General features: G+C 64.3%; 49 protein-coding genes and 2 tRNA genes. 17 read left to right on the forward strand and 34 right to left on the reverse strand.

Annotated features, from left to right (window positions below; all coding sequences use genetic code 11):
• On the reverse strand, positions 1–495 hold a 495-nt coding region (locus CC207_RS12700), incomplete at its 3' end, for a DUF6436 domain-containing protein (RefSeq protein ID WP_088852251.1).
• 88 nt (positions 496–583) lie between these two features.
• Here CC207_RS12700 and CC207_RS12705 point away from each other — a divergent pair.
• Positions 584–1,510, forward strand: coding sequence for an alpha/beta hydrolase (locus CC207_RS12705; RefSeq protein ID WP_088852204.1), 927 nt, complete (start codon positions 584–586; stop codon positions 1,508–1,510).
• Here CC207_RS12705 and CC207_RS12710 read toward each other — a convergent pair whose 3' ends face one another.
• Entirely contained in the window at positions 1,511–2,263 is a 753-nt protein-coding gene (locus CC207_RS12710) for a DUF2059 domain-containing protein (protein ID WP_028688511.1), read from the reverse strand. It lies immediately after the preceding gene.
• Positions 2,264–2,384: 121 nt separating this feature from the next.
• Here CC207_RS12710 and CC207_RS12715 point away from each other — a divergent pair, with 121 nt between their 5' ends.
• Both CC207_RS12715 and CC207_RS12720 read left to right on the forward strand, forming a co-directional pair.
• Positions 2,385–3,008, forward strand: a complete 624-nt coding sequence (locus tag CC207_RS12715; RefSeq protein ID WP_028688510.1) for a 2OG-Fe(II) oxygenase — start codon at positions 2,385–2,387, stop codon at positions 3,006–3,008.
• Positions 2,995–3,492 carry a DUF523 domain-containing protein gene (locus tag CC207_RS12720; RefSeq protein WP_028688509.1) on the forward strand — a complete coding sequence of 166 codons (498 nt, stop codon included), beginning with the start codon at positions 2,995–2,997 and terminating at the stop codon, positions 3,490–3,492. The genes CC207_RS12715 and CC207_RS12720 overlap by 14 nt, the downstream gene beginning before the upstream one ends.
• A gap of 76 nt (positions 3,493–3,568) precedes the next feature.
• Here the strand turns inward: CC207_RS12720 and CC207_RS12725 are convergent, their stop codons facing one another.
• Entirely contained in the window at positions 3,569–4,051 is a 483-nt protein-coding gene (locus CC207_RS12725; protein WP_088852205.1) for a transporter substrate-binding domain-containing protein, read from the reverse strand.
• A 228-nt stretch (positions 4,052–4,279) separates the two neighbouring features.
• Here CC207_RS12725 and CC207_RS12730 point away from each other — a divergent pair, with 228 nt between their 5' ends.
• Positions 4,280–4,756: a DUF4399 domain-containing protein gene (locus CC207_RS12730; protein WP_062359824.1), complete on the forward strand. Its 477-nt coding sequence runs from the start codon at positions 4,280–4,282 to the stop codon at positions 4,754–4,756.
• A 65-nt stretch (positions 4,757–4,821) separates the two neighbouring features.
• Here the strand turns inward: CC207_RS12730 and CC207_RS12735 are convergent, their stop codons facing one another.
• Together CC207_RS12735 and CC207_RS12740 are read right to left on the reverse strand one after the other, a co-directional pair.
• The gene (locus CC207_RS12735) at positions 4,822–5,691 is read right to left on the reverse strand and encodes a LysR family transcriptional regulator (protein WP_028688506.1); all 870 of its coding nucleotides are present in this window, start codon (positions 5,689–5,691) and stop codon (positions 4,822–4,824) included.
• Positions 5,692–5,723: 32 nt separating this feature from the next.
• Positions 5,724–7,955, reverse strand: a complete 2,232-nt coding sequence (locus CC207_RS12740; protein ID WP_069015886.1) for a heavy metal translocating P-type ATPase — start codon at positions 7,953–7,955, stop codon at positions 5,724–5,726.
• A gap of 111 nt (positions 7,956–8,066) precedes the next feature.
• Between CC207_RS12740 and cadR the strand changes: the two genes are divergently transcribed.
• A complete protein-coding gene (gene cadR / locus CC207_RS12745) occupies positions 8,067–8,510 on the forward strand; it encodes a cadmium resistance transcriptional regulator CadR (protein ID WP_028688504.1) in 444 nt (147 codons plus the stop codon).
• 141 nt (positions 8,511–8,651) lie between these two features.
• On the opposite strand, the gene CC207_RS12750 is transcribed toward cadR, so the two are convergent.
• From CC207_RS12750 to CC207_RS12760, 3 genes are read right to left on the reverse strand one after another with little or no spacing between them, the layout of a single operon-like run.
• On the reverse strand, positions 8,652–9,623 hold the full coding sequence (locus CC207_RS12750; RefSeq protein WP_028688503.1) for a thymidylate synthase: 972 nt from the start codon (positions 9,621–9,623) through the stop codon (positions 8,652–8,654).
• 48 nt (positions 9,624–9,671) lie between these two features.
• Positions 9,672–10,481, reverse strand: a complete 810-nt coding sequence (lgt, locus tag CC207_RS12755) for a prolipoprotein diacylglyceryl transferase (RefSeq protein WP_050707398.1) — start codon at positions 10,479–10,481, stop codon at positions 9,672–9,674.
• A 16-nt stretch (positions 10,482–10,497) separates the two neighbouring features.
• Complete coding sequence (locus CC207_RS12760; protein WP_028688501.1) at positions 10,498–11,280, reverse strand: sulfite exporter TauE/SafE family protein; 783 nt, start codon at positions 11,278–11,280, stop codon at positions 10,498–10,500.
• Between the two features lie 131 nt (positions 11,281–11,411).
• Between CC207_RS12760 and CC207_RS12765 the strand changes: the two genes are divergently transcribed.
• A complete protein-coding gene (locus tag CC207_RS12765) occupies positions 11,412–12,158 on the forward strand; it encodes an NRDE family protein (protein ID WP_088852206.1) in 747 nt (248 codons plus the stop codon).
• A 95-nt stretch (positions 12,159–12,253) separates the two neighbouring features.
• Here the strand turns inward: CC207_RS12765 and ptsP are convergent, their stop codons facing one another.
• The gene (gene ptsP, locus CC207_RS12770) at positions 12,254–14,527 is read right to left on the reverse strand and encodes a phosphoenolpyruvate--protein phosphotransferase (protein WP_028688499.1); all 2,274 of its coding nucleotides are present in this window, start codon (positions 14,525–14,527) and stop codon (positions 12,254–12,256) included.
• A 22-nt stretch (positions 14,528–14,549) separates the two neighbouring features.
• A complete protein-coding gene (locus CC207_RS12775; RefSeq protein WP_028688498.1) occupies positions 14,550–15,029 on the reverse strand; it encodes an RNA pyrophosphohydrolase in 480 nt (159 codons plus the stop codon).
• 141 nt (positions 15,030–15,170) lie between these two features.
• On the opposite strand from CC207_RS12775, the gene CC207_RS12780 reads away from it, so the two are divergent.
• Entirely contained in the window at positions 15,171–15,827 is a 657-nt protein-coding gene (locus tag CC207_RS12780; protein ID WP_028688497.1) for an HAD family phosphatase, read from the forward strand.
• A gap of 32 nt (positions 15,828–15,859) precedes the next feature.
• Here CC207_RS12780 and CC207_RS12785 read toward each other — a convergent pair whose 3' ends face one another.
• Together CC207_RS12785 and ilvA are read right to left on the reverse strand one after the other, a co-directional pair.
• Positions 15,860–16,285 carry a DUF2269 family protein gene (locus CC207_RS12785; protein WP_028688496.1) on the reverse strand — a complete coding sequence of 142 codons (426 nt, stop codon included), beginning with the start codon at positions 16,283–16,285 and terminating at the stop codon, positions 15,860–15,862.
• A 72-nt stretch (positions 16,286–16,357) separates the two neighbouring features.
• On the reverse strand, positions 16,358–17,872 hold the full coding sequence (gene ilvA, locus CC207_RS12790) for a threonine ammonia-lyase, biosynthetic (protein ID WP_028688495.1): 1,515 nt from the start codon (positions 17,870–17,872) through the stop codon (positions 16,358–16,360).
• A 133-nt stretch (positions 17,873–18,005) separates the two neighbouring features.
• Between ilvA and rpiA the strand changes: the two genes are divergently transcribed.
• A complete protein-coding gene (gene rpiA, locus CC207_RS12795) occupies positions 18,006–18,680 on the forward strand; it encodes a ribose-5-phosphate isomerase RpiA (RefSeq protein WP_011536226.1) in 675 nt (224 codons plus the stop codon).
• A 71-nt stretch (positions 18,681–18,751) separates the two neighbouring features.
• Here the strand turns inward: rpiA and CC207_RS12800 are convergent, their stop codons facing one another.
• From CC207_RS12800 to CC207_RS12815, 4 genes are all read right to left on the reverse strand, one after another.
• Positions 18,752–19,657: an SdiA-regulated domain-containing protein gene (locus CC207_RS12800; RefSeq protein WP_028688494.1), complete on the reverse strand. Its 906-nt coding sequence runs from the start codon at positions 19,655–19,657 to the stop codon at positions 18,752–18,754.
• Positions 19,658–19,743: 86 nt separating this feature from the next.
• On the reverse strand, positions 19,744–20,664 hold the full coding sequence (locus CC207_RS12805) for an SdiA-regulated domain-containing protein (RefSeq protein ID WP_069015882.1): 921 nt from the start codon (positions 20,662–20,664) through the stop codon (positions 19,744–19,746).
• A gap of 151 nt (positions 20,665–20,815) precedes the next feature.
• Positions 20,816–21,481: a fumarylacetoacetate hydrolase family protein gene (locus CC207_RS12810; RefSeq protein ID WP_028688492.1), complete on the reverse strand. Its 666-nt coding sequence runs from the start codon at positions 21,479–21,481 to the stop codon at positions 20,816–20,818.
• Positions 21,482–21,506: 25 nt separating this feature from the next.
• A complete protein-coding gene (locus CC207_RS12815; RefSeq protein ID WP_062359811.1) occupies positions 21,507–22,904 on the reverse strand; it encodes an FAD-binding oxidoreductase in 1,398 nt (465 codons plus the stop codon).
• A gap of 172 nt (positions 22,905–23,076) precedes the next feature.
• Here CC207_RS12815 and serA point away from each other — a divergent pair, with 172 nt between their 5' ends.
• The 6 genes from serA to CC207_RS12845 all read left to right on the forward strand — a co-directional run bounded on the left by serA (position 23,077) and on the right by CC207_RS12845 (position 29,492).
• Entirely contained in the window at positions 23,077–24,306 is a 1,230-nt protein-coding gene (serA, locus tag CC207_RS12820; RefSeq protein ID WP_028688490.1) for a phosphoglycerate dehydrogenase, read from the forward strand.
• 185 nt (positions 24,307–24,491) lie between these two features.
• Complete coding sequence (locus CC207_RS12825) at positions 24,492–25,550, forward strand: putative 2-aminoethylphosphonate ABC transporter ATP-binding protein (protein ID WP_088852207.1); 1,059 nt, start codon at positions 24,492–24,494, stop codon at positions 25,548–25,550.
• A 1-nt stretch (position 25,551) separates the two neighbouring features.
• The gene (locus CC207_RS12830) at positions 25,552–27,276 is read left to right on the forward strand and encodes a putative 2-aminoethylphosphonate ABC transporter permease subunit (RefSeq protein WP_088852208.1); all 1,725 of its coding nucleotides are present in this window, start codon (positions 25,552–25,554) and stop codon (positions 27,274–27,276) included.
• 30 nt (positions 27,277–27,306) lie between these two features.
• Positions 27,307–28,329, forward strand: coding sequence for a putative 2-aminoethylphosphonate ABC transporter substrate-binding protein (locus CC207_RS12835; RefSeq protein ID WP_028688487.1), 1,023 nt, complete (start codon positions 27,307–27,309; stop codon positions 28,327–28,329).
• Between the two features lie 91 nt (positions 28,330–28,420).
• Positions 28,421–28,966, forward strand: a complete 546-nt coding sequence (locus CC207_RS12840; protein WP_028688486.1) for a phosphonate degradation HD-domain oxygenase — start codon at positions 28,421–28,423, stop codon at positions 28,964–28,966.
• 118 nt (positions 28,967–29,084) lie between these two features.
• Positions 29,085–29,492 carry a type II toxin-antitoxin system HicB family antitoxin gene (locus tag CC207_RS12845; RefSeq protein WP_088852209.1) on the forward strand — a complete coding sequence of 136 codons (408 nt, stop codon included), beginning with the start codon at positions 29,085–29,087 and terminating at the stop codon, positions 29,490–29,492.
• Between the two features lie 90 nt (positions 29,493–29,582).
• On the opposite strand, the gene CC207_RS12850 is transcribed toward CC207_RS12845, so the two are convergent.
• The 7 genes from CC207_RS12850 to CC207_RS12880 all read right to left on the reverse strand — a co-directional run bounded on the left by CC207_RS12850 (position 29,583) and on the right by CC207_RS12880 (position 32,815).
• Positions 29,583–29,795 carry a DUF3079 domain-containing protein gene (locus CC207_RS12850; protein ID WP_028688484.1) on the reverse strand — a complete coding sequence of 71 codons (213 nt, stop codon included), beginning with the start codon at positions 29,793–29,795 and terminating at the stop codon, positions 29,583–29,585.
• Between the two features lie 77 nt (positions 29,796–29,872).
• The gene (gene nirK / locus CC207_RS12855; protein ID WP_088852210.1) at positions 29,873–31,018 is read right to left on the reverse strand and encodes a copper-containing nitrite reductase; all 1,146 of its coding nucleotides are present in this window, start codon (positions 31,016–31,018) and stop codon (positions 29,873–29,875) included.
• Between the two features lie 155 nt (positions 31,019–31,173).
• Positions 31,174–31,249: transfer RNA gene (locus CC207_RS12860), tRNA-Thr, on the reverse strand.
• Positions 31,250–31,347: 98 nt separating this feature from the next.
• Positions 31,348–31,599 carry a hypothetical protein gene (locus CC207_RS12865; protein WP_028688480.1) on the reverse strand — a complete coding sequence of 84 codons (252 nt, stop codon included), beginning with the start codon at positions 31,597–31,599 and terminating at the stop codon, positions 31,348–31,350.
• Between the two features lie 22 nt (positions 31,600–31,621).
• A complete protein-coding gene (locus tag CC207_RS12870) occupies positions 31,622–32,002 on the reverse strand; it encodes a hypothetical protein (RefSeq protein ID WP_088852211.1) in 381 nt (126 codons plus the stop codon).
• Positions 32,003–32,020: 18 nt separating this feature from the next.
• Positions 32,021–32,227 (reverse strand): helix-turn-helix transcriptional regulator, encoded by a 207-nt coding sequence (locus CC207_RS12875; protein WP_023629980.1) that lies wholly within the window; start codon positions 32,225–32,227, stop codon positions 32,021–32,023.
• A gap of 9 nt (positions 32,228–32,236) precedes the next feature.
• Positions 32,237–32,815, reverse strand: a complete 579-nt coding sequence (locus CC207_RS12880; RefSeq protein WP_062359792.1) for a hypothetical protein — start codon at positions 32,813–32,815, stop codon at positions 32,237–32,239.
• Positions 32,816–33,342: 527 nt separating this feature from the next.
• On the opposite strand from CC207_RS12880, the gene CC207_RS12885 reads away from it, so the two are divergent.
• Both CC207_RS12885 and mdtI read left to right on the forward strand, forming a co-directional pair.
• Entirely contained in the window at positions 33,343–33,702 is a 360-nt protein-coding gene (locus CC207_RS12885) for a multidrug/spermidine efflux SMR transporter subunit MdtJ (protein WP_088852212.1), read from the forward strand.
• Positions 33,696–34,013, forward strand: a complete 318-nt coding sequence (mdtI, locus tag CC207_RS12890; protein ID WP_088852213.1) for a multidrug/spermidine efflux SMR transporter subunit MdtI — start codon at positions 33,696–33,698, stop codon at positions 34,011–34,013. Before CC207_RS12885 ends, mdtI begins: the two co-directional genes overlap by 7 nt.
• A 225-nt stretch (positions 34,014–34,238) precedes the next feature.
• On the opposite strand, the gene CC207_RS12895 is transcribed toward mdtI, so the two are convergent.
• The 5 genes from CC207_RS12895 to CC207_RS12915 are packed head-to-tail and all read right to left on the reverse strand — an operon-like array spanning position 34,239 to position 38,507.
• Complete coding sequence (locus CC207_RS12895; RefSeq protein WP_088852214.1) at positions 34,239–35,462, reverse strand: methyltransferase; 1,224 nt, start codon at positions 35,460–35,462, stop codon at positions 34,239–34,241.
• Between the two features lie 58 nt (positions 35,463–35,520).
• Positions 35,521–36,210, reverse strand: a complete 690-nt coding sequence (locus CC207_RS12900; protein WP_028688474.1) for an ABC transporter permease — start codon at positions 36,208–36,210, stop codon at positions 35,521–35,523.
• A complete protein-coding gene (locus tag CC207_RS12905) occupies positions 36,211–36,903 on the reverse strand; it encodes an ABC transporter permease (RefSeq protein ID WP_050703398.1) in 693 nt (230 codons plus the stop codon).
• Between the two features lie 57 nt (positions 36,904–36,960).
• A complete protein-coding gene (locus CC207_RS12910; protein ID WP_028688472.1) occupies positions 36,961–37,722 on the reverse strand; it encodes an ABC transporter substrate-binding protein in 762 nt (253 codons plus the stop codon).
• Positions 37,723–37,733: 11 nt separating this feature from the next.
• Positions 37,734–38,507: an ABC transporter ATP-binding protein gene (locus CC207_RS12915; protein ID WP_028688471.1), complete on the reverse strand. Its 774-nt coding sequence runs from the start codon at positions 38,505–38,507 to the stop codon at positions 37,734–37,736.
• A gap of 606 nt (positions 38,508–39,113) precedes the next feature.
• Here CC207_RS12915 and gabP point away from each other — a divergent pair.
• Positions 39,114–40,499, forward strand: coding sequence for a GABA permease (gene gabP, locus CC207_RS12920; protein WP_028688470.1), 1,386 nt, complete (start codon positions 39,114–39,116; stop codon positions 40,497–40,499).
• Positions 40,500–40,579: 80 nt separating this feature from the next.
• Here the strand turns inward: gabP and CC207_RS12925 are convergent, their stop codons facing one another.
• The 6 genes from CC207_RS12925 to CC207_RS12950 form a co-directional block, all read right to left on the reverse strand.
• Positions 40,580–41,023, reverse strand: coding sequence for a hypothetical protein (locus CC207_RS12925; protein WP_088852215.1), 444 nt, complete (start codon positions 41,021–41,023; stop codon positions 40,580–40,582).
• A 106-nt stretch (positions 41,024–41,129) separates the two neighbouring features.
• Positions 41,130–42,140, reverse strand: a complete 1,011-nt coding sequence (ppk2, locus tag CC207_RS12930) for a polyphosphate kinase 2 (protein WP_088852216.1) — start codon at positions 42,138–42,140, stop codon at positions 41,130–41,132.
• Between the two features lie 188 nt (positions 42,141–42,328).
• Positions 42,329–42,404: transfer RNA gene (locus CC207_RS12935), tRNA-Phe, on the reverse strand.
• A gap of 89 nt (positions 42,405–42,493) precedes the next feature.
• Positions 42,494–42,766 (reverse strand): oxidative damage protection protein, encoded by a 273-nt coding sequence (locus tag CC207_RS12940; protein ID WP_011536185.1) that lies wholly within the window; start codon positions 42,764–42,766, stop codon positions 42,494–42,496.
• A complete protein-coding gene (mutY, locus tag CC207_RS12945) occupies positions 42,763–43,830 on the reverse strand; it encodes an A/G-specific adenine glycosylase (protein ID WP_028688467.1) in 1,068 nt (355 codons plus the stop codon). Before mutY ends, CC207_RS12940 begins: the two co-directional genes overlap by 4 nt.
• Complete coding sequence (locus CC207_RS12950) at positions 43,827–46,076, reverse strand: AsmA family protein (RefSeq protein WP_088852217.1); 2,250 nt, start codon at positions 46,074–46,076, stop codon at positions 43,827–43,829. The genes mutY and CC207_RS12950 overlap by 4 nt, the downstream gene beginning before the upstream one ends.
• Positions 46,077–46,218: the final 142 nt, after the last annotated feature.

Genomic DNA, 46,218 nt, shown 5'->3' on the forward strand with positions numbered 1-46,218 from the left:
TTCGATGAAGCTGTTGTTGGAGTTGCACACCGCCCCTTCGCTGTAGGGGCCGAAGTAGGCGAGGTTGCCGTCGTGGTCCCAGATTGCCACGGCGGGACTTGCGGGCAGGTGCTCGCTGCCGGGCAGGCTGGCCAGGGGCTTCAGCGCTCCCAGGTTGGCCGGCAGTCGGCCGTGGCTGCCAGGTTTTTGCACGACATGGAAGCTGACCCCGAGCGGCGCGAAGCGCTCGAACAGCTCGCCCAGGTGCTGCTGGTTGCCGACGTTGCAGGGGCAGGCCGGGTCCCAGAAGTGCACCACGCGGATCGGGCCCGGACCTGCCAGTTCGGGGGGCAGGCGCAGCTGGCTGCCGTCGAAGAAGGTGGTCTGGTTGTCGAAGGTGCGCAGGTAGCGGGACTGGAAGCTGTCGTAGGCCCACCAGAGGGTGGTGGCGCAGAGCAGCAGTGCAAGTAATGTGATAAATCGCTTCGCCATGGGGGCCTTGGCACGAGGTCGCATTGTTCATCGGAGGAGGGGCCAAGCTTGCCATGGCGCGGCGCAGAGCTGAATATCGCAGATCAATACTTGCTTCACACTGGATGTACCGATGCCCGCCAGCTTCAATCCCGACCAGCTGCGTACCAGCCTGTCGCCCCTTGCTGATCGCCAGCCGTTGTCCGCCCAGGGCCAGGCCTACCAGCGCTTCTACGGCCTGGATCTGCCCGCGCGCAGTTGGCTGGGTGGCTTCCAGGTGGCGGGCTTCGATCTGGTCGGACAGCTCTGGCTGCCGGAGCAACCGGTGGCGACGGTGTTCCTGCTGCACGGCTATTACGACCACATGGGCCTGTACCGGCATGTGATCGCGTGGGCATTGGGCCAGGGCTACGCAGTGATCGGCTGCGACCTGCCCGGTCATGGCCTGTCCAGCGGCGAGCGGGCCAGCATCGATGACTTCGGCATCTACCAGCAGGTGCTCGATGCACTGTTCGAACAGGCCCGCCTGCTGGAACTGCCGCGACCCTGGCATCTATGCGGACAGAGCACCGGCGGGGCAATCGTGGTCGATCACCTGCTGCACCAGGGTGAACGCAGCCCGGCCGACGGCCAGGTGATCCTGCTGGCGCCCCTGGTGCGCCCACGTGCCTGGCACTGGTCGAAACTGAGCTATCGGGTGCTGCGCCACTTCGTCAGCGGCATCGAGCGGCGCTTCAGTGAGAACACCAACGACCCGGCCTTCCTGCCCTTCCTCGAGGCCGACCCGCTGCAGCCACGGCGCCTGCCGACTGCCTGGGTGGGGGCGTTGATGAAGTGGGTCCGGCGTATCGAAGCCGCGCCGCGCAGCACGCGCCAGCCCCTGATCGTGCAGGGCGAGGCGGACGGCACGGTGGACTGGCCCTACAACCTCAAGGTGCTCAAGGCCAAGTTCGCCGAACCGCAGATCCTCATGCTGCCCGAGGCGCGGCATCACCTGGCCAACGAGCTGCCCGGCATTCGCCAGCGCTACTTCGACTTCATCGGCCAGCGCCTGGGCTGATCACTTCAGCTCGGCGGCATTCTGGCCCACGGCCAGGGCGGCGCGTACCGCTGCCACCGCCGCCTTGTAGTAGGCCTGGCCGTCGGCGGATTCGGCGAAGGTGGCGAATTCCTCCAGCTCGGCGTCCGACAGGTCGCGATAGACGTACAGCAGGGTATTGTTGAGGTCTTCGCCGACCTGATTCATCAAGCGTTGGCGCTGGCCATCGAGCAGGTTCTGCGCCTGGCCGCCACCGAACAGGCCGGGCAGCATCGAGCTCAGGCTGTCGGCCGCCACGCCGGCGATCGCCAGGCTGACCTCGGCGCCGGCTTCGCGGGCCGGCAGGGCCTGGGCCAGGTGGCCGACGATCAGCAGGCGGTTGTCGCTGGCCTGGACCTTGGGCAGGCCCTTGGCATTCTTGGCCAGCTGGTCCTTGCGCGTGGCCAGCAGCTCGGCGGCCACCACCTTACGCCCCAGCGGTGACTGGAAGAACGCCAGGGCCGGCGAGGGATTCGCCAGGTTGGCGCGCAGCTGCGCCTGGGCCCGGCGGTCCATGGCCTGGGCCTGGAAGCGCTGGTTGCTGTTGTTGACCAGCGCCTGGTAGACGGCAGGCGGCAGGCTGTTGCGGTAGCGCTGCTGGGCAGCGCTCACGGCATCGTTGAAATGGACGCGCTGGTCGGGCCAGCCGGCGGCCTTGTACAACTGTTCGAGGCTGTCCGCCCAGACAGGCATGGTGCAGATCATCAGCAGAAGCAGGGAAAACAGACGGCGCATTCAGGACTCCTGTCGGCAGGCCGCTATTGTCCTAGGCGTGGCGGGGCTTTGTCGAGTCGCCAGCGGCGCTTCCTGACCAAGTGGCGCTGTGCGAGCGATTGGCGAATGGCTATGATGCGCCATGCACACGCCTTTCGAACATCCGCTGCTGTCGACGATCGTCGACGACCTGGCCACCCGTGGCTGGTCGCAGCAACCTCTCTTCCTGCCCGACGCGCTGTCGCGCGCGCTGGCGGCCGAATGCCGTCGCCGTCACGCCGAGGGCGAACTCAACCCGGCCAGCGTCGGTCGCGGCGCCGCGCAGGAGATCCGCGAGGCGATCCGTGGCGACCAGATCCAGTGGCTCGACCCCGGCGAGTCGGAGGTCTGCGACCGCTACCTGGGCGCGATGGACAGCCTGCGCCAGGCCATCAACCAGGGTTTGTTCCTGGGGCTTGAGGACTTCGAGTGCCATTTTGCGCTGTATCCCCCGGGGGCTTTCTACAAGCGCCATCTCGACCGCTTCCGTGACGACGACCGGCGCATGGTATCGGCCGTGTTCTACCTCAATGAAGGTTGGCAACCGGAGGATGGCGGGCAGTTGCGGATGTTCCTGCAGGACGGTGTCGAGCACGACGTGCAGCCGGTGGCGGGCAGCCTGGTGGTGTTCCTGTCGGGTGAAGTGCCGCACGAAGTGCTCCCGGCCGGGCGTGAACGCCTGTCGTTGACCGGCTGGTTCCGGCGCCGTGGCAATGACCCGTTCTGAGCGGCCGAAAGTACTGGTCAGTGCCTGCCTGCTGGGCCAGCCAGTGCGCTATGACGGGCGTGCCAGTGGTCATCCCGACGTCGTGCAGCGCTGGCAGGCCGAAGGCCGGGTGGTGCCGCTGTGCCCGGAGGTGGCCGGTGGCCTGCCGACGCCGCGACCGCCTGCGGAAATTCCGGGCGGGCAGGGCGTTCAGGTCCTGGATGGGCAGGCGCGGGTAGTGACGGTGTCCGGCGACGATGTCAGCGAGGCGTTTCTGGCCGGGGCCAGACGGGCGCTGGAGTTGGTGCGTCGGCATGGCATCCGTGTGGCGGTGCTTAAGTCCGGCAGTCCGTCGTGTGGCAACCTGCAGACCTATGACGGCAGCTTCAGCGGAGTGAAGGTGGCTGGGGAAGGGGTGACCGCGGCCTTGCTGCGTCGCGAAGGGGTGCTCGTGTTCAGCGAGCTGGAGCTGGAAGACGCGCAGCGAGCGTTGGCCAAGGTCTGATCGCCGGGCAAGCCCGCTCCCACGCAATGGTGACCATGACGGCAGCGTGGGAGCGGGCTTGCCCCGCGATGCGGTGTTACTGTCCGGTGGTCGCCTGCTTGGTGCCCTTGAACCATTTGCTTTCCAGGTCGGCCAGACGGCCATCATCCTCGATCCGCTGCAGGGCATTGTTCACAGCCGTCTCGAAAGCTGGATTGCCCTTCTGGTACGGGATCACCAATTTCTGGCCGGCCAGGGCCCGAATGGCGTCGAGCTTGTCGCTCAGTTCGGCATCTTGCTGGTTGAAGGTCATGTCGAATTTGCCGCTCTCCACCCCAGGCAGCACCTCATCGGCGGGCGTCTCGACGAACTCGGCCCGCACATCCAGCTCCTTGGCCAGGGCCTGCCCCAACTCGATCTCGAAGCCGGTCAGGTGTTCGTTCTCCTTGAACGCATAGGGCGGCGTGTCGCCAAGCACGGCGATGCGCAGTTCGCCACGGTCGTTGATTTCGTCGATCAGTTCGGCCTGGGCCAATGGGCTGAACAGTGCCGCCAGCAGAATGCCAATGGTCAAACGCATGAGTGCCCCTTTCTTGTTCGGCAGATGAAGTGCATTCGCCGTGGCTTTCTCGTCTGCCCCGGTCGAACGCAGCCTAAGACCTCCAGGTCGCGGCAAGGTTTTCTTCGGCCCTGAAATATTTCTGTCCCTGTTTTTGAACCTCTCCCGGTCGCGTTGGACTATGGTGAAGTACCGCCACACTGCCTTTAAGTGATAGCGGTCAATTGAAGTGAATCACAGGAGAAGTGAATGAAAAGCCTATTTTCGCGTGCTGCCGTCGCCGGTCTGCTGATGGGGGCGTCGGTGTTCGCCAGTGCCGCGGATGCCCTGAAGAGCGAGCAGCCACCGGAAGGCGCCAAGGTCTTCATCGTTTCCCCCGCTGATGGGGCCACGGTCGACAAGACCTTCACCGTCAAGTTCGGCATCGAAGGCATGGACCTCAAGCCCGCGGGCGACCAGACCCCGCACTCTGGCCATCACCACCTGCTGGTGGATGTGGACAAGGCGCCCCTGGCCGACCAGCCGCTGCCCACGAGCCTGATGCCCGAGAACAACGCGCCGCTGCCGGCAGGCCCGCAGGTGCTGCACTTCGGCAAGGCGCAGACCGAGGCAACCATCACCCTCACGCCGGGCAAGCACACCCTGCAGCTGGTGCTGGGCGACAAGTACCACGTGCCGTTCAAGCCAAGCGTCGAGTCGCAGAAGATCACCGTCAACGTGAAGTGACCCGCCGCGCCATCGCCGGCCGGCCAGCTTGCCGGCGATGAGCGCATTGCAGACGGGCAAGCGTTTCAGAATTGCGAGCCAACCACTTCCTGCGCCACGCCCAGAAAAGCCGCCGGCAATCGCGCCTGACGCCGCTCCTTCAGGCAGTACAGGTACTCGTGCATCACCGGCGCCTCCTCCAGCGCCAGCACCCGTAGCTCCGGGTTATGCGGCACCTCGTGGCGGGCAATGATGCTGATGCCGATGTTGCGCAGCACCGCCTCGCGAATCGACTCGCGGCTGCCGATCTCCAGCAAGGCCCCGGCCTTCACATTGGCTTCTTGCATCATCTGCTCGGTCAGTTTGCGGGTGGTCGAGCCTTGCTCGCGCATCAGCAGGCAATGCCCGGCCACCACGTCGATGGACACCGCCTGACGCTGGGCCAGCGGATGATTGCGGTGTACCGCCAGCACCAGCGGATCGGTGCCCAGCACCCGGCGCACCAGGCGCGCATCTTCCAGCAGTTGCGAGGACGCGGCGATATCCACCCGGTAATCCTCGAGCATCTCCAGCACCAGCTGCGAGTTGCCGATTTCCACCGCCACTTCCACTTGGGGCAGGCGCTCGCGGAAGATCTTCACCAGGTCGAGAATGTAGTAGGGCGCCGTGGCGGCGATGCGCAGGCTGCCCTGGGCCTGGCCACTGTTGCGCAGCTCGAACTCGATGTCGGCCTCCTGCTGCAGCAGTGCCTTGACCATCGGCAGCAGGCGCACGCCTTCCTCGCTCAGCACCAGGCGCCGGCCTCCGCGATAGAACAGCTCGACGTTGTACTGGCCCTCGAGATTGCGTATCTGCGTGGTCACCGTCGGCTGGCTGAGCCCGAGCTTCTTCGCCGCCAGGGTGATACTGCCCAGGCGCGCCACCATGTAGAAGGCTTTGAGCTCGGCGCTCAGCATTGTGGATAACCTCTGTTCTGCGCTGCGGACGCCTATTTGCGCAGCAGGCGCAAGCCGTTGAACACCACCAGCAGGCTCACGCCCATGTCGGCGAACACCGCCATCCACATGGTGGCCATGCCGGCAAAGGTGATTGCCAGGAAGATCGCCTTGATTGCCAGGGCCAGCACGATGTTCTGGGTGAGGATCGCCGCGCTTTGGCGCGACAGCCTGACGAACGCCGGGATTTTGCGCAAGTCGTCGTCCATCAGCGCCACGTCGGCGGTCTCGATGGCCGTGTCGGTGCCGGCGGCGGCCATGGCGAAGCCGATTTCGGCACGGGCCAGGGCCGGTGCGTCGTTGATGCCGTCACCGACCATGCCGACCCGATGGCCCTCGCCGTACAGGCGCTCGATGCTGGCCAGCTTGTCCGCCGGCAGCAGGTTGCCCTCGGCGCGATCAATCCCCACCTGGGCGGCGATGGCCTGGGCAGTGTGGGGATTGTCGCCGGTCAACATGACAGTCTTGATGCCCAGCTCGTGCAGTTCGGCGATGGCTTGGCGGCTGCTGTCCTTGACCGTGTCGGCCACGGCGAACAGCGCCAGCGGGCCGGAGCGGTCGAGCAGCAGCACCACGGTCTTGCCCTGGCGCTCCAGCACATCGAGCTGCGCTTCAAGCTCCGGGGAGCACAGGCCGAGCTCTTCGACCAGGCGATGGTTGCCCAGGTGGTAGGTCTGGCCCCCGATATCACCGCGCACACCGCGACCGGCCAGGGCGGCGAAATCGGTGACTTCGCTCAAGGCCAGGTCCTGTTCCTCGGCGAACAGGGCGATGGCACCGGACACCGGGTGGTCGGAGCGGGCGGCCAGACTGGCGGCCAGGGCTTGGGCCCGGCCTTCGAACAGCGGGTCGAGGACCTTGCTGTCGGTCTGCACCGGCTTGCCGTGGGTGATGGTGCCGGTCTTGTCCAGGGCGAGGAAGTCCAGTTTGCGACCGCCTTCGAGGTACACGCCGCCTTTGATCAGGATGCCCTTGCGCGCCGCCGCGGCCAGGCCGCTGACGATGGTCACCGGGGTCGAGATCACCAGCGCGCACGGGCAGGCCACCACCAGCAGCACCAGGGCGCGGTAGATCCAGTCGAACCAGGCGCCGGCCATGAACAGCGGTGGGATCACCGCCACGGCCAGGGCCACGGCGAACACCACCGGGGTGTAGATGCGCGAGAACTGGTCGACGAAGCGCTGGGTCGGCGCGCGGGCGCCCTGGGCCTCCTCGACGGCCTTGATGATCCGCGCCAGGGTCGACTGGCCGGCGGCGGCGGTGACGCGGTACTCCAGGGCACCGGCCTGGTTGATGGTGCCGGCGAACAGCTTGTCGCCCACGGCTTTCTCGACCGGCAGGCTCTCGCCGGTGATCGGCGCCTGGTCGACGCTGGACTGGCCACTGACCACCTCGCCATCCAGGCCGATACGTTCGCCCGGCCGTACCCGCACCAGGGCGCCGATCGGCACCTCGCGCACGTCGAGCTCGCGCCACTGGCCGTCAGCCTGCTGCACGGTGGCCAGGTCTGGCGCCAGTTGCATCAGGCCGCCAATGGCATTGCGCGCGCGATCCAGCGAGCGTGCCTCGATCAGCTCGGCGATGGTGAACAGCACCATGACCATGGCCGCCTCGGGCCATTGGCCGATCAGCACGGCGCCGGTCACGGCGATGCTCATCAGGGCATTGATGTTGAGGTTACGGTTCTTCAGGGCGATCCAGCCCTTCTTGTAGGTGCCCAGGCCACAGCCGAGGATCGCCGCCAGGGCCAGCACGGCGACCACCCAATCCGGCGCCTTGCCGGAGAAGTGCACGACTTCGGCGGCAATCGCGGCAACACCCGACAAGGCCAGCGGCCACCAGCGGGTCTTGCTCGCCTGGGGCGCATTGGCGCTGCCGTCGTCCTCGGCGGCCAGCGGTTCGGCCTTCATGCCCAGGCTGTCGATGGCCCGCTCGATCTCGGCGGTGCCGGTCAGTGTATGGCGCACGCCAAGCACACGGTTGATCAGGTTGAACTCCAGCTGCTCGATGCCGGCCAGCCTGCCCAGCTTGTCCTGGATCAGGGTCTGTTCGGTGGGGCAGTCCATGGCCTCGATGCGAAAACGACTGAGCTGCGCCTGGGCGCTGGCCTTTTCGGTCAGCTGCACCAAGGCCGGTGCAGCCTTGCTGGCACAGCAGCTGTGGGCGTGGGGCTCATGGTCATGCGCATGGTCATGCTTGTGGTCGGGGCTGACAGGCTGGTTCATGGAATCATCCTTAACTGAGCACTGGCCTCTGCGCAAATCCGCAGAGTGGGTTGTTGCCAAGTGAACACCCTGTAGCCACTATAGGGTCAAGCCCTCTGCTGGAGATTTGCCATGAAGATCGGAGAATTGGCCAAGGCCACCGACTGCGCCGTGGAGACCATCCGCTACTACGAGCGTGAGCAGCTGCTGCCCGAGCCCGCCCGCAGCGACGGCAACTATCGGCTCTACACCCAGGCCCATGTCGAGCGGCTGACTTTCATCCGCAACTGCCGCACCCTGGACATGACCCTCGATGAGATCCGCAGCCTGTTGAACCTGCGCGACAGCCCCGACGGCTCATGCGGCAGCGTCAACGCGCTGATCGACGAACATATCGAGCATGTGCAGGCGAGGATCGACGGGCTGGTGGCGCTGCAGGCGCAGCTGGTGGAGTTGAGGCAGCGGTGCAATGCGCAGGGGGCGGAGTGCGCGATTCTCCAGCAACTGGAGACCAATGGGGCGGTGACGGTGCCGGAAACCGAGCATTCCCATGTAGGCAGAAGCCACGGGCATTGAAAGTACTGGGGGCGCTGCGCCCCCCTTTCGCGACACAAGGCCGCTCCCACAGGTACAGCGCAGTTTCAGGTTCTGCACCGTACCTGTGGGAGCGGCCTTGTGTCGCGATGGGCTGCAAGGCAGCCCCGGCAATCTGAAAAGCTACACCGCCATCGGCGCGGTCATCGGCGCATGGTGCTCGTAGCCTTCCAGCCAGAAGTCGCTTGGCTCGATCTTCTCCAGCCACTCCGGCTCGTACTTGCCGGTCTCGGCGAATGCCGGCACGCGGTCGCTGATCACCAGCTTCGGTGCCGCCAACGGCTCACGCTTCATCTGCTCATTGAGCATGTCCAGGTGGTTCTCGTACACATGGGCATCGCCGATGAAGTAGGTGAACCAGCGCGGGGTGTAGCCGGTCAGGCGGCCGAACAGCGACAGCAGCGCCGCGCCCTCGGTGAGGTTGAACGGCGTGCCCAGGCCCAGGTCGTTGGAGCGGATGTAGAGGGTCAGGGAGATTTCCTTCGTCTCGACATTCGGGTGGAACTGGTACAGGAGGTGGCACGGCGGCAGGGCCATTTCATCCAGCTGGGCGCAGTTCCAGCCGTGGAACAGGATACGTCGGCTGCCCGGGTCGTTGGCGATGGTGTCCAGGCACTGGCGTACCTGGTCGATGGCCTTGTACAGGATGACGAACGCCTGGCCGTCTTCCTCGTCCTGGGCGATACGGCGGAAACCGGCCTTTTCAGCCATCTCGATGGCTGCCGGGTTGCTCAGCGGGACGCGCTTGTAGCCCGGCCACTGGCGCCATTGCACGCCGTAGATTTCGCCGAGGTCGTCATGGCCCTGGCGGAACGGGTTGGCCAGCCACTGGGCGTTCTCGTTGGCGTTCTGGTCCCAGACCTTGCAGCCCAGCTCGCGGAACTCGCCGGCGTTCTTCACGCCGCGCAAAAAGCCCACCATCTCGCCGATCGCCGACTTGAACGCCAGCTTGCGCGTGGTGATGGCCGGGAAGCCTTTCTGCAGGTCGAACTTGAGCATGGCGCCCGGCAGGCTGATGGTGCGGATGCCGGTGCGGTTTTCCTGCAGCGTGCCGTTTTCGATGACGTCACGGACCAGATCTAGATACTGTTTCATGGCTTACCTGTAGCAAGAACGGCAGGGGGATCGCCCCTGCCGTGAAAATCAGACGGTGGCCTTGGCCGACGGCTTACGGTTGTAGGCCCACCAGATCAGGAAGATGCCGCCGACGATCATCGGCACGCAGAGCAACTGACCCATGGTCAACCAGCCGAAGGCGATGTAGCCCAGCTGGGCGTCGGGTACCCGCACGAACTCCACGATGAAGCGGAAGATGCCGTAGAACAGTGCGAACATGCCGGAAACGGCCATGGTCGGGCGCGGCTTGCGCGAGTACAGCCAAAGGATGACGAATAATGCCACACCTTCGAGGGCGAACTGGTACAGCTGCGACGGGTGACGCGGCAGCTGGGCCGGGTCGCTGAATGGTGGGAACACCATCGCCCACGGCACGTCGGTGGCCTTGCCCCACAGCTCGGCGTTGATGAAGTTGCCGATACGCCCGGCGCCCAGGCCGATCGGCACCAGCGGCGCGACGAAGTCCATCAGCTCGAAGAACGACTTGTTGTTGCGCTTGCCGAACCACAGCGCGGCCAGCATCACGCCGATGAAACCGCCGTGGAACGACATGCCGCCTTTCCACACCTCGAAGATCAAGGTCGGGTTGGCCAGGTACTGGTGCAGGTCGTAGAACAGCACGTAGCCCAGGCGCCCGCCGACGATCACCCCCATCGACAGCCAGAACACCAGGTCGGAGAGTTTCTCGCGGCTCCAGGTCGGGTCGAAGCGGTTCAACCGGCGCGAGGCCAGCAGCCAGGCGCCGCCGATGCCGATCAGGTACATCAGGCCGTACCAGTGGATTTTCAGTGGACCGAGGGCCACGGCCACCGGGTCGATCTGCGGGTAAGGCAGCATTGTCTTTCCTCTAGGTTCAGATAAGGAAGCTCAGTCCGACGCAGAACAGCAGCGCGGCGAACAGACGCTTGAGCACGCGCGGCGACAGCTTGTGCGCCAGACGCGCGCCGTAGCGGGCGAAGAACATGCTGGTGGCAGCGATGCCGACCAGCGCCGGAAGGTAGACGTAGCCCAGGCTGTGGGCCGGCAGGTGTTCCTCGTGCCAGCCCAGCCACATGAAGCCCAGGGCACTGGCCAGGGCGATCGGCAGGCCACAGGCCGACGAAGTCGCCACCGCCTGCTGCATGGGCAGGCTGCGCCAGGTGAGGAACGGCACGGTCAGCGAACCGCCACCGATGCCGAAGATGGCCGAGGCCCAGCCGATCACCCCGCCGGCGGCGGTCAACCCGGGCTTGCCGGGGATGCCGCGGCTGGCCTTGGGCTTGAGGTCCAGGGCCATCTGCGCGGCGATCACCAGGGCGAACACGCCGATGATCTTCTGCAGCATCGGGCCCTGGATGAGCGAGGCGGTCTTGGCCCCGACCAGCGCGCCGAGCAGGATGCCCACGGTCATCCAGGCGAAGATCGGCCACTGCACCGCCCCCTTGCGCTGGTGCTCGCGCACGGCATTGATCGAGGTGAAGACGATGGTCGCCAGCGATGTGCCGACCGCCAGGTGGGTCAGCACCGAAGGGTCGAAGCCCTGCAGGGTGAAGCTGAACACCAGCACCGGCACGATGATGATGCCGCCACCAACGCCGAACAGCCCGGCCAGCACGCCGGCGCAGGCGCCCAACAGCAGATAGAGAGCGAATTCCATTCGTGGCCCCAGTGGAAAACAATCCGGCATGGTAACGGAAGCCAAGCCCGGCGCTCTAGTGAACTCTGTGTCAGATGATGGATAGCGGTCGGCGGCGCGGGTAGAGTGGCCAAAAACACAGGGGACAACCTATGTGCCTGATCGTATTCGCCTGGCGGCCGGGGACGACCCGGCCGCTGATCGTCGCGGCCAACCGCGACGAGTTCTATGCCCGGCCGGCACAGGCCCTGGCGGCCTGGGAGGATGCGCCGGGGGTGCATGCCGGGCGCGACCTGGAGGCCGGCGGCACCTGGCTTGGCGTGGGGCCGAACGGGCGCTTCGCCGCGCTGACCAACATCCGCGATCCGCGCCAGCCGCTGGGGCCGCGCTCACGGGGCGAGCTGGTGGCGGCGTACCTGCAGGGCGAGCTGGATGTCGAGGCCTACCTGGACCAGGTGGCCAGCCGCAGTGGGCAGTACTCGGGGTTCAACCTGCTGGTGGGCGATGGCGAGCGGCTGGGCTACCTGCATGCCCGTGAGGCCGCGCCGCGTCTGTTGGCGCCTGGGGTCTACGGGCTTTCGAACGCCGGGCTGGATACGCCGTGGCCCAAGCTGGTGAAGGCGCGTAGCGGGCTTGAGAGTTTGCTTGAGGCCGCCGATCCGCAACGGCTGTTGACCCTGCTGGGCGATGCGCAGCCCGCGTCGGATGGTGAGCTGCCGGAGACTGGCGTGGGGTTGACCACCGAAAGGTTGCTGTCGAGTGTGTTCATCGCCAGCCAGAACTATGGGACGCGGGCGAGCACGGTGCTGATCGTCGATGACCAGGGGCGGCGGCGGATGGTCGAGCGCAGCTACGGGCCGTTTGGCGGGCACCTGGGCGAGGTCAGCCTGGAGGTGTGAGTCCGACCTCATCGCGGGGCAAGCCCGCTCCCACGAGGCTCTTGCAGCAACTATGTGGGAGCGGGCTTGCCCCGCGATGAGGCCGGTACCGACGATCAGAGGGTCTTGTTAGGCCCGATCATCCGCGCCAGGCCAAGGTTCTTCAGCGCCAGTTGCAGCGAGCTGTGGATAACCTGCGGGTTGTCATGGCTCATGGCGTCGGCCAGCAGTTCCTTGGCTTTGCCCAGGTTGATCTGGCGCAGCATCCACTTCACCTTCGGCAGGTTGGTGGCGTTCATCGACAGGCTGTCGAAGCCCATGGCCATCAGCAAAATCGCCGCGGCCGGGTCACCGGCCATCTCGCCGCAGATGCTCACCGGCTTGCCTTCCTCGTGGGCGACGCTGACCACGGTCTGCAGGGCCTGCAGCACCGCCGGGTGCAGGTAGTCGTACAGGTCGGCGACCCGCGGATTGTTGCGGTCGACCGCCAGCAGGTACTGGGTCAGGTCGTTGGAACCGACCGAGAGGAAGTCGACCTGGCGCGCCAGTTCACGGGTCTGGTACACGGCGGCGGGAATCTCCACCATCACCCCCACCGGCGGCATCGGCACGTCGGTGCCTTCGTCGCGCACCTCGCCCCAGGCACGGTGGATCAGGTGCTGGGCTTCTTCCAGCTCGTGGATGCCGGAGATCATCGGCAGCAGGATGCGCAGGTTGTTCAGGCCCTCGCTGGCCTTGAGCATGGCGCGGGTCTGCACCAGGAAGATTTCCGGATGATCGAGGGTGACGCGGATGCCGCGCCAGCCGAGGAACGGGTTTTCTTCCTTGATCGGGAAGTACGACAGCGACTTGTCGCCACCGATGTCGAGGCTGCGCATGGTCACCGGCAGCGGGTGGAACGCCTGCAACTGCTCGCGGTAGATCGCCAGCTGTTCCTTCTCGCTGGGGAAGCGCTGGTTGATCATGAACGGCACTTCGGTGCGATACAGGCCGACGCCCTCGGCGCCGCGCTGCTGGGCGCGGGCCACATCGGCGAGCAGGCCGGTGTTGACCCACAGCGGCATGCGATGGCCGTCCGGGGTGATGCACGGCAGCTCGCGCAGGGCGTCGAGGCCACGGGCCAGCTGGCGCTCCTCCTCGACCACATCGCTGTACTGCTTGCGCAGCACCTCGCCGGGGTTGGTGAACACCTCGCCCTTGTAGCCGTCGATGATCATCTCGATGCCGTCGGCCTTCGAATAGGGCAGGTCGACCACGCCCATGACGGTCGGGATGCCCATGGCACGGGCAAGAATCGCCACATGGGAGTTGCCCGAGCCCAGTACCGAGACCAGGCCCACCAGCTTGCCTTCCGGCACCTCGCCGAGCATGGCCGGGGTCAGCTCTTCGCTGACCAGGATGGTGTTGTCCTGGTAGACCAGCGACTGCGAACGGGCTTCCTGCAGGTAGGCCAGCAGGCGCCGGCCCAGGTCCTTGACGTCCGAGGCGCGCTCGCGCAGGTAGTCATCGTCCATCAGCTCGAAGCGGTTGACGTGCTCGCCGACCACCTGGCGCAGGGCGCCCTGGGCCCACTGGCCGGTCTTGATGACCTCGACCACCTCGCCACCGAGGGCGGCGTCCTCGAGCATCATCAGGTACACGTCGAACAACGCGCGCTCTTCGGGCCGCAGCTGGGTGGCGAGCTTGGCCGACAGCTTGCGCATGTCCTCGCGCACGCCTTCAAGGGCGTTGTTGAACAGCTTGAGTTCGTTGTCGATGTCCTCGACGGTGCGGTCCGGCACCACCTCGAGGTCGGCAGGCGGCAGCATCACCACCGAGCGGCCGACGGCGGCGCCTGGAGAGCCCGGCACGCCGACGAAGCGGGCTTCCTGGATACCCTTGCCCTGGCGCCCCAGGCCGCGGATCGAACCGGTCGCCTCGGCATGGGCGATAACCCCGGCGAGCTGGGCGCTCATGGTGACCAGGAAGGCCTCTTCGCCTTCGTCGAACTGGCGGCGCTCCTTCTGCTGGATGACCAGTACCCCCACCACGCGGCGGTGGTGGATGATCGGCGCACCGAGGAAGGAGGCGAATTTCTCTTCGCCGGTCTCGGCGAAGTAGCGATAGCGGGGGTGGTCGGCGGCGTTCTCGAGGTTCAGTGGCTCCTCGCGGGTGCCGACCAGGCCGACCAGGCCTTCATTGGGGGCCATGCTGACCTTGCCGATGGAGCGCTTGTTCAGGCCCTCGGTCGCCATCAGCACGAAGCGGTTGCTGTCCGGGTCGAGCAGGTAGACTGAGCAGACCTGGCTGCCCATCGCCTCCTTGACGCGCAAGACAATGATACCCAACGCCGTCTTGAGATCTTTGGCGGAGTTCACTTCCTGGACGATCTTGCGCAGCGTATTGAGCATGGCTCGGGGTCGGACTCCGTCGTCAGTCGCGCGTCAGCAGGCGCGGGGCTAGCTCTTTCAGGGCGCGGCGGTATACCTCGCGCTTGAATGTCACCACCTGGCCCAGCGGATACCAGTAGCTGACCCAGCGCCAGCCATCGAATTCCGGTTTGCCGGTGAGGTCCATGCGCACCCGTTGCTCATTGCTCACCAGGCGCAGCAGGAACCACTTTTGTTTCTGGCCAATGCACAGGGGCTGGCTGTGGGTGCGCACCAGGCGCTGGGGTAAACGATAACGCAACCAGCCACGGGTGCAGGCAAGAATTTCCACATCCTGGCGCTCCAGGCCCACTTCTTCGTTCAGCTCGCGGTACAGGGCATCTTCCGGCGTCTCGTCAGGGTTGATACCACCCTGGGGAAACTGCCAGGCATCCTGGTTGATCCGCCGAGCCCATAGCACCTGCCCGGCATCATTCGTGAGAATGATCCCGACATTGGGGCGAAAACCATCCGGGTCGATCACGGCAGCAACCTCGCAAACGCATGTCAACGCATTGTTCCACAAAGCCCGAGCGCGCAGCAACGCGCCCGCCAAGCTTATGTGCAGCGAGGTGAAAACTCCGTATTCTGCGGGACTCTCCCGTGGCTGATGCGAGTGACCGCGATGCGCCTGGCTTTATTCGACCTGGACAATACCCTCCTCGGTGGCGACAGCGACCACGCCTGGGGTGACTACCTATGCGAGCGGGGCATTCTCGATCCGATCGCCTATAAGCAACGCAACGACGCTTTCTACCAGGACTACCTCAACGGCTCCCTGGATATGCAGGCCTACCTGGCCTTTTCCATGGAAATCCTCGCGGCCAGCGAGCCCGCGCAGTTGGAGCAGTGGCACCGCGAGTTCATGCGCGACTGCATCGAACCGATCATCCTGCCCAAGGCCCTGGCGTTGCTGCAGCAGCACCGCGAGGCGGGCGACCAACTGGTGATCATTACCGCCACCAACCGCTTTGTCACCGCGCCGATCGCCCACCGCCTGGGCGTGCGCGTACTGCTGGCGACCGAATGCGAAACGCAGGACGGGCGCTATACCGGGCGCAGTACCGATATACCCTGTTTCCGTGAAGGCAAGGTGACGCGGCTTGCGCGCTGGATGCTGGAGAACGGGTTCGACCTGGAAGACAGCTACTTCTACAGCGACTCGCTGAACGACGTGCCGTTGCTGGAGGTGGTGGCGAACCCGGTGGCGGTGGATCCGGATCCGAAGCTGCGGGCCGAGGCCGAGCGGCGGGGGTGGCCGGTGATTTCTCTTCGGCGTTGAGATCGGCGGGGCTGCAAAGCAGCCCACGGAGCCTAGATCGGCTTGGCGCCCATCAGGCCAGCAATGGACAGGAAGCAGACGCCACTGAACAGCGCCAATGCCAAGGTGAACTTCAAACCCACGGTTTCAGCCTTGCGCAGCCGGTTGAGCCGCACTACCAGCCACCACACGGCAAACGCGCCCAGCGTATAGATGATGCTGGACGCCAGCACCCAGGTCTGCCCCAGTGGCCAGCCGACCAGGTGCACCAGCCACCAGCCGGTGAACGGCATGCTCACCAGGCACAATCCCATCAGCAGCCAGATGAACACCAGTGGTCGGCGCAACAGCTTGCCGTAGGCCTCGGCATCGCCCTGGCGGCGGGCGCGGACAGTCCAGATCGCCAGGCCCAGGCCACCCAGCAGCAACAGGGCGGTGGCGAGGATGTGCAGGGTCTTGAGGGTGGTCAGGTGTTCCATTTCGTGATCGTCCTTCTGGCTGGTGGCTTCATCGCGGGGCTAGCCCGCTCCCACGAGGTCCGTTTGGCGTGTTCAGCCCAAGAATAGCTGGTAGGCCGGATTCTCGGTCTCGTCCCAGTACGGATAGCCGATCTTGGCCAGCGCCGCTGGCACCAGGTGGCGCTCCTCCTCCGGCACCTGCAGGCCCGCGACCACCCGGCCATCGGCGGCGCCGTGGTTGCGGTAGTGGAACATCGAGATATTCCAGCGCCCACCCAGCTTGTTGAGGAAGTTGAACAGCGCGCCCGGCCGCTCGGGGAACTCGAAGCGCAGCACCATCTCGTCGCTGGCCCCGGCCGAGTGGCCACCGACCATGTGGCGGATGTGCAGCTTGGCCAGCTCGTTGTCGGTCAGGTCGGTAACCGGGAAGCCTTGTTCGGTCAACTGCTGGACCAACGCCGCGCGCGGGTCGGTTTCGGGGTGGGTCTGCACACCGACGAAGATATGCGCCTCGTCCGAGGTGTGCTTGCGGTAGTTGAACTCGGTGATCTGGCGCTTGCCGATGGCTTCGCAGAAGGCCTTGAAGCTCCCCGGGCGCTCGGGAATGGTCACGGCGATGATCGCCTCGCGCTTCTCGCCAAGTTCGGCGCGCTCGGCCACATGGCGCAGGCGGTCGAAATTGACGTTGGCACCCGAGTCGATGGCCACCAGGGTCTGCCCGGCAACGCCCTTGAGCTCGACGTATTTCTTGATACCGGCCACGCCCAGTGCGCCTGCAGGTTCTGTGATCGAGCGGGTATCGTCGTAGATATCCTTGATCGCCGCGCAGATCTCGTCGGTGCTGACGGTGATCACCTCGTCTACATGATGACGGCAGATGTCGAAGGTGTGCTGGCCGATCTGCGCCACCGCCACGCCGTCGGCGAACAGGCCGACCTGCGGCAGCACCACGCGCTCGCCTGCGGCCATGGCCGCCTGCAGGCAGTTTGAGTCGTCCGGCTCGACGCCGATCACCTTGATCTCGGGGCGCAAGTACTTCACGTACGCCGCGATGCCGGCGATAAGCCCGCCGCCGCCGACCGGCACGAAGATCGCGTCCAGCTGGCCCGGGTGCTGGCGCAGGATTTCCATGGCCACGGTGCCTTGCCCGGCGATGGTGTGCGGATCGTCGTAGGGGTGGATGTAGACGAAGCCCTTCTCCTCCACCAGCTTCAGCGAGTAGGCCAGTGCCTCGGGGAAGGTGTCGCCGTGCAGCACCACCTTGCCGCCCCGCGAGCGCACGCCTTCGATCTTGATCTCCGGGGTGGTCTTGGGCATGACGATGGTCGCCTTGATCCCCAGCTCCCGCGCCGCCAGGGCCAGGCCTTGGGCGTGGTTGCCGGCGGAAGCGGTGACCACGCCGCGGGCCAGTTCCTCGGCGCTCAGTTGCGCGAGTTTGTTGTAGGCCCCGCGGATCTTGAACGAGAACACCGGCTGCAGGTCCTCGCGCTTGAGCAGCACGGTGTTGCCCAGGCGCTTGCTCAACTGCCCGGCGCTGTGCAGCGGGGTTTCGACGGCAACGTCGTAGACGCGCGAGGTGAGGATCTTCTTGACGTACTGTTCGAGCATCGGAAAGCATCACTGGGCCGCGGGACAAGGGCTGGGAGTCTACCGCAGCGTCACGTCGGGCGACCACAGCAAAGCCGCCGGAGCCGTTATACTAGGCAACTTTGAAATCCGCCCAGCCCCTCCCGGAGCCCGCATGACCCAGGACCAACTCAAACAGGCCGTCGCCCAGGCCGCCGTCGATCTCATCCTGCCGAAACTGGATGAGAAAAGCGTCGTCGGCGTCGGTACCGGTTCGACCGCCAACTTCTTCATCGACGCCCTGGCCCAGCACAAGACCGCCTTCGATGGCGCCGTCGCCAGCTCCGAAGCCACCGCTCAGCGCCTGAAGGGCCATGGCATCCCGGTCTACGAGCTGAACAGCGTCAGCGAGCTGGAGTTCTACGTCGACGGCGCCGACGAGAGCGACGCCCACCTCAACCTGATCAAGGGCGGCGGTGCGGCCCTGACCCGGGAGAAGATCGTCGCGGCGGTGGCCAAGACCTTCATTTGCATCGCCGACGCCAGCAAGCTCGTACCGGTGCTCGGCGCCTTCCCGCTGCCGGTCGAGGTGATTCCGATGGCCCGCAGCCATGTGGCGCGCCAGCTGGTCAAGCTGGGCGGTGACCCGGTCTACCGTGAAGGCGTGGTGACCGACAACGGCAACGTCATTCTGGATGTGCACAACCTGCAGATCACCAACCCGGTGGAGCTGGAAAGCCAGATCAACGCCATTGTCGGCGTGGTCACCAATGGCCTGTTCGCGGCGCGTCCTGCGGATGTGCTGTTGCTGGGGACCGCAGAAGGCGTGAAGACCCTCAAGGCCGAGTAAGCCTCATCGCGGGGCAAGCCCGCTCCCACGGTGGGAGCCGGCTTGCCCCGCGATAGCGTCAGCCCAGGCAATCAATCAGCCGGCTGCTTGAACACATAGAACAGGTTCGGCTCGCTGACCAGGTAAATGGTCCCAGCGTCATCCATCGCAATCCCCTCCGCCTGCGGCACGGTCTGCTTCAAACCCTGAGACCCCTTGCGCAGCGACAGCGTGCTGAGCGGCCTGCCCTCCACATCCAGCTCCAGCACCAACCGCGACTCGTCCGACAGCGCCAGCAGGTGCCCGCTGCGTTCGTCGAACTGCAGGCTCGACAGGTCCCTCACGAACAGCCGCCGGTCACGCTTGCGGTCCTGCACCACATGCACGGCATAGGGCTTGTCGGGGTTGTCATGGGGAAAACCATGCACCTCGTAGATCATCATCGGATCCCGCTCCTTGGCCACGAACAGGCGCTTGCCCGCCGAGTCGTAGGCCAGTCCCTCGAAGCCCTTGTTGCCATTGAGACCGATGCCAAGGGACAGCTGCTCGGCATCGCTGGCGTCGAGGAACAGGGTGTCGTCGTCCAGGCGCACGCGAATCAGCCGCTGCTGGCGCTCGTCGGTGATCACGTAGCTGTTGGGTCCCACATACTCTACCGCCTCGGGGTCACCGAAGCCGGTCAGCGGCACGCGGCGCAGGATACGGCCGTCCAGCGACAGCTCGATCAGCTCCGAGCGGGCATTGGTGACGGTGAACAGGCTCTTGCGGTCGGGATCGTAGGTCAGCGCCGAGATGTCGTCGTCCAGCCCGACGATGGGCTGCGCTTCGATCGCCACCCGGTAGCGATCCAGGCCGATGCTTTGTTCGGCCGGTTGCCACCAGGTCTTGAGGTTGAACCAGCCGCGCTCGAACAGGCGGAACTCATGCCCGGCAGCAGCCAGGACGAGCAGGACAACAAGCACGATGAAGGCGAAGATCAGGCGAAGGTGGCGGCGCATGCGGACGGACTCGGCGAAAGGAGCGCGTAGCTAACCACTATCAACTGAAGCAAAGCTTAATGCCATCATCAGGAAAGTCTGGCAGTTCAGGGCTTCCTGAAACGATAGAACAGGTTGGGCTCACTGATGATGTACAGGTTGCCCCTGTCATCCATCGCCACACCTTCAGCCCGCGGAATGGTGTCACCCAGGCCGTTGAAGCCACCGAGCAAGGTCATGAAGCTGACCTGCTCGCCCTTCTCGTCCAGTTCGAGCAGCATGTTGGAGTCCGCCGACAGTGCCAGCAGGTGACCGGTGCGCGGGTCGATGCCCAGTGCCGACAGGTTGCGCAGGTCCAATTCGTCGCTGGGCAGCGGTTGCTTGTCGCCCTTGAGCGGGCCTTGGCCGTCAGTGCTCCAGATGAACAGTTTCGGTGGCCGCTCGGCGCCGATGATCAGCCGCTGCCGGATCTGGTCCCAGGCAATGGCTTCGAAGCCCTTGTTGCCATCCTCGGTATTGCCCAGGTCATAGGACGGATAGTCGGCGCGGTTCAGCGATGTCGAGGTGGCATCCACCTTGACCAGCGTCAGGTCATGGTTGCGCTCGTCGACAATGGCGACCTGGCCATTTTCGAGTACCGCCACGCCTTCCGGGTTCGACCAGCCCACCAGGGGAATCTTGCGCAATACATCACCGTCAAGGGTGAGCTCGACCAGGAATGGGTGCTTGCCCATGACCGAGAACAAGGTGCGGGTGTGCGGATTGAACGCGAGGTCCGATGCTTCGTCACGCTCCATGCCCGGCAACGGCTTGGCATCGATGTCGACCACGTAGTCCGGCAGCCAGATGCTTTCCTGGCGCTCGGCCTGGCTTTCGAAGCCTTCCTTTATCCACAGCAGGCCACGGTCATCCCAATGCATGGCCACCACCAGGCCATAGGCGATGATCGCCAGCGCAAGCAGCCACAGCGACCAGCGGGTGATCAGTCGTCGCTTTGGCGGCAGGGATGCGCTGGGGGGATTGGTCATCGGACAGGGATCCTGGAAATAGGCGGCAGGGTGGTCGCCACGGTCGGCAAAGGAGCGGGAAACAGCGAATTATCCGGATCAATTGTGAAAAAAACGACAAATCCTACCGGCAAGGGCGGCGACGACGGCATTGCGCCGTCGTCGATCTTGGTCAGAGCACCCGGCCTTCGAACCGGCTCGCGCCCGGAAGTTCCAGCACCAGCTCATCGCCCACATTGAACGGCCCCACGCCCGCCGGGGTGCCGGTGAGGATGACATCGCCGGCCTGCAGGGAGAAATGCGCCGCCATATGCTGGATCATCGGCACGATCGGGTTGAGCATCAGCGCGCTGTTGCCGTCCTGGCGTACCTTGCCGTTAATGGTCAGACGAATGCCGATATCGGTCAGGTCCTCGAAGGTACCGGCCGACACGAACGGCGGCAGCACGCAGGCGCCATCGAAACACTTGGCCAGTTCCCAGGGCAGGCCCTTTTCCTTCAGCTTCGCCTGCACATCGCGCAGAGTGAGGTCCAGCGCCGGGGCAAAGCCGGAGATGGCGTCGAGCACCTCTTCCTCGGAGGGATGGGTGGACAGAGGCTTGCCCAGCAGCACGGCGATCTCCGCTTCGTAGTGCACCGAACCGCGCTCGGTCGGGATCTTGAAGCCGCCTTCCAGGGGCACCACGCAGCTGCCGGGTTTTATGAACAGCAGCGGCTCGCTGGGGATGGGGTTGTCCAGTTCCTTGGCATGCTCGGCGTAGTTGCGGCCGATGCACACCACCTTGCCCAGCGGGAAGTGGATGCGCGTGCCGTCTACGTACTGGTGCTGGTAACTCATGGCCGACTCCTGTGAATACTGCTTTTTATTCGGGAGCGAAGATCTTACCCGGATTCATGATGCCGTTCGGGTCGAACACGGCCTTGATCGCCTTCATGCAGGCAATTTCCTCCGGCGAGCGGCTGTAGCCCAGGTAGTCACGCTTGGTCATGCCCACGCCATGCTCGGCGGAGATCGAGCCGTTGTAGCGTTCGACGATCTCGAACACCCATTTGTTGACCTTGGCACAGGAAGCGAAGAAGTCGTCCTTGCTCATGTGGTCGGGCTTGAGGATGTTCAGGTGCAGGTTGCCGTCGCCGATGTGGCCGTACCAGACCACTTCGTAGTCCGGGTAGTGCTTGCCGACGATGGCGTCGATATCGCGCAGGAAAGCCGGCACCTTGGACACGGTGACCGAGATGTCGTTCTTGTACGGCGTCCAGTGCGAGATGGTCTCGGACAGGTACTCGCGCAGCTTCCACAGGTTCTTCAGCTGGGTCTCGCTCTGGCTCATCACCCCATCGAGCACCCAGCCCTGCTCCACGCAGTGCTCAAAGGTGGCCAGGGCCTCGTTGGCCACTTCCTCGGTGCTGGCTTCGAACTCCAACAGGGCGTAGAACGGGCAGTCGGTTTCGAACGGCGCGGGCACATCACCCCGGGCGAGGATCTTGGCCAGACCCTTGTCGGAAAAGAACTCGAAGGCCGTCAGGTCGAGCTTGCCCTGGAAGGCGTGCAGCACCGGCATGATCGCGTCGAAATCGGGCGTGCCCAGCACCATGGCGGTGAGGTTGCGCGGCGCGCGGTCCAGGCGCATGGTGGCCTCGACCACGAAGCCCAGGGTGCCTTCGGCGCCGATGAACAGCTGGCGCAAGTCGTAGCCGGTGGCGTTCTTGATCAGGTCCTTGTTCAGCTCGAGCAGCTCGCCCTTGCCGGTGACCACTTTCAACCCGGCCACCCAGTTGCGGGTCATGCCGTAGCGAATCACCTTGATCCCGCCAGCGTTGGTACCGATGTTGCCGCCGATCTGGCTGGAACCGCTCGAGGCGAAGTCCACTGGGTAATAGAGGCCTTGGTCCTCGGCAAACTGTTGCAACTGGCGGGTGACGACCCCTGGCTGGCAGGCTACGGTGCGGTCGAATTCATTGAAGGCCAGGATCTGGTTCATGTAATCGAAGGCCACCACCACCTCGCCATGGGCGGCCACGGCGGCGCCCGACAGGCCGGTACGCCCGCCCGATGGCACCAGGGCGACCTTGTGCCGGTTGGCCCAGCGCACGATGGCCTGTACCTGCTCGACAGACTTGGGGAAGACGATGGCGGTGGGAGCCGGCGGGTAGTGCTTGGTCCAGTCCTTGCCGTAGGCCTCGAGCGAGGCCGGGTCGGTGAGGACCTTGCCAGGGTCGACCAGGGTCATCAGCTCATCAATTACCGCAGACTGGGTCATCGCTGGAACTCTCGACTTATTCATAGTCACCCTGAGCACGCTTCACCTGTCGGCATAAGCTCAGATTGTGTCGCGTATGCTAGCATAGCCCTCCCGCTGTTCGTGCTAAGGCCGACGCCGCGCCGCTTCACCCCCTCTTCGCCATTTTTCTCCGGGATACAGGTTTACGCAGATGAGCAAGACTTCTCTCGACAAGAGCAAGATCCGGTTCCTTCTTCTTGAAGGTGTGCACCAGAACGCGGTCGATACCCTCAAGGCCGCCGGCTACACCAACATCGAATACCTCACTGGTTCGCTGCCGGAAGCCGAGCTGAAGGAAAAGATCGCCGATGCCCATTTCATCGGCATCCGCTCGCGCACCCAACTGACCGAAGAGATCTTCGACTGCGCGAAGAAACTGGTGGCGGTCGGTTGCTTCTGCATCGGCACCAACCAGGTCGACCTGGAAGCGGCTCGCGAGCGCGGTATCGCCGTGTTCAACGCCCCTTACTCGAACACCCGTTCGGTGGCCGAGCTGGTGCTGGCCGAAGCGATCCTGCTGCTGCGCGGCATCCCCGAGAAGAACGCTTCCTGCCACCGTGGCGGCTGGATCAAGAGCGCGGCCAACTCCTTCGAGATCCGTGGCAAGAAGCTGGGCATCGTCGGCTACGGCTCGATCGGCACCCAGCTGTCGGTCCTGGCCGAGAGCCTGGGCATGCAGGTGTACTTCTTCGACCCGCTGACCAAGCTGCCGCTGGGCAACGCGGTACAGGTCACCAGCCTGCACGAGCTGCTGGGCCTGGCCGACATCGTCTCGCTGCACGTGCCTGAGCTGCCGTCCACCCAGTGGATGATCGGCGAGAAGGAAATCCGCGCGATGAAGAAGGGCTCGATCCTGATCAACGCCGCCCGAGGTACCGTGGTCGAGCTGGACCATCTGGCCGCCGCGATCAAGGACAAGCACCTGATCGGCGCCGCCATCGACGTGTTCCCGGTCGAGCCGCGCTCCAACGACGAAGAGTTCGAAAGCCCGCTGCGCGGCCTGGACAACGTGATCCTGACCCCGCATATCGGTGGTTCCACCGCCGAGGCCCAGGCCAACATTGGCCTGGAAGTGGCCGAGAAACTGGTCAAGTACAGCGACAACGGTACGTCCGTATCGTCGGTCAACTTCCCGGAAGTGGCCCTGCCGGCCCACCCAGGCAAGCACCGCCTGCTGCACATCCACGAAAACATCCCGGGCGTGCTCAGCGAGATCAACAAGGTGTTCGCCGAGAACGGTATCAACATCTCCGGTCAGTTCCTGCAGACCAACGAGAAAGTGGGGTACGTGGTCATCGACGTCGACGCCGAGTACTCGGACCTGGCCCAGGAGAAACTGCAGCACGTGAAGGGCACCATCCGCTCGCGCGTACTGTTCTGAGTTTCACTGCGTCATGAAAGCGGGAGGCCCTGGTGGCCTCCCTTTTTTGTTTGGCTAACGGCTAAAACCCAGAAGGGCCACTACAAAAATCCACCAATACCACTATCACTCGTTTTTACCCCCTCGCCACACAACCGTCTCACAGCCTTCCTAGCATGGCCCCATCTCTTCGATGAGGCCTTGCCATGAACGACGCCACGCCAGGCGCACAGATGAAAGTGCGCGGTATCCACAAGCGCTTCGGCGCCTTCACCGCACTCAACGACGTCTCTCTCGACATCGCCGCCGGCGAGCTGGTGTGCCTGCTCGGCCCATCGGGCTGTGGCAAGACCACCTTGCTGCGCTGCATCGCCGGGCTCGAACGCCAGGACCGCGGGACGTTATACATTGGCGAGCGCGACATCTCCGAGCTGCCACCCCAGGCCCGTGACTACGGCATCCTGTTCCAGTCCTACGCCCTGTTCCCCAACCTCACCGTCGAGGCCAACATCGCCTACGGCTTGGCCGGCAGCGGCCGTGAGGCCTCGCGCCAGCGGGTCGGTGAAATGCTCGAGCTGGTCGGCCTTGCCGGCAGCGAGAAGAAATACCCCGGCCAGCTGTCCGGCGGCCAGCAGCAGCGCGTGGCCCTGGCCCGAGCGCTGGCGCCCTCGCCGTCGCTGCTGCTGCTCGACGAGCCGATGTCGGCGCTGGACGCCCGTGTGCGCGAGCACCTGTGCACCGAACTGCGCCAGCTGCAGCGTCAACTTGGCATCACCACGCTGATGGTCACCCACAACCAGGACGAGGCCATGCTGATGGCCGACCGCATCGCCGTGATGAACAACGGCCAGGTCGAGCAGTACGCCACGCCCCAGGAGATCTATGACCAGCCGGCCACGCCGTTTGTCGCCGAATTCGTCGGCCAAGGCAACTGGCTGCCGTTCCAGCGCAGCGGCGACAGCCATGCCCAGGTCGGCGGCCTGCACATGCGCCTGGCGGCCAACGCCGCTGGCGCCAGCAGTGGGCGGCTGTTCTGCCGGCCCGAGGCGATCACCGTCAACCCGGTGGTACACGAGGAAAACCTGTTCCCGGCCAAGGTCCGCGAGATCACTTTCCTCGGCAACCGCTGCCGCATGAGCTTCGAGTTCAAGGCCCTGCCGGGCCACGCATTGCTTGCGGAGCTGGCGCCGGAGGCGATGCCGCGCCTGGGCTCGCAGGACATCTGGGTGGCCCTGCCGCCGCAGAGCCTGCAGGTGTTCGCCTGAGATGGCCGCGCCGATGACCCTGCCGCTCACCTCCACCAAGGTCGCACCTCGCAGTGGTGTCGCTCTAGGGGACCGTCTGTTCGTGGTCGGTGGCAAGAGCCTGCTGCTGATCTTGCTGGTGCTGGCGGTGCTGATGCCGTTGCTGGCGATCTTCTGGCGCGGTTTCAGCGCTGAAGCCGGGCAGGGCGGCGGCCTGCCGGCGGCCCGTGAGCTGTTCGCCAGCGAGAACTTCCACTGGCTGCTCGGCAACAGCCTGGCGGTGGCCTTCACCGTCGCTGCCATTGTCGTGCCGCTGGCCTACCTGTTTGCCTATGCCCTGCAACGCACGCTGATTCCGGCCAAGGGCCTTTGGCGAGGCATCTCGCTGCTGCCGTTGCTGGCGCCGTCGATGCTGCCGGCCATCGCCCTGGTGTACCTGTTCGGCAACCAGGGCCTGCTGCGCGGGCTGCTCAGCGACAACATCTACGGCTTCTGGGGCATCGTCATCGGCGAGGCCATCTACACCTTCCCCCACGCCCTGATGATCCTGCTTTCGGCGCTGTCGCTGGCCGACGCGCGACTGTTCGACGCCGCCTCGAGCATGGGGGCTGGGCCGGCGCGGGCATTCTTCAGCATCACCTGGCCGGCCACGCGCCAGGCGGTGTTCGCCGCGTTCTGCCTGGTGTTCACCCTGACCATCACCGATTTCGGCGTGCCTGTCGTGGTAGGTGGGGATTACCAGGTGCTGGCCCTGGAAGCCTACAAGGCCGTGGTCGGCCAGCAGCAGTTCGGTCGTGGCGCGCTGATCGGCATGGTGCTGCTGGTGCCGGCGCTGCTCAGTTTCGCCGTCGATGCCTGGTTGCGTCGCCGCCAGGGCGACGCCATGAGCGGCCGTGCCCAGGTGTTCGAGCCCAAGCCATCGCGGCTGCGCGATGGCTGCTTCCTGGCCATCGTGCTGCTGGTGTGCGCGGCACTGCTGGCGGTGATCGGCATGGCGGTGTACTCGTCGCTGGTCACGTTCTGGCCGTACAACCTGTCGCTGTCGCTCAAGCACTACATGTTCGAGGACACCGCCGGTGGTGGTTGGCTGGCCTATCGCAACAGCGTGACCATGGCCATCGGCACCGCGCTGATCGGCAGCGTGGTGATCTTCACCGGCGCCTACTTGATGGAGAAGACCCAGGGGCAGCGCCTGCTCAACCAACTGCTGCGCCTGCTGAGCTTTATTCCCATGGCGGTGCCCGGCCTGGTGCTGGGCCTGGGCTACGTGTTCTTCTTCAACCTCAACGGCAACCCGCTGCATGTGTTCTACGGCAGCATGGCGCTGCTGGTGGTGTGCACCATCGCTCACTACCTGACCACCGCGCAGATGACCGCCACCACCGCACTGCGCCAGCTCGATGGCGAGTTCGAGGCCGCCGCGCTGTCGCTCAAGGCGCCGCTGTACAGGCATTTCATGCGGGTCACCGTGCCGATTTGCCTGCCGGCGCTGCTGGACATCATTCGCTACCTGTTTGTCTCGGCCATGACCACCGTGTCGGCGGCGATCTTCCTGTACAGCCCCGACACCATCCTCGCCGCCGTTGCCGTGCTGAACATGGACGACGCCGGCAACGTCGGCGGTGCCGCTGCCATGTCGACCCTGATCCTGCTCACCAGCGCTGCCGCATCCTTGCTGCTGGCCGGTGCCTCACGCGGCCTGCTGCGCCGCTCCCAGGCCTGGCGCCAGCGCGCCCCAGGCCATTGACCGACTGCCCACACTGATAGGAACCGCATCATGTTCAAGCCCCTCGCACTTGCCGCTGCCGTATCCGCTGTCTTCAGCCTGCAGGCCTCGGCCGCGACCCAGCTGACCGTCTACACCGCCCTCGAGGCCGAGCAGCTCAAGCGCTACAAGCAGGCTTTCGAAAAGGCCAACCCCGACATCGAGATCAAGTGGGTGCGCGACTCCACCGGCATCATCACCGCCAAGCTGCTGGCCGAGAAGGACCGTCCGCAGGCCGACGTGGTGTGGGGCCTGGCTGCTTCCAGCCTGGCCATCCTCGATCAGAACGGCATGCTCGAGGCCTATGCGCCGAAAGACCTGGGCAAGATCTCGGCCAACTATCGCGACGCCGCCAACCCGCCGGCCTGGGTGGGCATGGACGTGTGGGCCGCGACCCTCTGCTTCAACACCGTCGAGGCCGAGAAGCAGGGCCTGAGCAAGCCGGTGAGCTGGCAGGACCTGACCAAGCCTGAATACAAGGGCAAGATCGTCATGCCCAACCCGGCCTCGTCCGGCACCGGCTTCCTGGATGTGAGCGCCTGGCTGCAGACCTTCGGCGAACCGCAGGGCTGGGCCTACATGGATGCGCTGCACCAGAACATCGGCCAGTACGTTCATTCCGGCTCCAAGCCGTGCAAGCTGGCGGCCGCCGGTGAATTCCCGATCGGCATCTCCTTCGAGTACCCGGCCGTGCAGCTCAAGCGCCAGGGCGCGCCGCTGGATATCGTGCTGCCCAAGGAAGGCCTGGGCTGGGAGATCGAAGCCACCGCGGTGATCAAGGGCTCGCCGAAGGCCGATGCCGCCAGGCGCCTGGCCGACTTCTCCGCGAGCCCCGCGGCCATGGAGCTGTACAAGGAGAACTTCGCCGTGCTCGCCGCGCCGGGCATCGCCAAGCCGCAGACCGAGTTGCCGGCCGATTACGAGCAGCGCCTGATCAAGAACGACTTCGCCTGGGCCTCGAAGAACCGCGACCAGATCCTCAGTGAGTGGCGCAAGCGCTACGACGGCAAGTCCGAGAAGGTCGCCCAGCAGTAAAGCCTTCGCGCAGCGAGCCTGTTCCTGCAAGATCGTGGGAGCGGGCTTGCCCCGCTACGGCGTCACATCCGTCAGAACAGGAGCCCGCGTGATGGCAACATCCTCCCAGATTGTCAGCGACATCTTTGCCCTCTATGACCGTCATGGCAGCGCCGACTACATCGGCGAAGCCATCACCCAGGTCGAGCACATGTCCCAGGCCGCCCAGTTGGCGATGGAGGAGGGCTACGACGACGAAGTGATCCTCGCTGCCTTCTTCCACGACATCGGCCACCTGTGCGAGGGCGAGGACATGGGCGGCTATGGCATCGTCAGCCATGAGCGCATCGGCGCCGAGTACCTGCGCCGCTGCGGTTTCAGCGAGCGACTGGCGCGGCTGGTGCAGTATCACGTCGAGGCCAAGCGCTACCTGACCTTGCGCCAGCCCGGCTACTACGCTCGCCTGAGCGAGGCCAGCCGGCGCACGCTGGCCTACCAGGGCGGGGTGATGAACAACAGCGAAGCCGACGCGTTCGAGGCCGATCCTCTGTTCCGGGTGAGTCTGCGCCTGCGTGAGTGGGACGAGATGGCGAAGCTGACCGGTGTGCCCGTGATGGACCTGGAGGTGCTGAAGAGAAAGGCGCTGGCGGTACTTTGATCGATCCGTTTTCCCTTTCCGCAAGATCCCGCATCACTTCTCCAGATGCTCATGCTGTGCCTCTTACCATACTTCCCCTCCTGGCAGCCCACTCGTTGCGACGAGGAGACCTATCACCATGTCGTTCCCCATTGCGATTCTCCCCGGTGACGATAAACATGCCAGGGGTGTGGAAGTCCCTGATATTCCAGGCTGTTTCTCGGCCGGCGAGGACCTCGACAACGCCATTGCCATGGCCCGCGAGGCCATCGAAGGCCACCTCGAACTGCTGGCCCAGGACCAGCAAGAGATCCCCAAGGCCCGCCTGGTCAGCGTGCACGCGGCGAATCCGGCCTATGCCGGCTGTACCTGGGCGCTGATCGACATCAGCCGTTACCTGGGCAAGGCCGAGAAGCTCAACATCATGCTGCCGGCGTATTTGCTCACCCGCATCGACGCGTACGTGCAGAACCATCCGGAGCACAAGAACCGTTCGGGCTTCCTGGCCGAAGCGGCGCTCAGGATCTTGCAGGGGGACTGCAAGTGATCGGGCGCTCGCGTCCAACGGTAGGCGCACGCTGACGCACAATTCGCCATCGTTTCAGTCCAATCGAGATCTGTAGTTTGGAGGGCCGGATCAACCTGCGTTCGATTGGCGATCCGGGTGGGGGTCGATTGGCCTGTCGAGATGATCGTCCAGTTGGTTCCAATCCTCCCCGAACAACTCCACCGGATGCATGGTCCGGTCCGCGCCGTTGCCGCATGCCAGTGCCTTGGCCGGGCAGTACAGGTCGCAGCCCCAGCAGATCCGTTCGGGATGGCTGGGGTTGCTGGGAAATCGCTTGGCCATGTTTCCCTCCATGAAGTGAATGCCTGCGCTCAGGCTATGCCGCGCATGGCCAAGGGGCTTGATCGGGGTCAATGCCGCTAGCTGATCGGCCCGGGCGCCTGCACCTGTTTCATCAGGTCGTCGTTCCAGTGGCCCTCGACCTGCACATGCGCGGCGGCGCCGAGCATCACCGCTTCGATCAGGTTGTGGTTGAGGTAGGTGTACAGCCCGGGCTGGCGGAAGGTATACAACGCCGCGCCCGCCGCGCCGCCGGGAATGAACCAGGTTTCCAGGTTGCGCTGCGGCGGGTTGGCGAACTTGCCCGAGGCCCAGACATAGTCGCCGTGGCCGCCGATCAGGTGCGGGCGGGTATCGCGGTTGGCCTGGGAGTGAACGATCAGCACGGTCTCGCCGACCTTGGCGGTGAGCGCCTGCTTGCCGGTCAGGGCACCGACGCTGCCGTTGAACACCACATGGCTGGGCACCAGCCCTTTCATCAGCTGGCTCATGTCACCGAAGCTGGCCATGGGGTTGGCGTAGCGCTTGTACTTGCCGTCCTTGTCGCGGGGGATGTAGTAGTCCTGTTCGCCGATGTACCAGACTTTGTCGTAGCGCAATGGCCGGCCCTCGGGGTCCTTCAGGCCATCGCGGGGCAGGACCATGATCGCGCCGTTCATGCCGCACACCACATGCCAGGGAATCATCGCCCCGCCCGGTGCGCAGTGGTATACGAACACCCCGGCACGGTCGGCCTTGAAGCGCAGCTTGACCTGCTCGCCGGGCTTCACGTGGGTCAGCTCGCCGCCGCCGAGGGCGCCGGTGGAGGCGTGGAAATCGATGTTGTGCATCATGCTGTTGCTGGCTGGGTTGACCAGGGTGAGTTCCACGTAGTCGCCCTCATGCACCACCATCAGCGGGCCGGGAACCGAGCCGTTGAACGTCATGGCGTGGATGTAGGCGCCGGCGGTGTCGATGGCCAGTTCTTTCTCTTCGATGACCATGCGGAACTCGACGATCCGCGGCTTGCCCTCGGCACGCTGGGTATGAGCGTGGACTTGCGGCGGCGCCACCAGCTCGACGCTGACACGTTCCAGTTTCGCCAGGCCAACCGCCGGGTCCTGGCCCGGTACGGCGGTCGCGGCCTTTGCCAGGCCACTGCCAAGCGCCGAGGCGCCGACGCCCAGTAACACGGTACCGGCCAGCATGCCACGCCGGGTGAGGGACACGCCTTCTTGCTCGTTCATGGGACTTCTCCTTAAGTCGACGAAAGCCGTCTGGCACAGGAATAGCCGCTTTAAAGGTAAGGTTTATTGAGGGAGAACAAGAAGCGGAGAGGGTGGGCAATGTGTCGCAGGGGCTGAAACGAAAAAGCCCCGACATTCGTCGAGGCTTTTGAGGATGGTGCCGGCACCAGGAATCGAACCCGGGACCTACTGATTACAAGTCAGTTGCTCTACCATCTGAGCTATACCGGCACAGGGGCGTCATTATAGCGATGGATTTGCCGCTGTAAACCACTTCGTTGCATCCATCGCACATTCCCCTAAGTCACCGCGCAGAAAGGAGAATTTTCCTACCAGCCGCGGTGAATCGAGTTGACGCTTGGCTCGGGCTGGCCCGGGTTGAAGAACAGCTTGCCGTTGTCGCAGCCGCGCTTGCGGCAGCTGCCGTCGGCGTTGTGCAGGGGCAGGCCGCGGTCGCCGCCCAGTTGCATGCCGGGCATGTTCCAGTTCAACGGGGCGGGCTTGCTCGATGGCGTGCCGCTGGCGCAGCCGGTCATGGCCAGGGCGAGGGTCAGCAGGGCGAAGGGCTTGGTGTGTTTCACGATGTTCGAGTCCGTTCCGGGATCAGTCTTTGTTCAGGATGCGCTGGATGGTGCCGCCGCAGGCCATGTAGCAGGAGTCGTAGTCATTGCCGCAACTGTAGCTGCTCCCCGTGTAGGAGGGGTAGCTCGGGTAGTAGCAACTGTGACGCGCTTCCTTCTTGCTCTTGCCGTTCTTGCAGTACTGGTAGGCCCTCATCTCGGCCTGGTGCAACGCACGTTCGCTGTTCTCCTGCAGGCGCGCCATCTGCTGGCAGTGGTTGCGCTCGGTCGAACAGCTGTTGATGCAATTGATGCCATGCGCGCTGGGCGGTGGCGAGTATCTGTAGGTGTAGCTAGGGCCGCAGCCGGCCAGCAGCAGGCAGGCCAGTACCAGGGCGGCCAGGCCCTTGGGGGAAAATGCCATGGGTGTTGCAGTCCTTGATCATTCGTCGCTGAACTCCAGCAGGTCGCCGGGCTGGCAGTTCAGGGCGCGACACAGCTTCTCGAGGGTCTCGATCTTGAAACCCTTGATCTTGCCGTTCTTCAGCAGCGACAGGTTCGCTTCCGTGATACCGATGATTTCCGCCAGGTCCTTGGAACGCATCTTGTTCCGGGCCATGACGACGTCGAGGCGGATGATTATCGGCATAGGAAGCAGTCAGACATAACAGTTATGTTCATCGCTGATGGTCTTGGCGTCACGCATGAGCAGCGAGAAGGCACACAGCAAGATGCCTTTCATGATCTCGTAGACAGCCTGCGATGATACACCGATCGAGAAGCTGAAGCTCCTTTCGCCGGCCGGCAGGTCGATGGCCAGGGCCAGGCCCTGCAAGGTGTAGGTCACCGGCCACAGCAACGGGGTGAAGATGCACAGCAGGCCGACCCACCACAGCAGCTTGATGTTGTCCGAGGACCAGGTCTGGCCACGGGACAGCCGATGGAAGAACAGGCCGGTCAGGCTTAGGGCAATGACGGAAATCATTGTCGGGATCATGTCCACGGCCAGTACCAGGCCGATGGCCAGGGGAGATGGCATGTAGCCGGGTTCCAGCAGCAGGGGCATCTGGTCGCCATAGGCCTGCAGGTAGCCGTTGAGCATTTCAGGGAAGTCGAAGATGCAGAGCAACGGGATGGCCGCCAACTCGACGATCGCGGTCGTCCAGGCCAGGTAGGCGGCAAATGTGCCGATGGTGCGTAGGCGCGAACGCGCATAGGCCACGGATCTACTGTTCATGGGGTGCCTCCGTACAGTGATGAACGGGGCGGATTATTCTTGAATAATTATCGTAAAACAATAATTAATTTTGTATTTTTGACTGTGGCGACGGTTTGTCGCAGGGGGAGGGGGTGAGCATGGCACAGGCCTTGCCGGTGTTCGCGGGGCCAGCCCGCTCCCATGCTGAGGAAGCTTGCCTACGCTATAGAGCAGTCGCAGGGTCATCCCTATAGGAACGACTGTGGGGAATATAATTTACGAAGCTTTCAGCAGGCTTTAAGGGGATAAATCTGGAGGCGCGCAATTTTTCGCGAGAAACATTTAGTCTAACCCTATCGTTTTGACTTAATCGATCAGTTCAGCTAATCTCGTGTTCATTATGTTGAACAGCAAAGCTTTCAAGCTCCTCTCCTCCTCCCGCCTGGTTTCCCGTGAACGTCACTGGACCGGCGACCTCTAGCGCCACCCTCCCTCTACAGCCATAACCATCTCTGTCTGGCGCCGATACCTGTGCGCTCGGCTGCTGTCGCCCATGGGAGGGCATCATGCGTTCCTGGATCTACCTGATCGTCGCCATCACCTTCGAGGTGATCGGCACGGCGTCGATGAAACTCGCCGCCACCCATTTCCCCGTGCTGGGGCATGCCGTCATGTACGTCATGATCTGTCTGTCGTATTTCTTCCTGGCCCTGGCGGTCAAGCGGGTGCCGGTGGGTGTCGCCTACGCGCTGTGGGAAGGGTTCGGTATCGTGCTGATTACCTTGATCAGCGTGCTCTGGCTCGGCGAAAGCCTGGGCTGGACCAAGGCCCTGGGCCTGGCGGTGATGATCGCCGGTATCCTGCTGGTCAAGGCCGGCACTCGGGCCAAGGCCGTCGAGCGTGAAGGGGAGGCGGCGCCATGCTGATGCCATTTGCCTGGCTGGGCCTGGCCATCGTGCTGGAAGTCCTGGCCAACCTGCTGCTCAAGTATTCCGAGGGTTTTAGCCGCAAGGGCCTGGGCATGGCCTCGATCCTGTGTGTGCTGGCGGCGTTCACCGCGCTGGCCCAGGCGGTCAAGGACATCGACCTGTCGCTGGCCTACGCCATCTGGGGTGGCTTCGGCATTCTTGCCACCGTGGCCATGGGCTGGGCCCTGTTCGGCCAGCGCCTGGCCGGGCGCGGCTGGCTCGGCCTGGTGCTGCTGCTGGTAGGCATGAGCTTGCTCAAACTGGCTTGACAACACCCCTGCCAGAGCGCTTGGCCGAATGGTTTATGCACAATGGGCATTGATTGCTTGCGCGAAAGGCATGCCGATCGGCGCTACCATCGGTCTTTGCGCAAAGGCCTGTTTTTACTGACTTTGCCGGCTGCAGTGGAATAAGCAAACCCGCGCAAATAGCCTCTGGATCCAACATTTGGTGACTTTCATCACAAGCTTGTTCACAGAGTTATCCACAGGCTGTCAACTGCCCTGCGGTGCTATGTCGCGCTCGCCAAGCAGCAGCAAGTTGCGAGGCGTTAGCGGGTAGTCGCAGAACACGCCGACCCTCACCGCATAGCCTTGCTCCTGAAGGAACAAGGCGCGGTCGAGCACCAGCCACATTTCCAGGGGGCGGCGGAAGAGATTGCGTACCCGCTCGAGGTTGCGCACCTCGGCCAGGCGTCGCTGGCCGGCTGCTTCCAGGAAGGCCCAGTCGGGATTGCCGCTGATCATGACCTGTTTGAGTTCGGCCAGGTCGCGGCAGTACTGCTCGAAGGGCTTTGCCAGCCAGCTGACCGGCAGCGATGGCGTGGGCAGGTAGTCGTCTACGCCACGTTGCTGGCGCTGCAGGAGGTCGAAGCCCAGGCGGCGGGCCATGGAGCTGTCACGCTGGCGGCGGGTGCGCAGGCTGGAGGTGACCGCTTCGCTCAGCGGCAGGCCCAGGTCTTCCTGGGTCAACGCCAGACTCGAGGCTCGGGCGGCGCGGGAGAGCGGCTGATAGGCCTGGCCCTGGATGCGGTTGTAGCAGCAGGGCGCAACGGCGATCTGCCGGCAACCCTGCTGGCTTGCCAATTGCATGAGCCGAACATGCAGTTCGCCGCAGGCGTGCAGGGCGACCACGCTCTTGTCGCCGTCCAGGTGGCGAGCGCTGTCGGCGGCCATGACGTCCTGATGCACGTGGGTGGCAGGCAAGTGATGGTGCTCGCTCAGGGCCTTGCCGGCGCTGACCAGTTCGGCGTCGTACTCCAGGCAGGTCAGGCGCTGGCCGGGCTGTAGCAGGCGACGGCCCAGGTGGCCTTTGCCGGAACACCAGTCGAGCCAGTGCCGGGCGGGTTGACTGAACGCCAGGCGACGGCTGAAGGCTTCGATCTGCTGCCACTTGCGGCCAGGGACACCGACATCGAGGCGGTGGCCGGCGGGATGCAGGCCGGCGTCGGGCAGTTCGCCGACGGCGGACAGCTGCGCGGCTTTGGCGGCCAGTTGTGGGAAGGGGGCCGGGGCCTCGGGAGTGTCGAGGGACTCGGCTTGTTCGAGGGTACATTGGCGAAGCCAATGGGACAGTTCCGGGTGTTCGTCTTCCCACGCCAGGCGCAGGTGGGTGAACGGGCGTGGGTGCCACAGCGGCTGGTGCTGTGCGAGGAAGCGGTCGAGGGCCTGGAAGCGCTCGAGGAGCTGGTCGTTTTGCAGGCAGGATGTTGTGGTCATTCGAGCACCGGGGCGCGGTCGAGAGGGGCTGCTGTGCAGCCCCGAGGTCTTCATGGGCTCAACGTCCCTGGCAGGCATCCACGCGCAGCCAGCGCTCCAGTACCTTGAAGCCTTGCACCAGCACGAACGAGATCACCAGGTAGAACACCCCGGCGGCAAAGAAGATCTCCACCGGGAGGTAGGTGCGGGCGATGATGGTCCGCGCCATGCCGGTTAGCTCCAGCAACGTCACGGTGCTGGCCAGGGCGCTGGCCTTGAGCATCAGGATCACTTCGTTGCTGTAGGCCGGCAGGCCGATGCGCGTGGCGCGCGGCAGCATGATGTAGAACAACGTCTTGCCCCGCGACATGCCCAGTGCACGGGCCGCCTCGATCTCGCCCTTGGGGATCGCCTGCAGGGCGCCGCGCAGGATCTCGGCGATGTAGGCGGCGGTGTGCAGGGTCATGGTCAGCACCGTGCACCAGAACGGATCGCGCAGGTACGGCCACAGCGAGCTGTTGCGCACCACTTCGAACTGGGCCAGGCCATAGTAGACCAGGAACAGCTGCACCAGCAGCGGCGTGCCGCGGAAGAAGAAGATGTAGCCGTAGGGCAGGGCGCGCACGTACCAGTGCCGCGAAGAGCGCGCCACCCCCAGCGGAATGGCCAGGATCAGGCCGGCGATGACGGCGATGGCCACCAGCTCCAGGGTCAGGGTCGCGCCCTGGGCCAGGCGCGGCAGCCACTTGATGATGACTTCCCAGTTCATTTACTCGGCCCTCATGAAGCCGCGAGCGGCGCGCTTTTCCAGGAAGTGCATGCCGATCATCGCGATGATGGTCAGGCCCAGGTAGATGCAGGCGGCGACCGCGTAGAAGGTGAACGGCTCCTTGGTCACGGTCACGCCGATCTGTGCGTGGCGCATGATTTCTTCAAGGCCGATCACCGACACCAGCGCGGTGTCCTTCATCAGGATCATGAACAGGTTGCCCAGGCCCGGCAGGGCGATGCGCCACATCTGCGGAAGGATGATCCGCGAGAGGATGCGGCCCTTGGACAGGCCCAGCGCTAGGCCCGCTTCACGGTGCCCCTTGGGAATGGCCAGGATCGCGCCGCGAAACACTTCCGTGGCGTAGGCGCCGAAGCACAGGCCGAGGGCGATGACGCCAGCGGCGAAGGCGCTGAGCTCCAGGCCCGGTATGTTCAGGGCGGCGCCGAGGCTGTTCATCAGCCCGACGGTGCCGAAGTAGATGAGCAGCACCCAAAGCAGTTCGGGTACGCCGCGCACCAACGTGGAATAGGTGCCGCCAAGCCATTGCAGCGGCTTGACCGACGAAGTCTTGGCCAAGGCGCCGAGCAGGCCCAGGGCCAGCCCCAGCAGCAAGGCGCAGAGCGCCAGTTTTACGGTCATCAGGGTACCGGCCATCATGGCCGGGCCGAATCCGTGCAGGTCGATAGTCATGGGTAAGTTTGTTCAAGGGACAGGCACCGCCATGGCGGCGATGCCTGTCGGGGCGAATCAATAGATGCTGAACGGGAAGTACTTGTCGTTGATCTTCTTGTAGGTGCCGTCGGCGACGATTTCCTTCAGCGCGGCATTGAGCTTGTTGCGCAGTTCGTTGTCGCCCTTGCGCACGGCGATGCCGACCTTGTCGCTTTCGTTGACCGGATCGCCCTTGAACTCGTAGTTCTTGCCGGCGTCGGATTTCAGCCAGTCGTAGTTGGCGTACTTGTCGGCGAGGATGGCGTCGACACGGCCGGAGGTCAGGTCCAGGTAGGCGTTTTCCTGGCCGTCGTAGAGGTTGACCTTGAACTCGCCGTCCATGCCGCCGTTGTCATCCAGCCAGGTTGCCGCCTGGGTGGCGCGCTGGGTACCGATGGTCTTGCCCTTGAGCGAGGCGCGGTCGGTCTTGAAGTCGACGTTCTTCGGCGCGATGAACTGCTGCTTGTTCGAGTAGTACGGGTCGGTGAAGTCCACCGCCTGCTTGCGCTCATCGGTGATCGACAGCGAGGAGACGATGAAGTCGAACTTCTTGGCGTTCAACGCCGGGATGATGCCGTCCCAGTCGGAAGTGACCACTTCGCATTCGACCTTCATCTTGGCGCACAGGGCGTCGCCGATGTCCTTGTCGAAGCCGACGACCTGGCCGCTGGCATCCTTGTTGTTGAACGGTGGGTAAGCGGCTTCGATACCCATGCGCAGTTTCTCGGCGGCCATGGCATTGGCCGACATCACCAGCGTGGCAGCAGCTGCCAGGAGGAACTTCTTGTAGGTCTGCATGTAGTGCTCCGTTAGCGGTGGCTGGACATGAATTGCTTGCAACGCGCCGAGGTCGGGTTCTCGAAGACCTGCTGCGGCGATCCTTGCTCTTCGACCAGGCCCTGGTGCAGGAAGACCACTTCACTGGACACCTGGCGGGCAAAGTTCATCTCGTGCGTCACCAGCAGCATGGTACGGCCTTCTTCGGCCAATGCGCGGATGACGTTAAGCACTTCCTGGACCATTTCCGGATCGAGCGCCGAGGTTGGCTCGTCGAACAGGATGACCTTGGGTTTCATGGCCAGGGTACGGGCGATGGCGGCACGCTGTTGCTGGCCACCGGAAAGCTGGGCGGGGTAGCTGTGGCGCTTGTCGAAGATGCCGACCTTGTTCAACAGCGCCTCGGCGTGCTCGGTGGCCTCGGCCTTGCTCTGGCCGAGCACGCGGCGCGGCGCCTCGATGATGTTGTCGAGGATCGACATGTGCGGCCACAGGTTGAAATTCTGGAAGACAAAGCCGATTTCGCTGCGCAGGCGGTTGATCTGGCGGTTGTCGGCGGCGATCAGGTCGCCGTTTTTCTGCGCCTTGAGTTTGAGGGCTTCACCGGCGACGAGGATTTCGCCCTGGTGCGGGTTCTCCAGCAGGTTGATGCAGCGCAGCAGGGTGGACTTGCCAGAGCCGGATGAGCCGAGGATGGAGATCACGTCACCGTCGCGCGCGGTCAGCGAAATGCCCTTGAGAATTTCCTGCTCGCCATAGCGTTTGTGCAGGTTGCGGATTTCAAGCGCGGGCGTGGCCTGGGCCATGTGCGGTCCTCATGTGTTCGGGTGCGTTCCCAGCTGTTGGCGGCCTTCCTGGCGAGCGCCACGCTAGCATAGCGGCGCAACGGCGGCCAACCGGGTCGCGGGGGGCTCGGGTCGCTGGTAGGACAGTTTGTCGCATCGCTGCAGTGGACTGTCGCCAGGATATCCGCATTGGCGTTTTGCCCAGCACCGGAGCCTTGATGAAAAAAGGCGCGATGGTGCCAGCTTTGCTCCGGTCTGGGAAGCCGTTTTTGGCCGGGTGGCACTGTGTTGCGTGTTATGTGGGGTCCGGGTTGCGCCCGTGGGTTGCGCTTTGCCTTGCCCTGAATGTGTGCCTGGGTGTTACCGAGGGGCACCTTTGGTGCGTTTGTAAGTGGGTATTTCAGTAATCCCAACTTGGCACGGGGGTTTGGCGACCTTTCGGCCAAGGCTTGGCACAATGCCCTGCAAGCCGCGTCGTTATTGGTTGCAGAAACATTTCAGACGAAAGCCATTCTCAGCTGGCCCGCTTATTGCCATCCGGAAACCACTGAATGCAGCGACGCCCACTCACACCCCGGCGCGCTGGCCAGTCATTCGTGTAGTCCACCTCCTTACAAAGGTAGTTTTATGAGCGGTAACAATTCCAATGACCTCGCTCAGGGGCTCAAGCAACGGCATGTGACCATGCTGTCGATTGCCGGCGTGATCGGCGCCGGCCTGTTCGTCGGCTCCGGCCATGCCATCGCTGCCGCCGGCCCGGCCGTGCTGCTGGCCTACGCCGCCGCTGGTACCCTGGTGGTGCTGGTGATGCGCATGCTCGGCGAAATGGCGGTCGCCTCGCCGGATACCGGTTCCTTCTCCACCTACGCCGACCGCGCCATCGGGCGCTGGGCTGGTTTCACCATTGGCTGGCTGTACTGGTGGTTCTGGGTCCTGGTGATCCCGCTGGAGGCCAACGCCGCCGCGGCCATCCTGCATGCCTGGTTCCCGTCGGTGGACCTGTGGGCCTTCTCCCTGATCATCACCCTGGCGCTGACCGTCACCAACCTGTTCAGCGTGAAGAACTACGGTGAGTTCGAGTTCTGGTTCGCCCTGCTCAAGGTGCTGGCGATCATCGGTTTCATCGTCGTCGGTTGCGCGGCCATGTTCGGCATGGTGCCGAGCAGCCAGGTCAGCGGCGTCAGCCACCTGTTCGATACCCAGGGCTTCATGCCCAACGGCCTGGGCGCGGTGCTGGCAGCGATGCTGACCACCATGTTCTCGTTCATGGGTACCGAGATCGTCACCATTGCCGCCGCCGAGTCGAAAGACCCGGGCAAGCAGATCAGCAAGGCCACCAACTCGGTGATCTGGCGTATCTGCCTGTTCTACCTGGTGTCGATCTTCCTGGTCGTGGCCATGGTGCCGTGGAACGATCCGGCCCTGGCCGAGAAAGGCTCCTACCAGACTGTCCTCAGCCTGATCGGCGTGCCGAATGCCAAGCTGATCGTCGACATCGTCGTGCTGATCGCCGTGACCAGCTGCCTGAACTCGGCGCTGTACACCTCCTCGCGCATGCTGTTCTCCCTGAGCAAGCGTGGCGACGCACCGGCCATCGCCCAGCGCACCACCAAGGCGGGCACCCCGCACTGGGCCGTGCTGCTGTCCACTGCCGCAGCCTTCCTGTGCGTGTTCGCCAACTTCCTGGCCCCGGCCGCGGTGTTCGAGTTCCTGCTGGCAAGCTCCGGCGCCATCGCCCTGCTGGTGTACCTGGTGATCGCCGTGTCGCAACTGCGCATGCGTGCCCAGCGTGAGGCGAAGGGCGAGAAGATCTCGTTCAAGATGTGGATGTTCCCTGGCCTGACCTGGGCGACCATCGCCTTCATCATCGCCATTCTGGTGGTGATGGGCCTGCGTGAAGACCACCGTGCCGAGATCATCGCCACGGCGATCCTGAGCATTGGTGTGGTGGCGGCTGGCCTGTTGCTGCATCGCAAGCGTGGCGCTGCTGCGCGGGTGGCGCTGGATAGCTGATCCGTTGGCGTGAAATGCAAAGGCCGCGTCCTGTGAGGGGCGCGGCCTTTTTGTTTGACTTGTGCGGGGGTGGGAGCGACTCAGCCGAACTGCTTCTGCTGTTGCTGCTGCCTGGCCACGACTTCCGAGGCAGTGACATAGGCGTCCTGGAACTCGTTGCTTTCCAGCCAGGCCATGGTCGCGTCCTCGTCGGCACCGTCGAGCCATTTGCGGTAGGCGGTGAACACCAGGACGATGTAGTCGGTGGCGTGTTCTTCCTTGTGGCCCTTGAGCACCAACGCCAGCAGCGGGTCGACCAGGAATACCGAGATCATCGGCACCAGGCCGTTTTCCTGGGCTTGCTTCATCTTTTCGAACAAGCTGTTGTAGCTGCCCGACTCCATGGCCTTGTTGAACACCTGCTCGACGCTGGCGCTGTCACCGGCGCTGGCCTTGACCGCCTGGCCGCTGCGTACCATGCGATTCTGCTTGGCCTTGGTGGCGGCGCGCTTGGCGCGTTTCTGTTGTTTGGTGTTGGTGGCCATGGGTGGATCCTTGGGGTGTCTGGTAAAGGCGCGTATTGAAGCGTAGTTGCCAGGGAAACCCAAGCAGGTATTCGAGATCGCCGGGGGCGCAACGCGCCCCCGGGGCTTAACTGACTAGCGCCTCCGGCTCATCCTCCTCGAAGCCCCGCGAAGCCCGCCCGACCAGCAACGGATCCGGCGCATGCGCCACGCTGTGATCCTTACCCGGATAATCCAGCGAATGCAGGAAGTGGCGAATGCAGTTGATCCGTGCCCGCTTCTTGTCGTCCGACTTGATCACCGTCCACGGTGCATCGGCGGTGTCGGTGTGGAAGAACATCGCTTCCTTGGCCGCGGTGTAGTCCTCCCACTTGTCCAGCGACTTGATGTCGATGGGCGACAGCTTCCAGTGCTTGAGCGGATCGTCACGGCGCGAAATGAAGCGGCGCAACTGCTCCTCGCGGTTCACCGAGAACCAGAACTTGAACAGCAGGATGCCGCTGTTGCACAGCATGCGCTCCAGCTCCGGCGCTTGGCGCATGAATTCCAGGTACTGCAGGGGCGAGCAGAAGTCCATGACCTTCTCGACCCCGGCGCGGTTGTACCAGGAGCGGTCGAAGAACACCATTTCGCCGGCTGTGGGCAGGTGCTGGACGTAGCGCTGGAAGTACCACTGCCCCTTCTCCTGCTCGGAGGGCTTCTCCAGCGCGACGATGCGCGCGCCGCGCGGGTTCAGGTGCTCCATGAAGCGCTTGATGGTGCCGCCCTTGCCGGCGGCGTCACGGCCCTCGAACAGCACGACGATGCGCTGGCCGGTTTCCTTCACCCAGTTCTGTACCTTGAGCAGCTCGATCTGCAGGTCATGCTTGGCCTTCTCATAGTCCTGGCGGCGCATGCGCGTGCGGTAGGGGTAGTTGGCCGGCAGGCGAGCGGCGGTGCTGTCTTCGTTGCTGCCTTTGCGAGCGTTCGCCACTTCCAGGGCGGCGGGCTGCTGGCTGACCTGGGTAATGGTCTCTTGCGCGGCGGTGCTGGTGGCCGGCTTGCGCTGGCGTGGGCGACGAGGGCGAGGGGCTGGCTTGGGGCTGCTGGCGGCCTCGGCGGGCGCTGGCAGGAGGAGGGTGGCGGATTCTTCGCTCATGGAGGTCCTTGCGGGGGTCGGTCGAATGTCCACCTTCCATCCTATGCAGGAGCAAAGGGAGGCATTTTGATATCGATCAACCAGGGGCGAAGGATTCCTGGGGTAAAACGGTAGGCAACAAAAAACCCGCACTAGGCGGGTTTCTTGTGTCGCTTCGGGTAACTTTGCAACCACCAGAAGCTTGAAGGTGGTGCCCAGAGACGGAGTCGAACCGCCGACACGAGGATTTTCAATCCTCTGCTCTACCGACTGAGCTATCTGGGCGACGGGGTGAATTAAATAGATTTTCTCAGAGGCCGTCAACGACTTTTTCAAAAAAATTTAAATTAATTCCGTCGCTTACGATTCGTGGGTCAATTCGAGGGCGGAACGTAGCCTTCGGCCTGGGCGTAATCCTCGCCGGCGAAGAACTTGTCCATCTCGGCCTGGATGAATTTGCGGTCTTCGGCATTCATCATGTTCAGGCGTTTCTCGTTGATCAGCATGGTCTGGTGGTCCTGCCACTCCTTCCAGGCTTTCTGCGAGATGTGCTCGAAGATGTCCTGGCCCTTGGCGCCCGGGTAGGGCGGGCGGTCCAGGCCTGGGAGTTCTTCGTTGTACTTGCGGCACTTCACGGTGCGGGTCATGGCTTATCTCCTGCAATCAGTTCGTCGGCCGCGCGTTGCAGCAGCTTCTTGACCGGGGCGGCGAGGCCCAGGCGCGGCGGGGTGGCGAGGTTATACCAGAGCCAGTCGGGCTCGGCCACGTACGAGCCGACGGGCTCGACACGCACCAGCCAGGGTTCGATGGCCAGTTGGAAATGGCTGAAGGTGTGGGTCAGGCCGTCCAGGGCCTGGCTGCCGTTCAGGCGCAGGCCGTGCTGGTACGCGAGGTCGTCGAGCTGTTCCAGGCTGTCCAGCTCCGGCAGGCTCCATAGTCCGCCCCACAGGCCGGTGGAGGGCCGGCGATAGAGCAGGATCGCGCCTTCGTGGTTGGTCAGCAGCGGCATCAGGGTCTTGCGCTGGGGCAGGGCCTTGCGCGGCTTGGGCTCGGGGTAGCGGGTCTCTTCGCCATGCAGGTGTGCCTCGCAACCCCTTTGCAGCGGGCAGATCAGGCAACTGGGCTTGCTGCGGGTGCACAGCGTGGCGCCCATGTCCATCATGGCCTGGGTGAAGTGGTTGACCCGGGTCATCGGTGTGAAGCGTTCGGCGGTGGCCCAGAGCTGGTTGGCCACTTTGGGCTCGCCGGGGTAGCCGGCCTGCGCGGTGAAGCGGGCCAGCACGCGCTTGACGTTGCCGTCGAGGATCGGTGCGCGGATGCCCATGCTGATGCTGGCGATGGCGCCCGCCGTGGAGCGCCCGATGCCGGGCAATTCGGTGAGTTGCTCGACGCTGCGTGGGAACTCGCCGCCATGCTGCTCGACAACGATCTTCGCGGCTTTTTGCAGGTTACGGGCGCGGGTGTAGTAGCCAAGGCCCGTCCACAGGTGCAGCACCTCGTCCTCCGGCGCCTCGGCCAGAGCCTGCACGGTCGGCAGCGCCTGCATGAAACGGTCGAAGTAGTTGAGCACGGTGCTGACTTGCGTCTGCTGCAGCATGATTTCGGAGACCCACACCCGATACGGGGTGATGCCCTGTTGCCAGGGCAGGTCGTGGCGGCCGTGCTGGTCGTACCAGTCCAGCACGGCGCTGGAGAACTGCTGGGGGGTCATCGTTTGAACAGCCCCTTGAGCGCATCTTTGAGTTCCGGGCTCACCTTGTCTCCGAGTTTCTCTTCGAGTTTTTCATCGATCTTGTCCTTCAGGCGGTTGCCGGCCAGCTTCGCGGCGACCTTGCCCAGGCCGTCCTGGTCTAGGCGGCAGGCCTTGGCGCCCAGCTCCAGCGGGCCACGGCAGCGCAGCGGTACTTCGACACCGGTAAAGCGCTCGTTGACCTGGCAGGCCGGGTCGGGCATGGCGCGCTGGTCGCCCTCGACGATCACACCGACGTTGTAGTCCATGCCCAGCACGCGCAGGTCGAGGTCGCCATGGCCGTTGACGGTCAGGCCCGGGATGCGTGCCTTGAGGTCCGGGTTGCTGGCTACGCCGTTACGCACCACCAGGCTGCCGCGCAGTTCCTGGAACGGCGTGTCCTTGCCCCGTTGTTCGCCGCTGAGCTGCTTGCGGTTGAGGGTGGCGATGGCCTGGCACAGCTGCTGTTCCAGGTTGGCGTTGACCAGCACACCATCATTGATGGTGAAGCTGGCGTTGCCGTTGAGGGTATCGACCAAGGCTTTCTGGCTGTTGCCGGTGGCGGTCAGGTCGCTGTTCAGGGTCAGCAGGCCCTTGACCGGCGGCGCCTGGTCCGGGCTTTCGCGCTTGATGAAGTGCTCCACCGGCACGCGACTGATCTTGGCGTTCACGCCGATCTGCGGCACGGCAGGGCGTACGTCGACAGTGCCCTTGGCCTCGAAGGTGCCGTTGTACAGGCTGCCGCGCAGGGTCTGCAGGGTGACCAGGCCGGCCTGGCCGCTGGCGGTCAACTGCGCGTCGCTGATCGGCAGCTTGTCCAGGGTCAGCGCGCCGAACGACAGGTCGGCCTGCAGGTCCAGGGCGCGCAGGCGGTCGACCGGCAACAGCTTGTCGTTGCTCCAGGCCACCTGGGTCGGAGCGTCGGGCAGTGGTGTGGTGCCCGCGCCGGCGACGGCGGTGGCTTCCTGCTGCTTGACCTCGGCCTGGCGCGCTGCCGTGGCGCCCTTGGCCTCTTCGCTTTTGGCCGGCAGGTAGCGATCGGCGTTGAACGTGTCGGCTTTGAGGCGCACACGCAACGCTTGCTTGGCGAAGTCGTCCACGGCGACACGGCCGGTGAAGGTGCTGTCGTCCAGCTTCACCGCCAGGTCTTCCAGGGCCAGGCTGTTCTGCGTGCCCTGCAGGCGGGTGACCAGCTCCAGTTTCTTGAATGCCGCCGGGTCAGCGGTGGCCGGCAGCGGGTGGCCGATGCCGTCGAGGAAGCTGCGCAGGTCGAACTGGGCGATGGACAGGCCGCCGCTGACCTGCGGGGCCTTGTCGAGGTCACGCACGTTCAGCTCGCCCAGGGCACGCAACTGGTTGGCCGAGACCTTCAGGCCGCTCCAGGACGCGACATTGGCCGCCAGGTCGACCAGCACCTGCCCTTGGGCAACGAAGGTCAGGGTCTTGCCGGAGAGCGGCTCGCCCGAGGTTTCGCCGGACAGACGCATGTCCTCGAGGTTGTAGCGCTTGAGCTTACGGTCGAAGCGCAGCTCGCCGGTCAGCTCGGTGCGCGCCTTGATGTTCGGCTGGCTGGCGCTGAGGAAGGCGCTGGCCTTGAGCGCGATGTTCGCGCCTTCGTGCACGGGACCTGTGCTCAGCTGGATGCTTTCGGCGCCATAGGTCTGTCCGGCTTTCTCGTCGGTGTAGAGCACGCGGGCGTTATTGACGGTCAGGCTGTCGATGTCGAGCTTGACCGAGCGCTCGCTGGCTTCCGAGTTGGCTGGTGTGGCGGCTGGCGTTTCAGTCGGCGTGCTCGCCGACGCGCCTGCGACGGTCGGCTGCGGCAGTGGCTTGCCGATGTCTTCCCAGTTGCCATGGCCGTTGGCGTCGCGGGTCAGGGTCAGGTTGAGGCCCTCGACCCGCACATCGCTCATCTGCACCTCGCGGCGCAGCAGCGGCAGTACGCGCACTGACAGGCCGAGCATCTGCAGGTCGGCGAACGGCACCTTGGGGTTGTTCAGCGTGGCGATGCTTGCTTCGTGCAGTTCCAGGCCCAGCCAGGGGAACAGGCTCCAGCCGATGTCGCCGTTGAGGGTCAGTTCCACATGGGCCTTGTCGCGGGCCAGCTTGCGGATTTCATCTTTGTAGTCGTTGGGATCGAAGAGGTGGGTCAGGGCGAAGCCCAGCGCCACGATGATCAGCAACAACCCGAGAAGTCCCAGCCCCAGGATTTTGCCGAACGCTTTCATGGGCGAGTCCTTGTAGTCCGATTTAGAAATTCAGCGGCGAGTATAGCGCCGTGGCACTTGGCTCTGCGTATCCGACATTTCGACAGTGGCAATGGCGGCAGTTCATTTATTGCCTGTTCGGGCCTCATCGCCGGCAAGCCGG

The sequence above is a fragment of the Pseudomonas sp. DrBHI1 genome (assembly GCF_002205115.1).
GTDB lineage: Bacteria > Pseudomonadota > Gammaproteobacteria > Pseudomonadales > Pseudomonadaceae > Aquipseudomonas > Aquipseudomonas mosselii.

Excerpts from the sequence above, each read along its gene's own strand:
- CC207_RS12705 (WP_088852204.1), top strand. The coding sequence starts at position 584 with ATGCCCGCCAGCTTCAATCCCGACCAGCTGCGTACCAGCCTGTCGCCC.
- CC207_RS12710 (WP_028688511.1), bottom strand. The coding sequence starts at position 2,263 with ATGCGCCGTCTGTTTTCCCTGCTTCTGCTGATGATCTGCACCATGCCT.
- CC207_RS12715 (WP_028688510.1), top strand. The coding sequence starts at position 2,385 with ATGCACACGCCTTTCGAACATCCGCTGCTGTCGACGATCGTCGACGAC.
- CC207_RS12720 (WP_028688509.1), top strand. The coding sequence starts at position 2,995 with ATGACCCGTTCTGAGCGGCCGAAAGTACTGGTCAGTGCCTGCCTGCTG.
- CC207_RS12725 (WP_088852205.1), bottom strand. The coding sequence starts at position 4,051 with ATGCGTTTGACCATTGGCATTCTGCTGGCGGCACTGTTCAGCCCATTG.
- CC207_RS12730 (WP_062359824.1), top strand. The coding sequence starts at position 4,280 with ATGAAAAGCCTATTTTCGCGTGCTGCCGTCGCCGGTCTGCTGATGGGG.
- CC207_RS12735 (WP_028688506.1), bottom strand. The coding sequence starts at position 5,691 with ATGCTGAGCGCCGAGCTCAAAGCCTTCTACATGGTGGCGCGCCTGGGC.
- CC207_RS12740 (WP_069015886.1), bottom strand. The coding sequence starts at position 7,955 with ATGAACCAGCCTGTCAGCCCCGACCACAAGCATGACCATGCGCATGAC.
- cadR (WP_028688504.1), top strand. The coding sequence starts at position 8,067 with ATGAAGATCGGAGAATTGGCCAAGGCCACCGACTGCGCCGTGGAGACC.
- CC207_RS12750 (WP_028688503.1), bottom strand. The coding sequence starts at position 9,623 with ATGAAACAGTATCTAGATCTGGTCCGTGACGTCATCGAAAACGGCACG.
- lgt (WP_050707398.1), bottom strand. The coding sequence starts at position 10,481 with ATGCTGCCTTACCCGCAGATCGACCCGGTGGCCGTGGCCCTCGGTCCA.
- CC207_RS12760 (WP_028688501.1), bottom strand. The coding sequence starts at position 11,280 with ATGGAATTCGCTCTCTATCTGCTGTTGGGCGCCTGCGCCGGCGTGCTG.
- CC207_RS12765 (WP_088852206.1), top strand. The coding sequence starts at position 11,412 with ATGTGCCTGATCGTATTCGCCTGGCGGCCGGGGACGACCCGGCCGCTG.
- ptsP (WP_028688499.1), bottom strand. The coding sequence starts at position 14,527 with ATGCTCAATACGCTGCGCAAGATCGTCCAGGAAGTGAACTCCGCCAAA.
- CC207_RS12780 (WP_028688497.1), top strand. The coding sequence starts at position 15,171 with ATGCGCCTGGCTTTATTCGACCTGGACAATACCCTCCTCGGTGGCGAC.
- CC207_RS12785 (WP_028688496.1), bottom strand. The coding sequence starts at position 16,285 with ATGGAACACCTGACCACCCTCAAGACCCTGCACATCCTCGCCACCGCC.
- ilvA (WP_028688495.1), bottom strand. The coding sequence starts at position 17,872 with ATGCTCGAACAGTACGTCAAGAAGATCCTCACCTCGCGCGTCTACGAC.
- rpiA (WP_011536226.1), top strand. The coding sequence starts at position 18,006 with ATGACCCAGGACCAACTCAAACAGGCCGTCGCCCAGGCCGCCGTCGAT.
- CC207_RS12800 (WP_028688494.1), bottom strand. The coding sequence starts at position 19,657 with ATGCGCCGCCACCTTCGCCTGATCTTCGCCTTCATCGTGCTTGTTGTC.
- CC207_RS12805 (WP_069015882.1), bottom strand. The coding sequence starts at position 20,664 with ATGACCAATCCCCCCAGCGCATCCCTGCCGCCAAAGCGACGACTGATC.
- CC207_RS12810 (WP_028688492.1), bottom strand. The coding sequence starts at position 21,481 with ATGAGTTACCAGCACCAGTACGTAGACGGCACGCGCATCCACTTCCCG.
- CC207_RS12815 (WP_062359811.1), bottom strand. The coding sequence starts at position 22,904 with ATGACCCAGTCTGCGGTAATTGATGAGCTGATGACCCTGGTCGACCCT.
- serA (WP_028688490.1), top strand. The coding sequence starts at position 23,077 with ATGAGCAAGACTTCTCTCGACAAGAGCAAGATCCGGTTCCTTCTTCTT.
- CC207_RS12825 (WP_088852207.1), top strand. The coding sequence starts at position 24,492 with ATGAACGACGCCACGCCAGGCGCACAGATGAAAGTGCGCGGTATCCAC.
- CC207_RS12830 (WP_088852208.1), top strand. The coding sequence starts at position 25,552 with ATGGCCGCGCCGATGACCCTGCCGCTCACCTCCACCAAGGTCGCACCT.
- CC207_RS12835 (WP_028688487.1), top strand. The coding sequence starts at position 27,307 with ATGTTCAAGCCCCTCGCACTTGCCGCTGCCGTATCCGCTGTCTTCAGC.
- CC207_RS12840 (WP_028688486.1), top strand. The coding sequence starts at position 28,421 with ATGGCAACATCCTCCCAGATTGTCAGCGACATCTTTGCCCTCTATGAC.
- CC207_RS12845 (WP_088852209.1), top strand. The coding sequence starts at position 29,085 with ATGTCGTTCCCCATTGCGATTCTCCCCGGTGACGATAAACATGCCAGG.
- CC207_RS12850 (WP_028688484.1), bottom strand. The coding sequence starts at position 29,795 with ATGGCCAAGCGATTTCCCAGCAACCCCAGCCATCCCGAACGGATCTGC.
- nirK (WP_088852210.1), bottom strand. The coding sequence starts at position 31,018 with ATGAACGAGCAAGAAGGCGTGTCCCTCACCCGGCGTGGCATGCTGGCC.
- CC207_RS12870 (WP_088852211.1), bottom strand. The coding sequence starts at position 32,002 with ATGGCATTTTCCCCCAAGGGCCTGGCCGCCCTGGTACTGGCCTGCCTG.
- CC207_RS12875 (WP_023629980.1), bottom strand. The coding sequence starts at position 32,227 with ATGCCGATAATCATCCGCCTCGACGTCGTCATGGCCCGGAACAAGATG.
- CC207_RS12880 (WP_062359792.1), bottom strand. The coding sequence starts at position 32,815 with ATGAACAGTAGATCCGTGGCCTATGCGCGTTCGCGCCTACGCACCATC.
- CC207_RS12885 (WP_088852212.1), top strand. The coding sequence starts at position 33,343 with ATGCGTTCCTGGATCTACCTGATCGTCGCCATCACCTTCGAGGTGATC.
- mdtI (WP_088852213.1), top strand. The coding sequence starts at position 33,696 with ATGCTGATGCCATTTGCCTGGCTGGGCCTGGCCATCGTGCTGGAAGTC.
- CC207_RS12895 (WP_088852214.1), bottom strand. The coding sequence starts at position 35,462 with ATGACCACAACATCCTGCCTGCAAAACGACCAGCTCCTCGAGCGCTTC.
- CC207_RS12900 (WP_028688474.1), bottom strand. The coding sequence starts at position 36,210 with ATGAACTGGGAAGTCATCATCAAGTGGCTGCCGCGCCTGGCCCAGGGC.
- CC207_RS12905 (WP_050703398.1), bottom strand. The coding sequence starts at position 36,903 with ATGACTATCGACCTGCACGGATTCGGCCCGGCCATGATGGCCGGTACC.
- CC207_RS12910 (WP_028688472.1), bottom strand. The coding sequence starts at position 37,722 with ATGCAGACCTACAAGAAGTTCCTCCTGGCAGCTGCTGCCACGCTGGTG.
- CC207_RS12915 (WP_028688471.1), bottom strand. The coding sequence starts at position 38,507 with ATGGCCCAGGCCACGCCCGCGCTTGAAATCCGCAACCTGCACAAACGC.
- gabP (WP_028688470.1), top strand. The coding sequence starts at position 39,114 with ATGAGCGGTAACAATTCCAATGACCTCGCTCAGGGGCTCAAGCAACGG.
- CC207_RS12925 (WP_088852215.1), bottom strand. The coding sequence starts at position 41,023 with ATGGCCACCAACACCAAACAACAGAAACGCGCCAAGCGCGCCGCCACC.
- ppk2 (WP_088852216.1), bottom strand. The coding sequence starts at position 42,140 with ATGAGCGAAGAATCCGCCACCCTCCTCCTGCCAGCGCCCGCCGAGGCC.
- CC207_RS12940 (WP_011536185.1), bottom strand. The coding sequence starts at position 42,766 with ATGACCCGCACCGTGAAGTGCCGCAAGTACAACGAAGAACTCCCAGGC.
- mutY (WP_028688467.1), bottom strand. The coding sequence starts at position 43,830 with ATGACCCCCCAGCAGTTCTCCAGCGCCGTGCTGGACTGGTACGACCAG.
- CC207_RS12950 (WP_088852217.1), bottom strand. The coding sequence starts at position 46,076 with ATGAAAGCGTTCGGCAAAATCCTGGGGCTGGGACTTCTCGGGTTGTTG.